The sequence below is a fragment of the Flavobacterium dankookense genome, from assembly GCF_004362665.1.
Lineage (GTDB): Bacteria > Bacteroidota > Bacteroidia > Flavobacteriales > Flavobacteriaceae > Flavobacterium > Flavobacterium dankookense.
On the sequence record NZ_SNXR01000013.1, the window covers coordinates 288,358 to 346,028 of the forward strand.

At 32.5% G+C, this 57,671-nt stretch carries 48 protein-coding genes (2 of these 48 only partly in view); 28 read left to right on the forward strand and 20 right to left on the reverse strand.

The window, feature by feature from the left end; genetic code table 11:
• The 4 genes from bglX to BC748_RS07880 all read left to right on the forward strand — a co-directional run.
• Positions 1–324, forward strand: the 3' portion of a protein-coding gene (bglX, locus tag BC748_RS07865; RefSeq protein WP_133532931.1) for a beta-glucosidase BglX. Its footprint begins 1,977 nt before the window's first position; 324 of the gene's 2,301 nt are visible here — the last part of the coding sequence; its start codon lies off the left edge, out of view; the stop codon is at positions 322–324.
• A 97-nt stretch (positions 325–421) separates the two neighbouring features.
• A complete protein-coding gene (locus tag BC748_RS07870) occupies positions 422–2,521 on the forward strand; it encodes a glycoside hydrolase family 97 protein (protein ID WP_133532932.1) in 2,100 nt (699 codons plus the stop codon).
• A 32-nt stretch (positions 2,522–2,553) separates the two neighbouring features.
• Entirely contained in the window at positions 2,554–4,317 is a 1,764-nt protein-coding gene (locus tag BC748_RS07875; RefSeq protein WP_133532933.1) for a family 43 glycosylhydrolase, read from the forward strand.
• Positions 4,318–4,393: 76 nt separating this feature from the next.
• Positions 4,394–5,830, forward strand: a complete 1,437-nt coding sequence (locus tag BC748_RS07880) for an MFS transporter (RefSeq protein WP_133532934.1) — start codon at positions 4,394–4,396, stop codon at positions 5,828–5,830.
• A gap of 124 nt (positions 5,831–5,954) precedes the next feature.
• On the opposite strand, the gene BC748_RS07885 is transcribed toward BC748_RS07880, so the two are convergent.
• The 5 genes from BC748_RS07885 to BC748_RS07905 form a co-directional block, all read right to left on the reverse strand.
• A complete protein-coding gene (locus BC748_RS07885) occupies positions 5,955–6,518 on the reverse strand; it encodes a hypothetical protein (protein ID WP_133532935.1) in 564 nt (187 codons plus the stop codon).
• A 202-nt stretch (positions 6,519–6,720) separates the two neighbouring features.
• Entirely contained in the window at positions 6,721–7,089 is a 369-nt protein-coding gene (locus BC748_RS07890; protein ID WP_133532936.1) for a transcriptional regulator, read from the reverse strand.
• 481 nt (positions 7,090–7,570) lie between these two features.
• Positions 7,571–8,050 carry a hypothetical protein gene (locus tag BC748_RS07895; protein ID WP_133532937.1) on the reverse strand — a complete coding sequence of 160 codons (480 nt, stop codon included), beginning with the start codon at positions 8,048–8,050 and terminating at the stop codon, positions 7,571–7,573.
• 346 nt (positions 8,051–8,396) lie between these two features.
• Positions 8,397–8,876: a hypothetical protein gene (locus BC748_RS07900; protein ID WP_133532938.1), complete on the reverse strand. Its 480-nt coding sequence runs from the start codon at positions 8,874–8,876 to the stop codon at positions 8,397–8,399.
• 248 nt (positions 8,877–9,124) lie between these two features.
• A complete protein-coding gene (locus BC748_RS07905) occupies positions 9,125–9,673 on the reverse strand; it encodes a hypothetical protein (RefSeq protein WP_133532939.1) in 549 nt (182 codons plus the stop codon).
• Between the two features lie 109 nt (positions 9,674–9,782).
• Here BC748_RS07905 and BC748_RS07910 point away from each other — a divergent pair, with 109 nt between their 5' ends.
• Positions 9,783–10,673, forward strand: coding sequence for a winged helix-turn-helix domain-containing protein (locus BC748_RS07910; RefSeq protein ID WP_133532940.1), 891 nt, complete (start codon positions 9,783–9,785; stop codon positions 10,671–10,673).
• Between the two features lie 170 nt (positions 10,674–10,843).
• On the opposite strand, the gene BC748_RS07915 is transcribed toward BC748_RS07910, so the two are convergent.
• The 3 genes from BC748_RS07915 to BC748_RS07925 form a co-directional block, all read right to left on the reverse strand.
• Positions 10,844–11,299 carry a ferritin-like domain-containing protein gene (locus BC748_RS07915; protein WP_133532941.1) on the reverse strand — a complete coding sequence of 152 codons (456 nt, stop codon included), beginning with the start codon at positions 11,297–11,299 and terminating at the stop codon, positions 10,844–10,846.
• Between the two features lie 232 nt (positions 11,300–11,531).
• Positions 11,532–11,762: a hypothetical protein gene (locus BC748_RS07920; protein WP_133532942.1), complete on the reverse strand. Its 231-nt coding sequence runs from the start codon at positions 11,760–11,762 to the stop codon at positions 11,532–11,534.
• A gap of 171 nt (positions 11,763–11,933) precedes the next feature.
• Positions 11,934–12,554 (reverse strand): hypothetical protein, encoded by a 621-nt coding sequence (locus tag BC748_RS07925; RefSeq protein WP_133532943.1) that lies wholly within the window; start codon positions 12,552–12,554, stop codon positions 11,934–11,936.
• A 261-nt stretch (positions 12,555–12,815) separates the two neighbouring features.
• On the opposite strand from BC748_RS07925, the gene BC748_RS07930 reads away from it, so the two are divergent.
• Entirely contained in the window at positions 12,816–13,994 is a 1,179-nt protein-coding gene (locus BC748_RS07930; RefSeq protein WP_133532944.1) for a M28 family peptidase, read from the forward strand.
• An 82-nt stretch (positions 13,995–14,076) separates the two neighbouring features.
• On the opposite strand, the gene uvrA is transcribed toward BC748_RS07930, so the two are convergent.
• Positions 14,077–16,878 carry an excinuclease ABC subunit UvrA gene (gene uvrA, locus BC748_RS07935; RefSeq protein ID WP_133532945.1) on the reverse strand — a complete coding sequence of 934 codons (2,802 nt, stop codon included), beginning with the start codon at positions 16,876–16,878 and terminating at the stop codon, positions 14,077–14,079.
• A gap of 337 nt (positions 16,879–17,215) precedes the next feature.
• Between uvrA and BC748_RS07940 the strand changes: the two genes are divergently transcribed.
• From BC748_RS07940 to BC748_RS08000, 13 genes are all read left to right on the forward strand, one after another.
• Positions 17,216–18,580, forward strand: a complete 1,365-nt coding sequence (locus BC748_RS07940; RefSeq protein ID WP_133532946.1) for a T9SS type A sorting domain-containing protein — start codon at positions 17,216–17,218, stop codon at positions 18,578–18,580.
• A gap of 101 nt (positions 18,581–18,681) precedes the next feature.
• Complete coding sequence (locus BC748_RS07945; protein WP_133532947.1) at positions 18,682–21,513, forward strand: triple tyrosine motif-containing protein; 2,832 nt, start codon at positions 18,682–18,684, stop codon at positions 21,511–21,513.
• Positions 21,514–21,851: 338 nt separating this feature from the next.
• On the forward strand, positions 21,852–24,974 hold the full coding sequence (locus BC748_RS07950; protein ID WP_133532948.1) for a glycoside hydrolase 5 family protein: 3,123 nt from the start codon (positions 21,852–21,854) through the stop codon (positions 24,972–24,974).
• A gap of 18 nt (positions 24,975–24,992) precedes the next feature.
• The gene (locus BC748_RS07955; protein ID WP_133532949.1) at positions 24,993–26,402 is read left to right on the forward strand and encodes an Ig-like domain-containing protein; all 1,410 of its coding nucleotides are present in this window, start codon (positions 24,993–24,995) and stop codon (positions 26,400–26,402) included.
• Between the two features lie 30 nt (positions 26,403–26,432).
• Positions 26,433–27,266 (forward strand): glycoside hydrolase family 16 protein, encoded by an 834-nt coding sequence (locus tag BC748_RS07960; protein ID WP_133532950.1) that lies wholly within the window; start codon positions 26,433–26,435, stop codon positions 27,264–27,266.
• A gap of 14 nt (positions 27,267–27,280) precedes the next feature.
• Positions 27,281–28,054: a PKD domain-containing protein gene (locus tag BC748_RS07965; protein WP_133532951.1), complete on the forward strand. Its 774-nt coding sequence runs from the start codon at positions 27,281–27,283 to the stop codon at positions 28,052–28,054.
• Positions 28,055–28,183: 129 nt separating this feature from the next.
• Positions 28,184–31,594 (forward strand): hypothetical protein, encoded by a 3,411-nt coding sequence (locus BC748_RS07970; protein ID WP_133532952.1) that lies wholly within the window; start codon positions 28,184–28,186, stop codon positions 31,592–31,594.
• Between the two features lie 193 nt (positions 31,595–31,787).
• Complete coding sequence (locus BC748_RS07975; RefSeq protein WP_133532953.1) at positions 31,788–32,987, forward strand: glycoside hydrolase family 17 protein; 1,200 nt, start codon at positions 31,788–31,790, stop codon at positions 32,985–32,987.
• A 61-nt stretch (positions 32,988–33,048) separates the two neighbouring features.
• The gene (locus tag BC748_RS07980) at positions 33,049–34,506 is read left to right on the forward strand and encodes a glycoside hydrolase family 30 protein (protein WP_133533069.1); all 1,458 of its coding nucleotides are present in this window, start codon (positions 33,049–33,051) and stop codon (positions 34,504–34,506) included.
• A gap of 22 nt (positions 34,507–34,528) precedes the next feature.
• Positions 34,529–36,874, forward strand: coding sequence for an MFS transporter (locus BC748_RS07985; protein ID WP_133532954.1), 2,346 nt, complete (start codon positions 34,529–34,531; stop codon positions 36,872–36,874).
• Positions 36,875–36,886: 12 nt separating this feature from the next.
• Complete coding sequence (locus BC748_RS07990) at positions 36,887–37,816, forward strand: glycoside hydrolase family 17 protein (RefSeq protein WP_133532955.1); 930 nt, start codon at positions 36,887–36,889, stop codon at positions 37,814–37,816.
• Positions 37,817–37,832: 16 nt separating this feature from the next.
• On the forward strand, positions 37,833–39,530 hold the full coding sequence (locus tag BC748_RS14175) for a family 16 glycosylhydrolase (protein WP_246014020.1): 1,698 nt from the start codon (positions 37,833–37,835) through the stop codon (positions 39,528–39,530).
• A 237-nt stretch (positions 39,531–39,767) separates the two neighbouring features.
• Positions 39,768–40,355 (forward strand): RNA polymerase sigma factor, encoded by a 588-nt coding sequence (locus BC748_RS08000; protein WP_133532956.1) that lies wholly within the window; start codon positions 39,768–39,770, stop codon positions 40,353–40,355.
• Between the two features lie 249 nt (positions 40,356–40,604).
• Here the strand turns inward: BC748_RS08000 and BC748_RS08005 are convergent, their stop codons facing one another.
• Positions 40,605–41,273, reverse strand: coding sequence for an endonuclease III domain-containing protein (locus BC748_RS08005; RefSeq protein WP_133532957.1), 669 nt, complete (start codon positions 41,271–41,273; stop codon positions 40,605–40,607).
• Between the two features lie 251 nt (positions 41,274–41,524).
• Between BC748_RS08005 and bcp the strand changes: the two genes are divergently transcribed.
• Entirely contained in the window at positions 41,525–41,980 is a 456-nt protein-coding gene (bcp, locus tag BC748_RS08010; RefSeq protein WP_133532958.1) for a thioredoxin-dependent thiol peroxidase, read from the forward strand.
• 1 nt (position 41,981) lies between these two features.
• On the opposite strand, the gene BC748_RS08015 is transcribed toward bcp, so the two are convergent.
• Positions 41,982–43,007 (reverse strand): M28 family metallopeptidase, encoded by a 1,026-nt coding sequence (locus tag BC748_RS08015; protein WP_133532959.1) that lies wholly within the window; start codon positions 43,005–43,007, stop codon positions 41,982–41,984.
• Between the two features lie 3 nt (positions 43,008–43,010).
• Positions 43,011–44,111, reverse strand: coding sequence for a DUF3667 domain-containing protein (locus BC748_RS08020; protein WP_133532960.1), 1,101 nt, complete (start codon positions 44,109–44,111; stop codon positions 43,011–43,013).
• A 73-nt stretch (positions 44,112–44,184) separates the two neighbouring features.
• Here BC748_RS08020 and BC748_RS08025 point away from each other — a divergent pair, with 73 nt between their 5' ends.
• Positions 44,185–44,640 carry a DUF1801 domain-containing protein gene (locus BC748_RS08025; RefSeq protein WP_133532961.1) on the forward strand — a complete coding sequence of 152 codons (456 nt, stop codon included), beginning with the start codon at positions 44,185–44,187 and terminating at the stop codon, positions 44,638–44,640.
• Positions 44,640–45,131, forward strand: coding sequence for a GNAT family N-acetyltransferase (locus tag BC748_RS08030; RefSeq protein WP_133532962.1), 492 nt, complete (start codon positions 44,640–44,642; stop codon positions 45,129–45,131). Before BC748_RS08025 ends, BC748_RS08030 begins: the two co-directional genes overlap by 1 nt.
• On the opposite strand, the gene BC748_RS08035 is transcribed toward BC748_RS08030, so the two are convergent.
• The gene (locus BC748_RS08035) at positions 45,132–45,671 is read right to left on the reverse strand and encodes a YceI family protein (RefSeq protein WP_133532963.1); all 540 of its coding nucleotides are present in this window, start codon (positions 45,669–45,671) and stop codon (positions 45,132–45,134) included.
• A 9-nt stretch (positions 45,672–45,680) separates the two neighbouring features.
• A complete protein-coding gene (locus BC748_RS08040; RefSeq protein ID WP_246014021.1) occupies positions 45,681–46,040 on the reverse strand; it encodes a hypothetical protein in 360 nt (119 codons plus the stop codon).
• A gap of 183 nt (positions 46,041–46,223) precedes the next feature.
• On the opposite strand from BC748_RS08040, the gene BC748_RS08045 reads away from it, so the two are divergent.
• Positions 46,224–46,613, forward strand: a complete 390-nt coding sequence (locus BC748_RS08045) for an OB-fold protein (RefSeq protein WP_133532964.1) — start codon at positions 46,224–46,226, stop codon at positions 46,611–46,613.
• 10 nt (positions 46,614–46,623) lie between these two features.
• Positions 46,624–47,463 carry a DUF5777 family beta-barrel protein gene (locus BC748_RS08050; protein ID WP_133532965.1) on the forward strand — a complete coding sequence of 280 codons (840 nt, stop codon included), beginning with the start codon at positions 46,624–46,626 and terminating at the stop codon, positions 47,461–47,463.
• Between the two features lie 69 nt (positions 47,464–47,532).
• Here the strand turns inward: BC748_RS08050 and BC748_RS08055 are convergent, their stop codons facing one another.
• The 5 genes from BC748_RS08055 to BC748_RS08075 form a co-directional block, all read right to left on the reverse strand.
• Entirely contained in the window at positions 47,533–50,004 is a 2,472-nt protein-coding gene (locus BC748_RS08055; RefSeq protein ID WP_133532966.1) for a T9SS type A sorting domain-containing protein, read from the reverse strand.
• A 24-nt stretch (positions 50,005–50,028) separates the two neighbouring features.
• The gene (locus BC748_RS08060) at positions 50,029–51,450 is read right to left on the reverse strand and encodes a hypothetical protein (RefSeq protein ID WP_133532967.1); all 1,422 of its coding nucleotides are present in this window, start codon (positions 51,448–51,450) and stop codon (positions 50,029–50,031) included.
• A 125-nt stretch (positions 51,451–51,575) separates the two neighbouring features.
• Complete coding sequence (locus BC748_RS08065; protein ID WP_133532968.1) at positions 51,576–52,127, reverse strand: acyl-CoA thioesterase; 552 nt, start codon at positions 52,125–52,127, stop codon at positions 51,576–51,578.
• Positions 52,127–52,384, reverse strand: coding sequence for a 6-phosphogluconate dehydrogenase (locus BC748_RS08070; protein WP_246014022.1), 258 nt, complete (start codon positions 52,382–52,384; stop codon positions 52,127–52,129). Before BC748_RS08070 ends, BC748_RS08065 begins: the two co-directional genes overlap by 1 nt.
• Positions 52,385–52,504: 120 nt before the next feature.
• Complete coding sequence (locus BC748_RS08075; protein WP_133532969.1) at positions 52,505–53,839, reverse strand: DNA recombination protein RmuC; 1,335 nt, start codon at positions 53,837–53,839, stop codon at positions 52,505–52,507.
• 145 nt (positions 53,840–53,984) lie between these two features.
• Between BC748_RS08075 and BC748_RS08080 the strand changes: the two genes are divergently transcribed.
• The 4 genes from BC748_RS08080 (at position 53,985) to BC748_RS08095 (ending at position 56,927) form a co-directional block, all read left to right on the forward strand.
• Positions 53,985–54,938 carry a proline and serine-rich protein 1 family protein gene (locus tag BC748_RS08080; RefSeq protein WP_133532970.1) on the forward strand — a complete coding sequence of 318 codons (954 nt, stop codon included), beginning with the start codon at positions 53,985–53,987 and terminating at the stop codon, positions 54,936–54,938.
• Positions 54,939–55,013: 75 nt separating this feature from the next.
• Positions 55,014–55,580 carry a pseudouridine synthase gene (locus BC748_RS08085; protein WP_133532971.1) on the forward strand — a complete coding sequence of 189 codons (567 nt, stop codon included), beginning with the start codon at positions 55,014–55,016 and terminating at the stop codon, positions 55,578–55,580.
• 36 nt (positions 55,581–55,616) lie between these two features.
• Positions 55,617–56,069: a tRNA (cytidine(34)-2'-O)-methyltransferase gene (locus tag BC748_RS08090; RefSeq protein WP_133532972.1), complete on the forward strand. Its 453-nt coding sequence runs from the start codon at positions 55,617–55,619 to the stop codon at positions 56,067–56,069.
• Positions 56,070–56,927, forward strand: a complete 858-nt coding sequence (locus tag BC748_RS08095) for a hypothetical protein (protein ID WP_133532973.1) — start codon at positions 56,070–56,072, stop codon at positions 56,925–56,927. It begins immediately after the preceding gene.
• Between the two features lie 44 nt (positions 56,928–56,971).
• Here BC748_RS08095 and BC748_RS08100 read toward each other — a convergent pair whose 3' ends face one another.
• Positions 56,972–57,671, reverse strand: the 3' portion of a protein-coding gene (locus tag BC748_RS08100) for a dienelactone hydrolase family protein (RefSeq protein ID WP_133532974.1). It continues 56 nt past the right edge of the window; the window shows 700 of its 756 coding nt (coding positions 57–756); the start codon falls outside the window, past its right edge; the stop codon is at positions 56,972–56,974.

The window sequence follows — 57,671 nt, forward strand, 5'->3', positions numbered from 1 at the left end:
TCTAATAAAATGGCAGCTAACGAAACAATTAAAGTATCCGTTCCTGTAACCAATTCGGGTAATTATGATGGAAAAGAAGTCGTTCAATTATACATTCGCGATGTTGTTGGTTCGGTAACAAGACCAATAAAAGAATTGAAAGGTTTTCAAAAAATTGAATTTAAAAAAGGAGAAACTAAAACCGTAACGTTCGAAATAACTATAGACGATTTAAAATTTTATAATTCTGATTTGCAATTTGTTGCAGAACCAGGAAAGTTCGAAGTATTTATCGGGACAAACTCTGATACTACTAGCAAGATAGAATTTGATTTGGTTAATTAAATTTGTTGTGCACTTCGAGGAAAACCCTTTGGTCATTTGCCGGAGGGTTTTTTTAAATATTCCAAGTTATTTCTATCTTTAGCAAAAATATAACTACATGAAAAAAATATTCTTTGTCATTTTACTTTTGTTTGCTTTTACCGTCAATGCACAAACTATTCTATCACCATCAAAACAAGTTTCACTCGACTTTAAGTTGACTGCTAATGGCATTCCAACCTATGCTGTTACCTATAAAAATAAACCAGTGGTACTTCAAAGTTCGATGGGAATATATTTAAAAGATGGTTCCAATCTTGCTACCAATTTTTCTAGCGAAGGCAAAAAAAATATAACGTTCAACGAAAGTTGGAAACCTGTTTTAGGCGAACAATCAAGTATCGTTAATCACTATAACGAAATGACAGTTGCCTTGTCGCAAGCTGGAACGAATAGAAAAATGAATATCATTTTCAAGGTGTATGATGAAGGAGTAGCTTTTCGCTATGAATTTCCAAAACAAAAAGACTTGAATTATTTTATCATTAAAGAGGAGAAAACCGAGTTTAACTTAGCAGGAAATCATAAAGCATTTTGGATACCTGGCGATTTTGATAGTCAAGAATACGAATACAACGAAACGCTTTTATCTGGAGTTGATACTGAAAAAATAAACCTGAACAACGGAATTGGAGTAAAATCCATTGCAGCAAAATATGCCGTTCAATCGCCATTAATGATGAAATCTGCTGATGGTTTATACATCAATATCTTCGAAGCCGCAACAGTAAACTATCCTGTGATGCATCTTGAATTAAATCCAAAAACCTTCGGATTAACTTCTATTTTAGCACCCAATGCTATTGGCGATAAAGCCTATTTGCAAGCACCATGCGTTTCTCCTTGGAGAACAATTATGGTTAGCGATGATGCACGAACTATTGTGAGTTCAAAAATGACTTTAAACCTAAACGAACCTTCAAAAATTGAAGATACTTCGTGGATTAAACCAATGAAATATGTTGGTATTTGGTGGGAAATGCACGTGGGTAAATCTACTTGGGATTATGCAGGTTCACAAAATGCACAAAATACCGAAACCAGAGAATTAATTGCCAGTGGAAAACACGGAGCAACAACAGAAAATACCAAACGTTACATTGATTTTGCAGCAAAACACGGTTTCGACGGTGTGTTAGTTGAAGGTTGGAACGTCGGTTGGGAAGATTGGTTTGGCAATTGGAAAGAAGATGTTTTCGATTTTGTAACACCTTATCCTGATTATAATTTAGCCGAAATCAATGCCTATGCTAAATCAAAAGGAGTGAAAATGATTATGCACCACGAAACTTCAGGTTCTGTGGCAAATTATGAAAGACATCTTGATAGAGCTTTAGAATTGATGAAAAAATACGGTTATCCTGCCGCAAAATCAGGTTATGTTGGTAAAATTATTCCCCGTGGCGAATTCCATGACGGACAATCGATGGTTAATCATTACAATCACGTAGCGCGTCGTTTTGCCGATTATAAATTGATGGTCAACTCACACGAAAGTTCACGCCCAACAGGTTACCACAGAACCTATCCAAACTATATCGCAGCCGAAGCCGCTCGCGGAAACGAATTCAATGCGTGGAGTAACGGAAATCCGCCAATGCACGAAACCATTTTACCATTTACACGTTTACTTGGTGGACCAATGGATTATACGCCAGGAATTTTTGAAATCAAAATGAGCGCGTACGACAAAACTAAAAAAGAGCAAGTTCACACGACTTTAGCCAAACAATTAGCACTATATGTAACCATGTATTCTCCGTTGCAAATGGCAGCCGATTTACCCGAAAACTACGAAAAATATCCCGATGCCTTTCAGTTCATCAAAGACGTTGCAGCCGATTGGCAAGACAGCAAATACCTCGAAGCGGAACCAGGCGATTATTTAACCGTTGCCCGAAAAGATAAAAAATCCGAAAATTGGTTTCTTGGAGCCATCACCGACGAAAATGCTAGAACTTCTGAAATCAAACTCGATTTTCTTTCGCCAAATAAAAAATACAAAGCCACCATTTATCAAGACGGAAAAACAGCCCATTGGGAGAAAAACCCAATCAACTACGAGATAAAAACGATGACCGTTACTTCAAAATCAAAATTAAAACTGGTTTTGGCAGCTGGCGGTGGAACGGCTATTAGCTTTACTCCAATCAATTAAGAATTACGAATTACAAATTAAAAATTTGGATTATGAATAGAGTTTTATTTTTGATGGTTTTACTTTTTTCGATTTTTTCGATTGGAGTTACTGCACAAAATAAAACCTATTGCAATCCAATCAATATTGACTACGGTTATTGTCCAATTCCTGATTTTGTAAAACAAGGAAAACATCGGGCTACAGCTGATCCTGTTATCACTTTTTTTAAAGGCGAATATTATCTTTTTTCTACCAATCAATGGGGTTATTGGCATAGTAAAGATATGTCTGATTGGAAATTTATTTCTAAAAAATTCCTTCGACCAGAACATAAAGTCTATGACGAACTTTGCGCGCCATCGTTGTCTTTTGTCAATGATACATTGCTTGTTGTTGGTTCAACCCACGGAAAGGATTTCCCACTTTGGATGAGTACCAATCCGTCAAAAGGCGAGTGGAAAGAACTTATCCACAAATCGGAAGCTGCCGCTTGGGATCCGCAAATCTTTTGGGACAAAGACACTGACGAAGTTTATGAATATTATGGTTCGAGTAATTTATATCCATTGTATGGCATGAAACTCAACCGCAAAACGTTTCAACCCGAAGGCGAACGCATTCCGGTTTTAGCATTGAACGACGACGAACACGGTTGGGAACGCTTTGGTGAAAACAACGACAATACGTTTTTACAACCGTTTACCGAAGGTGCTTTTATGACCAAACACAACGGTAAGTATTATTTGCAATATGGCGCGCCAGGAACTGAATTCAGTGGTTATGCCGATGGCGTTTATGTTGGCAATCATCCGCTTGGACCTTTTGAATACCAATCGCACAATCCGTTTTCCTATAAACCTGGCGGATTTGCACGCGGTGCAGGACATGGTGCTACTTTTACCGATGGTAACGATAAATATTGGCATGTTTCCACCATTGGTGTTTGTGTAAAAAATAACTTCGAACGCCGATTGGGCATTTGGCCTGCTGGTTTTGATAAAGATGATGTTTTGTATTCAAACACAGCCTATGGCGATTATCCAACGTTTTTACCATCGGAAAACAAAGGTCATTTAAGCGAAAGCTTTGCCGGTTGGATGTTACTCAATTACAACAAACCCGTTCAGGTTTCGTCAACGCTAGGTGGTTTTCAACCCAATCTTGCTGTTGATGAAGATATCAAAACCTATTGGTCGGCAAAAACGGCTAACAAAGGCGAATATTTGATTTCTGATTTAGGCGAAAAAAGTACCATCAACGCGATACAAATCAACTATGCTGACCAAGATGCGGACATCATGGGCAAACCCGATACCACAACTGGACACAAATACATCATTTACACTTCTGACGATAACAAGAATTGGAAAATAGCAATTGATAAAAGCAAAAGCACCAAAGACGTGCCGCACGAATATATTGAGTTGCAAAAGCCACTCGTTGCTCGTTATTTGAAGTTAGAAAATATCAGTATGCCAACAGGTAAATTTGCTATTAGCGGTTTTCGTATTTTTGGAAAAGGAAGCGGCGAAAAACCATCCGAAGTAAAAGGATTTGTTCCGTTACGTTCTGGACCAGGAGTGAAAGGCGAACGCAGAAACGTTTGGTTCAAATGGCAACAAGAACCTAATGCCGATGGTTACGTAATTTACTTCGGTAAATCGGCGGACAAATTATACGGTTCGATTATGGTGTATGGCAAAACCGAATACTATTTCAACGGACTAGACCGTTCGGATGCGTATTATTTCCAAATTGAAGCGTTTAATAACAACGGAATAGGAGCGAAGAGCGAGATTAAGAAAGCAGATTAAATTAAAAATTACGAATTACGAATTACGAATTACGAATTAAAAACTATTAATTAACCACTAACCAATATAAAAAACCATGAGTACAGAACAAATTAAAACCAATTGGGCACAGTTTATACCGCTAGTAACGGTCTTTTTCTTTTGGGGATTTGTTGCCGCGAGTAACGACATTTTAATCCCAGTTTTTAAAGAAGCATTCGATTTATCACAGGTGGAAAGCCAGTTGGTTTCCCTGGCATTTTATATTGCCTATACTGTTGGTTCGCTGTTATATTTATTGATTTCTTATTTGACCAAAGGCGATTTGATTAACCGTATTGGTTATAAAAATTCCTTAGCCTTAGGTTTAGGAATTTCAGCATTAGGAACATTGTTGTTTTATCCTGCGGCAAACACAGGTTCGTTTCCTTTGATGTTGTCAGGTTTGTTTATTGTGGCACTTGGTTTTTCGTTGCAACAAACGGTAGCCAATCCGTTAGCGATTGCACTTGGACCAATCACTACAGGTTCACAACGATTGACGATGGCTGGAGGAATTAACAACTTGGGTACAACGATTGGACCACTAATTGTGAGTTTCGCTATTTTTGGTTCGGCTACTTCTGGAAATACAGAAATGAGTATTGAGAGTGTAAAAATTCCGTATTTGGTTCTTGGTGCTGCTTTCTTATTAGTAGCTATTTTATTGAAATTCTCTTCCTTGCCAGACAAACCCGCTGCGATTGTAGAATCGGAAAGCGACACCAATAGCGCCAGAAGTTCGGCGTTGAAATACCCACAATTAGTATTGGGAATGATTGCCATCTTTGTATATGTTGGTGTAGAAGTTTCTACAGCTAGTAATCTTCCTGCGTATATGGAGAAAAACTTAGGGTTTTTAACCAAAGATATTGCGCCTTATATTTCCTTATACTGGGCGAGTTTGATGATTGGTCGTTGGACTGGAGCTGTTGAAGCGTTTACCGACAATATGAGTACACAAAAGATATTGCGTTTCATTGCGCCTTATTTAGCGTTTGGTGTGTTCTTATTAGTTAACGCTATTGCCAAACACGATTTAACGCCGTTCTATGTATATGCTTTAATCATTTTAGTATTGATTGCGGCAGATATTGCCAGCAAAGGAAACCCAGCACGAATGCTATTGATTTTCTCTGGTTTGGGCATTGCCGCTTTATTAGTTGGAATGGCAACCGATGGCATGGTGAGTGTGTATGCGTTTACTAGCGTTGGTTTATTTTGCAGTACGCTTTGGCCTTGTATCTTTACTTTAGCCGTTAGCGGATTAGGAAAACACACCAGCCAAGGCAGTAGCTTTTTGATTATGATGATTATGGGTGGTGGTTTTGTGAGCTTACTACAAGGTTACGTGGCAGATATTGCTACTATTCAATCGAGTTATATTGTTGGCGTGTTGTGTTTTGCCTATTTGGCGTTCTACGCTTGGAAAGTAAGCGGTATTCTAAAAACGCAAGGCATTACGTTTGACAAAAAAGTAAGCGGCGGACATTGATTTTAGACTGCTTAGAATTTTAGACTTCTTAGATTTTTAGATTAATAAAGAAACCCTGTTAGTGATAGCAGGGTTTTTTGGTTTTTATGGTGATGTTAAGATTGTAAAGATTACTGAGTAAGTTTTACATAAAATTAATTCCATTTGCTTTTAGTTCCCTTGCTGCTTCTAATATTCCTGTACTACCAATTTTGTCAACAGCTAGTTTATTATGAATTTGGTATTTTAACTTTCTCGAACTTTTTTCAATTTCTATCCAATCCCAATCAATAACTTTTCCATTTACATGATTTTCTGTTTCTCTTGATAATGCTCCTTTCTTACTCCAACTAGTAAAAACAGATTTGGTTAGGACATTTTTATTTATTCCGCTAAATGATAATTGAATTAAACCCCAACCGCTTGTTTCATAACGAAATGTTTTTCCGTTACAATATTTTGGGTTTAGTTCAATTTTTCTAATATTAATTTTGCCTTTATGCCTTGGTGACCAAAGAATAAAACTAACAGAAAAACTCCCACCATCAGATAAATTGAATTTATTAATTATTTCATCTATATTTTTGTATTCCTCAATCTCCTTTTCATATTCAGAAGAAAAATCAAATACTCTAAAATCAGTTTCAGCAAAAATGAATTCAAGAATTTTTATTTTATCATTTTTATCTGCAAAAAAGTGGTAACTCATAATTTTTGTTCTAGACTACTATTCAATTCTATTACTAAATCATGCTTTGTAAATTTCAAAACGTTCTTAACAAATATAGTAAAATAGTTTTTGTGGGCACGGATTGCAAATCCGCGCTATCGGGTTGCCGAAAGTCCCATTTGCAAATACTTACAATCGATTGAAAGTATTTGTTGTTATAAATATAAAAAAATTACAGTAACTACTGCGTTACTTTACTTATTGCTTTATAAACAACCAGTTGGTTTTCTAATGTTTTTATTTGTTCTTCTTTTTCTAGAAGTTGGGCTTTTAGTGCTTTTTCGGCTTTGGTTTCATAGGGAATGTTGAGTTGTTCGCCCAGTTCCATCAAGAAATTATGCTTCACCGCAAGACTAATCCGCCACAAGATGCTAAATTGAAAAGAGGATTGTTTAAAATATTGGTTGAGCGTTGTAGGTAACACGCCTAGATAGTCAGAAACAGAGCGTTTTTTGATTTTGTTTTGCTCAATATGCCATTGGATGAAATTGCCCAAATCCTTTGGATCATCATCCCGTTTTTTGTGAAATCGCCTTTGTATGTCAATCATGATTTGCTATGAAATGGTTAGAACAAATATAAGAAAAAATCTATTATTTGGTTTTTGTACTTAATTAAATTGGTTAAAAAACATAATTCTATTGGTTAAAAAACATAATTCTATTGGTTAAAAAGCATAATTATATTGGTTAAATCGCCTAACATTATTGGTTAAATTACCTAAGTTTATTGGTTAAATTGCATAACTCAATTGGTTAAATTGCATAACTCAATTGGTTAAATTATATAATTCTGTTGGTTAAATTGCCTAACTCTATTGGTTATTTTAACCAAGTAATTGAGTTTGATACTCTTTTCAGTTCTTTTTTTGTCTTTGTAGGTAAATAAAATTTAAGAAGTATACATGTTTCTAAAATCCTGTCAGGTCTAGTGCTGGTTTTATGGAATGGTTTGTTTGAGTTGTTGAACAAGTATTGGAGTCTATTGTGGCGCAAAGCCTTGAGACTATTGATAGCTTGTCTCTATAACTACTATTTTTTTAAATACTTAAGTTTTACTGATTCTCTAATTTTTTTTATGGAATCAATAAATTTAATCCCAAATCTTTTTTCTACTTCTTTATTCATTACTTTTTCATAACAGTTTTTTTCTTCTTCATTTTCTGCGGGTATGCAACCACTTCCGAAAGCATATCTGATACTAATTTTACTATTAGCAAATCGTTCTTTCATTTCATCTGCTTCCATTGTGGTTGTAAACATATTTGAATAAAAGAAGTATTTTAATTTTCCACGCTTGATATCAGCATAGGCTTTCTTTTCATTATCGCTACAACTAGTTTTAACAAAAACTAATCTTTTGTTTTTATTTTTTGGATCAAAAATTTTTTCATCTTCTTCATATTCATAAACTATAATTGTGTCAAGGTTATTTTTATGCTTCTGTTGTTTTTCTTTATTGCATGACAAATAGAGCGGGAAAATTAAAAGTAGTAATATTATTTTTTTCATATCGGATTGTCTTATAGGCTAACCACAGATAGTTTAAAAGTACGGAAAATCAACACTAGGGATATTAGTCTTATATTCATACTACTTTCAACTATATTCAAAAATAACCAAATAATTATAATCTAATACACATTTTTAGGTTAACCAACGTCAAGTATTTATTAAAAACAAAGAAACCCTGTTACTAAAACAGGGTTTTGGATTTTTGGTTAGACCTAACAAGTTTTTAAATCCTGTCAGGTCTAGTGCTGGTTTTATGGAATGGTTTGTTTGAGTTGTTGAACAAGTATTGGAGTCTATTGTGGCGCAAAGCCTTGAGACTATTGATAGCTTGTCTCTATAACTACTATTTTTTTAAATACTTAAGTTTTACTGATTCTCTAATTTTTTTTATGGAATCAATAAATTTAATCCCAAATCTTTTTTCTACTTCTTTATTCATTACTTTTTCATAACAGTTTTTTTCTTCTTCATTTTCTGCGGGTATGCAACCACTTCCAAAAGCATATCTGATATTAATTTTACTATTAGCAAATCGTTCTTTCATTTCATCTCCTTCCATTGTGGTTGTAGACATATTCATATAAAAGAAGTATATTAATTTTCCTCGCTTGATATCAGCATAGGCTTTCTTTTCATTATCAATACAACTGGTTTTAACAAAAACTAATTTTTTGTTTTTATTTTTTGGATCAAAAATTTTTTCATCTTCTTCATATTCATAAACTATAATTGTGTCAAGGTTGTTTTTCTGCTCGTGTTGTTTTTCTTTATTGCAAGACAAATAGAGCGGGAAAATTAAAAGTAGTAATATTATTTTTTTCATATCGGATTGTCTTATAGGCTAACCACAGATAGTTTAAAAGTACGGAAAATCAACACTAGGGATATTAGTCTGATATTCATACTACTTTCTACTATATTTCAAATATAACCAAATAATAATAATCTAATACACATTTTTAGGTTAACCAACGTCAAGTATTCATTAAAATCCAAAACCCTGTTACTAAAACAAGATTTTGGATTTTAATAGAGTAATGTCAAGTTACTTCGAGCAGGAAGTTACCATGCTTAGCAGCCGTCATTTTTACTCAAATCGCGTTTGTAAACTACCTTATCATTATGCTCAATAGAGTCGGCAGACAGTATCAAATAGGGATGATTATTCGAAAGTCCTGCGTTGTGGCTTTTTATAATAATCTTGTCATTTACTTTCAAGCTTTTTAAAGGCTCAAATTCCTTCGGAGTAAATTGTATCATATAGTCTTCGCCATCAATCTTTACCACCAGCCATTTTGGTGCAGTTGTTCCAGTATTTTCACGCTGAAATGTAACCGAAGTTACCACAGCTTCCATTGGGCTAAAAGACGATAGGTTCTTCTTTATTTTATCATAACTGGCTTGTACTTTTTTCCCTTCGGGTGAAGACTTCCAGGCATTGAACTTGATACCGTCAGGCGAAGCTTCCCATTTTTTCTTTTCGGCTTCGTTGGCTTTCTTTTCCGCAATGGTCAACGTTTTTGGTGTTGGTTTTGTTTCTTTTTTAGTTTCACAACTAACGAGTGCTAATGCAATTACGACAACCAGTGGTAAGAGCAACAAACAGTTGATTTTTTTCATATCTTTCATTTTTTTAAATTGATAAGACAAATTTACATTGCTATTTTTCGGCTAGAGTGATTGCGATTGTAAATAAAAATGTAAACTTTGTAAATATATAATTGACATCATGCAACTTATTCAAAATCTATTCTTTACAAAACGAAAATACGCATTTGCATTGCTATTGCTTTCGTTTGTTGTGATTATTTGTTTCGCTTTTAGTAAAACAGATGACGGCGATTTTGATAGTGCTAGGAGAGAAGTTGTACTCCGCAGGATTGGGCATGAATTATTATTGCAGGCTGGTGACAGCATTTCTAGAGTGCTTCCGATAAAAAAAATAGCGGAAAACGAATACCAAATCAGCTTTGAAAAAGAATTTACGTTCCAACCTGATTTTCTGGTAAAAACTACGCAGCGTTTGCTGGCCAATGAACCCTTTGCTAATGATTATGTGGTGAATGTTCTCAACTGTGGCAATGGTAGTGTTGCGTATAGTTATGCTATTTCTAAAAATAAAAAAGATGATATCGTAACCTGCATTGGTAGAAAGCAACCCAAAGCGTGTTACATCATTTCCATTCGATTTAAACCAAAGGGAATTACAGCAACAGCGACCAATTATTTATTGGGCGGTTTGTCGTTTTTAGCCTTGGTTGGTTTTCTTTTTGTAAGCAAAGTTGCTCCACGAAACAAAGCACCAAAAGAAACTACTCACGCAATCCTAACTTTTGGTTCGGTAGTATTTGATTCGCAACAACGACAGCTTCAAATAAACAATGAAACTATCGACTTAACGGGAACAGAAACGCGCTTGCTACTCATTTTAGCATCATCGCCTAATGCAACGATAGAACGAAGCCGACTGCAAAAAGAAATTTGGGAAGATGAAGGTGTAATCGTTGGAAGAAGTTTGGACATGTTTATTTCTAAACTTAGAAAAAAACTTGAATTGGATCCGAAGGTTAATATTGTTGTAATACGTGGCAAAGGATATAAGCTCGAGGTTAATGAATAAGTTCTGAGATGATTTTTGAATGAATCGTTTATTGTCGGGAGAGTTTAGTTCTTTCAGTCTAGTGATTCTTTTATTGAACGTTTTGTCTGCTCAAGTTATTTGGCACGAATTTAAAATCCGTTATATGAAATAAAAAAACCTGTCAGTGTTATTGACAGGTTTTTGGTTTATTATACCATTGCAGCATCGCGCATGGACTTTACTTTGTCGTGATCGTTTTTGAGCAAAACCGCTTGTGCTCTAATCATCGATTGTTGTTCGTGAGTTAGGTTTTCTAAATCAACTTCTAAGGCTTTGGTGTAAGTATCTTTTGCCATGTCTTCGCCAAATTCGCAAGAGCTTAAAATTGTTTTGCGGTCTTTGCCTGTTAATGCTGCTTTTACGTCCATCCAAACGCGGAAGAATTTACCCGTGGTTAATGTTCCTTCGGCAGGCAATCCACCTAGTCTGATTACCTCGATGGTTAGTGCTGTTTTGCATTGGTGACTTGTAGCGGCAAACTGGTGGAAGAGTGTTTTTAAATCGTGTTCTTCGGTTTCTTTTCCTGCGGTTTCGTAGCCTTCAATTCGGTCGTTGTTGATAGTGATTAGCGTGTTTAACACTTCAATTGTTTTTTCGTTTTCCATCTTTGTTTTTTTAGAATTAGTACTTTATTTTCATGCGAAGGCATAATTTTAAAGGTACGCTTCAATAGTAGCTGGAATGTTATAGAATTGTTGGGAAGTGTTGTATTATTATTAGATTGTTAGAATTTTAGATTGTTGGAGTTTTGTTCTTAATTAAGAAAATCACTTGAAAGGATTAGAAAAGATTGGTTTGTCATTTGAGATTTACTTTTCACTTTCATCTTATCCCTTTTTACTTATCCTTTTTCACTCTTTTCTTTAAGTAATCAACATTGATTAAACTCCAAAGGAAAACTAGGATAAATATAATTAGATATTTGAATTGTGCCTTTCCGTTAAGAATATAACTCATCGTTATCAATACTATTGGCATTAAGACAGAAACAATCAGCAGTGAAGTATAGACGTTTAGCGTTGATTTCAGTTCTTTTTCAGTTTTGTTGGTGTATAGTTTATCTAACATAGTTTTGGTTTTCTGTATTCAAATATAAAATTTATTTACGGATAGTTACGTTTGATAAAGTGGATTAAAAACGGAATCAATTTTGTCAAATAAAAAATCCCGCTTTGTTTTGCAACGCCGCGAGATTTCTTCATCAAAAACTAACCAACCAAAACTTAATCTAAACCTAACCTATTTTTTATCGTCATCATCAGCTATTCGAGCTTTTGTACCATCGTGTCTGTAGTAGTAATAGTTATCGTCATCATCATCATTTACTGCATAATCATTGTTATAACTAGAGTTATTGTTATACGTGTAAACAAATCCTTGGTTTCTATATCCTTTAACTGTTCCATAAGTGCTAACAATGTCGCCTCTGCGATTGTAAACAATTTTCATTCCCCCAATTTGGGTTAAACCTATTCGGTTATAACGCATATACACAGTTCCAATTCTATTCACTCTATCGTTAGCATCATAGTTGATAAACGTGTTACCAACGCGTCGAACTCTTCCAAAACTATCGTGTTCTATTCGAGTACCATAATTTACTGGTCTTCTTGCAACAGTAGCTACTCGTTTTCCAGCGGTTCTATAGAAATAGTCACCTTGGCTGTCTTGTGGACGTGTGTTAAAATCAAAGTCACCATTTGCAAATACAAAAAACTCAATACCGCGTTCTACAAATGAGATTGGCTCATCGAAATTGTGTCTCATTCTATTTTCAGTTGAAGTAATGTTTACTTCGGTTGCGTTTAAAATGGTTGTTGTCATCAAAACGCTTGCTACTAAAAAGGTAATTTTTTTCATGATTGTAAAATTTATGCGTTTTGCTTACTCTTTCGATTTTCAGCTTCTTCGAACAGAAATTGTTTCCGTTGTAGAGCTTATTTCAATTGCTGTGCCAAAGTCAGTGTTTTTATTCTTAAGGTTTGATTAAGACGTATTAAAGTATTGATATATAGTTATATATAAATAAATTCGTTTTCGTCAAAATAGTATTTAGCAACTGTTTATCTACAGATGAGGTCTTTTTTTATTACATTTGAAAAAAAATTGTTTCGCCCAAAAATGAAAAACCTACTGCTTACGCTTACCTTCCTTTTTACCACATTGGCAACTACGGCTCAAGTTTATACCGAACAATACGCTACTATAGTAAACCAAGTCTCAGCAACCAACATACTCAACAACCTCACGGAATTTGAAAACCTGGGTGTAAAAAGACGTGGCACAACGCCTTTACAAAACACTTTAAATTGGCTCAAAGCTGAATACCTATCTTATGGTTATATTGCGGCTCAAATGCAAGAGTACAGTTTTACCAATGGAAACACAACGGGCAAGAATTTAGTAGTAACCAAACTAGGAACGCTCTATCCAGATACGTTTGTTATCATTTGCGGACATTATGATACCATCAATGGCAAAGGAACAAACGATAACGGAAGCGGTGTAGTTACCATCTTTGAAGTAGCTCGCTTGTTGCAAAACATTCCAACGGAATATTCGATAAAATTCATCAATTTTAGTGGTGAAGAAGACGGATTGATTGGCAGCCAACATTTTGTTTCGACAGTTGTAAATGCTACAACTCCTAAAATGGATATTAAATTGGTTTTCAACATAGATGAAGTAGGAGGAAGAGCAGGTTTTGTAAACGATACCATTACTTGTGAACGCGATACAGGAAGTCCAACGTCTAACAATGCGGCATCAAACTTGATTACAAACCAACTGATGAATTGTGTTGAGTTGTATTCGCCATTAAATACTTTTCTATCCTATGCTTATGCTTCGGATTATATGCCTTTTGAAGAAAACAACGAAATCATTACCGGTTTTTTTGAAACTAACGAAACACCACATCGCCACACCGCAACTGATTTGCTAGTAAACATGGATCCAGAATATGTATATAACATTGCGAAAGCTGCCACAGGCGCGATGCTTCATTTTGCAGTAGCTAGCACAAGTAGTTTAGACAATCAAAATTTTATAAAAGACCATCAAATTAGTTTCTATCCCAACCCAGCAAAGGAGTTTCTGAATATTAACTTTGGTAACCTGACTTCAGATAAAACTACTTTTACTCTAGTAGATATCAATGGTAAAAAAGTAATAGAAAACCAATTTGATACACAAAACCAACTCCAAAGAATTTCGGTAGCCAGTATTCCAAATGGTATTTATCTTGCGGTTATTGAAACCAATGATAAACGAATTACGAAGAAGATTGTTATTGATTAAAACAGTTCTCGATACATTTTTTGTTCCGTTGTTCTACACAAAAAATACTCGAAAAGACGATTAAGGTTTGGATTAAATCGTTTTATAACTTCTCTTTTAAATAAGTTCCTGTTATTGATTTTTTGTTTTTTACAATTTCCTCTGGAGTTCCAACGGCAAGGAGTTTTCCACCATTTTCGCCACCTTCTGGACCTAAATCAATTATCCAATCGGCACATTTGATTAAATCTAAGTTGTGCTCAATAACAATTATCGAATGTCCTTTATCAATCAATGCATCGAAAGAAGCCAATAGTTTTTTGATGTCATGAAAATGCAAACCTGTTGTAGGTTCGTCAAAGATGAATAATGCTTTGTCTTTTGTTACTCCTTTTACAAGAAAAGATGCTAGTTTTATTCGTTGCGCTTCACCACCCGAAAGCGTTGATGAGGATTGTCCTAATTGCACATAACCCAATCCAACATCTTGTAATGGTTGTAGTTTTTGAGTTATTTTATTTTGTTTGTGTTCAGAGAAGAAAGCAATAGCTTCATCAACCGTCATGGTTAAAATGTTGTCAATGTTTTTGCCTTCAAAAGTTACTTCTAATACTTCTTTTTTAAAACGTTTTCCGCCACAGGTTTCGCAAGGCAGTTCAACATCGGCCATGAAAACCATTTCTACATTGATGCTTCCGTCGCCTTTGCAAGTTTCGCATCGTCCGCCATCGACATTAAATGAAAAATGCTTCGCTTGATAACCTCTTATTTTGGATAATTTCTCTTTAGCATACAATTCTCGGATGTCGTCATAGGCTTTAATATACGTCACAGGATTGGAACGAGAACTTCTTCCAATTGGGTTTTGGTCAACATATTCAATGTGCTTGATATGCGAAAAACTTCCTTTTATTTCAGTGAATTGTCCAGCTTTATCGCCAATACCTTCGAGTTTCTTTTGCATTGCAGGAAAGAGAATTTTTTTGACCAATGTACTTTTTCCACTACCCGAAACACCAGTAATAACGGTTAAACTTTCTAACGGAAACGAAACATCCACGTTTTGAAGGTTGTTTTCTCTCGCACCAATAATTTCGATGGCATTTTTGGATTTTCTGCGTGTTTTGGGTACAGTTATTTCCATTTTGCCATTCAAATATTGTGAGGTAAGCGAATTGGATTTTAAGATTTCTTCAAATGTACCTTCGGCAACTAAATTTCCACCATGAGTTCCCGCTTCTGGACCGATATCAATTATTCTATCGGCAGCTTTCATAATATCTTCATCATGTTCGACCACAATAACAGTATTTCCTAAATCGCGAAGATTTTTAAGCACTTTTATCAATCGTTCAGTATCTTTTGGATGTAAACCAATACTCGGTTCATCCAAAATGTACATCGAACCTACTAGCGAACTACCAAGCGAAGTCGCCAAATTAATTCGTTGTGATTCACCACCAGAAAGTGAAGCTGAATTTCTGTTTAAAGTCAAATAATCCAAACCAACATCACTTAAAAATGCCAAACGGCTGTTGATTTCGATAAGTAAACGCTTTGCGACTTTAAAATCATATTCTGAAAGTTCCATTTCTTTGAAAAAAGGGATCAATCTTTTGATAGGTAAATCTACCAATTCAGAAATGGTTTTGTCAGCAATTTTTATGTAATTGGTTTCAACTCGAAGTCGTTTTCCTTTGCAAGCCGTACATTTTGTTTTACCACGATAACGAGAAAGCATTACGCGGTTTTGAATTTTATAATTTTTTTCTTCGAGTTCGCTGAAAAATGCATTCAAACCAGTAAAATACTTATTGCCATCCCAAATCAGTTGTTTTTGTTCGGCAGTAAGCTCAAAATAAGGTTTGTGAATTGGGAAATCAAATTTATAAGCGTTATTAACCAGTAAATCGCGGTACCAACTCATACTTTCGCCACGCCAAGGATAAATAGCATTTTCGTAGACAGAAAGAGCTGTATTTGGCACAACTAAATCTTCATCAATACCGATTATATTACCATAGCCTTCGCAAACAGTACAAGCTCCATAGGGATTGTTAAAACTAAAAAGATGAACGTTAGGTTCCAAGAAAGTCAATCCGTCGAGTTCAAAATTTGAACTGAACTCTATTCGTTTATTGGAATCTAATTCTTGCAGGAAACAAACTCCTTTTCCTTCAAAGAAAGCGGTTTGTATAGCGTCAGCCAAGCGATTATAGAATTCTTCTTCAGCGGAAGTGTCTGGATTAAAGACAATTCTATCAACAATTAACAGAATTTCTTTTTTGTCAAAAGATTTTTGGTCTAATTCATCTAACCGAACCATTTCATTACCCACTAAAATTCGAGCAAAACCCTGCTGAAGCAAAACTTTTAGCTTGTCTTCTAGTTTTCGTCCTTTTTCAAGGTGAATAGGAGCGAGAAGAAGCCATTTGCTGTTTAGTTCAAATGTTTTTACTTCTTTAACAACATCGGAAACGGTATCTTTTTTTACTTCTTTCCCCGAAATAGGCGATATGGTTTTGCCAATACGTGCGTAAAGTAACTTTAAATAATCATAAATCTCTGTAGATGTTCCAACAGTCGAACGTGCGTTGGTTGTATTTACTTTTTGCTCTATTGCAATTGCAGGAGCAATTCCTTTGATGTATTCTACTTTTGGTTTATCTAAACGTCCAAGAAATTGTCTTGCATAAGATGATAAACTTTCAACATAACGTCGTTGTCCTTCGGCATATAAAGTATCGAATGCCAAGCTAGATTTCCCTGAACCTGATAAACCAGTTATAACCACTAATTTATTTCTTGGAATAGCAACATCTAAATTTTTTAGATTATGGATTTGAGCACCTTTAATTAATATATTCTTCTTTGTATCAAGATTTGAAAAATCAGTTACTATCATGGCTTATTTTTATGGTAGGCAAAGATAACTAATCTAACTCATGAGATTGACTGATGTTGTATTCATTTTTATTTTTTTTAGAGATTAAGAAATCGATATAGTAATTAAATTATCCTATAAAAAACTATACATTAGCTATACAAATGTAATTTTTATTTTTTAGTTTCTATAATAAATTAAAATGTAAAATTAATGTTAATCAATAGTTTGCGCTAAAATTGTATTGTTTTTCATTAGTAATCGACTTGTATAGTTTCTTTAACAAAAAAAAGTAAGTTCGTTAAAGATTTATGATTAAATTTACAAATACTCAATTAATAATCAAAAAAACTTAATTATGAAAAAAATTACTCTTTTATTATTTTTCTTTATGTCATTTTCTTGTGTTTACGCACAAGATCTTCTACTTGGTTTTGAAACCACTGAATCTGGAGGTGTAGATGGTGGACCATTTGGTAATGGACCTGCACCAGTTGTTGAAGCAGGACCTGGTTCAAATACTACTCAAGTACTAAAAATAACTGGAAATCCAGCTGGTGAGCCTTGGCAAGGAATAAATTTAAATTTGACATCAGCAACTAATTTGACTGATACTCAGACGATGACTATGGATGTTTATTCCGATGAACCTATAACTTTTTTAGTTAAAGTGAACGGAGGTACTGGAACTCCTTCTAATCCAGCTACAGTAGCTGCTCAAGCATCTCATCCAGGTGGCGGAACTTGGCAAACAGTATCCTTTACATTTAATACAGCTTTGGACGTTCCAGCTGCATTAGCATCAGGTGTTTATAATAAATTCGTAATTCACACCTATTGGGTTGCAGGTGAAACATCATTTTTCCCAGGTGGAAACGCAATACCAAGACCAGCTAGGACTTTTTATGTAGACAATATTAAAGGTCCACTTGGTGCTGCTCCGGTTATACCAACTCCAACTACTCCAGCTCCAGTGCCAACAGCACCAGATGCAGAGGTTTATAGTATTTACAATGATACGAATAGTTATACCACTAATTTTCCTGTTCAATACCCATTTGGTGTTTTATCTGGTGAACCAGATTTAGATGATACATCTGCAGTAAACAAAGCTTACAGATTTAATTTTGGAATTGCAGGTTGGGGACAAGGTGAAGCTAATGCTAATATAAATTCTTATGGTTTCGTTTCATTTGATTATTGGGCTCAGCCAGGTTTGCCAAATGGTTTCAGATTTGTAATGATTAGTAATAGCGGAGGAGTTACTGAACATGGTTATCAAATTGGTACTCAAGAGAATTTAGTAACAGGTGAATGGAAAAAAGTTGAAATACCTTTATCTTATTTCACTGGAATAGGTTTCGCAAGTTCAAACTTCTTTCAATGGAAAGTAAGTCCTTTTGGTGATAGCGTAGAAAATGCGGGTTATGTATATGTTGACAATATTTTGTTAACAGTTAACTCTGTTTTAAGTAATGAAACTTTTACTGCATCACAAATAAAAATGTATCCTAACCCAGCTTCATCAGTTTTGAACATTAGTGCTGCTGATCAAGTTATCGAAAAAGTTTCAATTCTTAATGTATTAGGACAAGAAGTTACATCACAACAACCAAATTCTAATATAACTTCTATTGACGTGGCAAGTCTTCAAACAGGAGTATATGTTGTAAAAACTATTATAAACGGAAAAAGTTCTTCGACTAGATTCGTAAAACAATAATTTTCATCATTTGATTAACTAAAGCACGAGATTTATTTCGTGCTTTTTTTTTAAATAATAAAACTAAAAAAATTAGTTTTGAATTCGTAAAATTTTATTCTATGGCGGTAAAACCCAATTTTAATTTAAAGTTTGTCTATGTTGTTGCGCTTCTATTAGCATCACATCTTTTTTTGTATGCGCAAGATTTGCCACCAATTGTCAAATACAATTCCTCAATTTACAATGCAGGAAATCAAAATTGGATGATATCTCAGGATAAAAACAATTACATTTATTTTGCTAATAATGAAGGCTTGTTGGAATATAATGGTTCGGTTTGGACGTTATATAAATCACCAAATGAGACAATTATTCGTTCGGTAAAAGTAATTGGAAATAAAATATATACAGGTTGTTACATGGAGTTTGGATATTGGTCCAGACAAAGTAATGGAAGATTGATTTATACATCATTAAGCCAAAAAATAACATCAAAAATCATTGATGATGAACAGTTTTGGAATATTTTACAATACGATCAATGGGTTATTTTTCAGTCATTAAATAAGATATTTATTTATGATACAAAAACAAGAAAGTTTAAAATTGTACAACCAAAAGTTAATATTTTAAAATCGTTTAAGACTTCAAATTCAATTTATTATCAGACTGTTAATAATGATTTTTTTGAAATTGAAAACGGAACTAGTAAGTTGGTTTTAGATAATTCAACGCTAAAAGATAAAAAGATTGTAAATGTATTTGCTATCGATGAAGGTTTGTTAATTCATACTCAGTTTAATGGTTTTTTTAAACTATCAAATGGTAATTTATTTAAATTCGATACAGAAGCAGACTCTGAAATTTCAGCAAGTAGTATTTATAGTAGCCAAATGCTTTCTGATGGAAGTTTTGCAGTCGGAACTATTTCAAATGGCGTTTTCATTTTGAACAAAGACGGAAAAGTTAAATACCACATTACTCAAAATAAAGGACTGAGCAATAATACTGTTTTATCCATTGCAGAAGACTTTGATAAGAACTTATGGATCGGATTGGACAACGGAATAAACTGTATCAATTTACAATCTCCAATACGAAGTTTTTCGGATGAAACAGGAGTATTAGGAACAGTTTATGCCTCTGCTTTATATAAGGGAAAATTATATATTGGAACTAATCAAGGATTGTTTTACAAAGAATATTTATATGATAATCAATTCAAATTTGTAAAAGGAACAAAAGGACAAGTTTGGTCTCTTTTTGTTCATGATGGGACATTATTTTGTGGTCATGACTCTGGTACTTTTATTGTTGATGGTGAAAACTCAAGCCACATATTCTCACAATCAGGAACTTGGAAACTAGAAGTTGTTCCAAACAAAGAGAACTTTCTACTTCAAGGGAATTATTACGGGATGTCAATTCTAGAGAAAATCAATAATCAATGGGTTTTTAGAAATAAAATTGCGGGATATAATTATTCTTCAAAGCACTTTGAAATAACAAATTCTAATGAAGTATATGTAAGTCACGAATATAAAGGGATTTTCCGTTTTCAATTGGATTCTAAATTTTTCAAAGGTTCAAAATTATATACGTATACCAAACCTGTGAAAGGTAAAAATGCTGGATTGACGAAGTTTAATAATACCATTTATTATGCCTATAAAGATGGTATATTCAAGTTAAATCAAAAAACAAAACAGTTTGAACGAGATCCATCTTTGAGCGGTGTTTTTGATAATAATGAATATACATCTGGAAAATTAATTCTTGATAACTCAAATAAATTGTGGATTTTTTCTAAAAGTTACATTAATTACTTTTCAGTAAATAAATTAAGTTCCGATTTAAAAAAGAATGTTATTTCTATACCAGCATCGATTTCAAATTCAATGTTGGGTTATGAAAATATTACACAATTATCAAATTCAATTTATTTGATTGGAACAACTGATGGTTATTATACATTCAATATTAATGAGTTAAGTTTTAAAAATCACAGCGTAGCTATCTCAGATATTAGTATAAATAAACTAAATGAAAAACAAAGCAGTTTTTCAATTAGTGACAAAGGCGAGTTTAAACACGATGAGAATAACATTACCTTCAGTTATACTGTTCCAGAATACGATAAATATATTATCGCAGAATACCAATATTTATTAGAAGGTTTTCAAGATAATTGGAGTGAATGGAGTTCAAAAGCTACTATTAATTTTAAAAACCTTCCGCCTGGCGATTATACTTTTAAAGTTCGTTCAAAAGTTGTAAACTCGCAACCTGAAAATCTTGCCGTTTATTCGTTTACCATTTCAAAACCTTGGTATTTAACCAATCTAGCATTGGTTATTTATTTCCTTATGATCTGTTTATTAGCTTATTATATTAATAAAGCCTATGAGAAATACTATTATGAACAGAAGCAAAAATTAATAGAAGAGAATAATTTACTTCTGGAAATTAAAGAGCTTGAAAACGAACAACAGTTGATGAAATTGCGTAATGAACAATTATCCATTGATGTAGATAATAAGAGTAGAGAGTTGGCTGTTTCAACGATGAGTTTGATTAAAAAGGATGAATTATTATCAGTTATCAAAGAAGATTTAAAGAAAACATCTGATGAAGCAAGTTCAAGAAGCATTAAATCAGTAATTAATACTATTAATAAGAATATCACTGAAGATAATGCATGGAATGTTTTCAAAGAAGCATTCGATACTGCGGATAAAGACTTTTTAAAGAAAGTTAAACAAGCTCACAACAGTTTAACTCCAAATGATTTACGACTTTGTGCCTATTTACGATTGAATTTGTCTTCAAAAGAAATTGCACCATTATTAAATATTTCTGTTCGTAGCGTAGAAATAAAACGATACCGTTTGCGTAAAAAAATGGATTTGCCACACGAAACAGGACTTGTTGAATACATACTCTCGATTTAGTATTAGAAATTACAAACAAATAAACTATACATTAACTATACAAAGTTATAATGTACAAATGCATTAGAGTAGCCGTTCAAACCCGTTGAATGCCATAAAATAATGGCTCTCGAGTGATTTTTAATTTTATTCTGTCTTGTATAGTTTCTATAGACAATTATTTATTTTTTGAATTATAAAAGATGTAAATTTACATATTGGTAGTTTTTATTGACATATATTATCAAAACTTAAAAAAAACAAACCAATTTATGAATAATGAATAATTATTTATCTTTATTACTAACATTAACCATTTTCAATATTAAATTATTACAAAAAACTAACAATTATTAAACATGAAAAAAATCGTTTTATTACTAACCTTTATCTTTTTTTCTACATCAGTTTTTTCACAAAGCAACAAAGTTGAAGTTGTGAATAATGCTAATGGAATTAAACTCGTAGTAGATGGAAAAGATTTTATGATTAACGGTATGAACTGGGATTATTTTCCAATTGGAACCAATTATTCTTATAGTCTTTGGACTCAATCCGATCAGTTCATTCAACAAGCTCTTGACGATGAAATGGGGTTATTGAAAAACATGGGTGTAAACTCGATAAGAGTTTATTCTGGTATCCCAAAAAAATGGATTGAATACATATACGAAAATTATGGAATTTATACCATGTTAAATCACACCTTTGGTCGTTATGGTTTAACATTAAATGGCGTTTGGACACCAAATACAGAATATTCGGAGGCAAATACTAGAGCACTTTTATTGAAAGAGGTTACTCAAATGGTTTCTGATTATAAAGATACAAAAGGTCTTTTGTTGTTTTTGCTTGGTAATGAAAATAACTATGGTTTGTTTTGGGATGGAGCAGAAACTGAAAATATTCCAATGGAAGATAGAAAATCAACAGTTCGTGCTCGTTCTATGTACAAGTTATTCAATGAAGCAACTGTTGCGATGAAAGCGGTTAGTACTTCTCATCCAATTTCTATTTGTAATGGAGATTTACTTTTCCTAGATATCATTGCTCAAGAGTGTAAAGATGTTGATATTCTTGCAACTAACGTTTATCGTGGTGCTTCATTTGGAGATTTGTTTGAACGCGTGAAAAAAGAATATGGCAAACCAGTAATGTTTGCTGAGTTTGGTTCTGATGCATTTAATGTAATGGCTAATCAAGAAGACCAAAACGCACAGGCTTTTTACTTAAAATCAAACTGGAAGGAAATATATGAAAACGCTGCCGGACAAGGAAAAACAGGTAACTGTCTTGGAGGTTACACGTTCCAATTCAGTGATGGTTGGTGGAAATATGGTCAAACAAGCAATTTAGATGTTCATGATGATAATGCATCATGGTCTAATGGTGGTTATCAAAAAGACTTTACCGAAGGTCAAAATAATATGAATGAAGAATGGTTCGGAATTTGTGCAAAAGGACCAACTAATGAAAAAGGACATTATCAATTATATCCTCGTTCTGCTTATTATGTTTTAAAAGACATACACAAATTAAATCCATTTGCTGAAGGTGTTACCAGTACTTCTATAAAAAGTCATTTTGATAATGCTAATTTGATGGATGCTGCTTTACGAGCAAGAGGCGATAAAGCTGCTTTAGGTGCAAATGACGGTGGAATATTGAAAATCAGCAATTTTAGAGCTGAGTTCACGACCTTCAACACAGGAGGAAGTTTAATTACAACACCTGAGAGTGATGATCCTGATACAGCAGGTTATCCAAACAGATTAGGATTTGATCACATGCAATCTTATTTTGTTGGTGTAGAAGGAAATCCAGCTCCAAATATGAAAGCAAATGTTAATTTCAATATTTTAGGTCGTGTAGCAGAAAACCCAATCAATGAAATTTTCTATGAAAATAGAGGAAGAGTACAAACAGTAAATACTCCTGATGGTCCAGTTGTTATAAATGACGCCAACAGAGTTCAAGTTTATAACGCATCATACAAGTGGAATGCAAAAGATTTTGAATTAAGAGGTTTTTACAGAACAGGTCACTATCATTGGGGTTATGAAGGCGATTTCTTTGGTCTTTATCCAGAGGCAAATTATGGTCCTAATTTAGATATTTATAACGGTGAAACATTAGGTCTTGAAATTGATGGAAAAGGAAGCTTAAATGGATTAAAAGCTGCTTTTGGACCTCAATTATGGTGGGGTGCTAACCCAGCTTATTTATTAAAATATGCAAAGAAATTCGGAAAGTACAATGTAGCTGCTGTATATCATGAAGATATTAATCAAGCAGAAGTTTCTGAGTCAGTTTCTTCTATCGCATTTCCTATTCCAAAAACAAGAAGAGCAACTGTTTATTTCCAAACTAAATTTGGAAGTTTAGGTGTAGAATTAGGTGGTATTTGGGGTGGACAACCACTAAATGGAAGAGAATTCCAAATAATGGATGGTGATGTAGTAAAAGTTGATAAAATAAATAATAAAGACAATTGGGGAGGAAAAGCAAAATTTACTTTTTCAAAAGGAAGATTTAATGCATACACCCAAGGTGCAATTCAAGGTCTAGTAGCCAATGGTGGTGGTGATAACACACAAACATTTACTGGATGGAGACTTAAAGACACTGGTAGTGGAAACCAAATGAATGTTTTAGCTGGTTTAACCTATAATGTAAACTCAAATTTGCAAATTGCGCCAAATTTCTTGTGGCAAAAACCACTAGTTGAAGCTATGCCAAATGGAGTAGATGCACCAGGAAGATTAAGAAATATTTTAGATGATCCATTTATTGTAAGAGCAAATAGAGAAACTGTTGGAGGAGAATTATTATTGACTTACGATCCAACTCCTGGAACTTGGATGTATGAATGGAACAATGACATGGTGGAAGATGCAAAATTTGCTTTCAGTACTGGTTTTGTATACCGTCATTTGCCAACTACTATGGATGCTGCAATTGGATTTTTATCAAACAGATCTTCTTTTGCATTTGAGCGTTCTGCTCCTGCCGAAGATTTATGGGAGTCTAATACAAGAATTGTTTCAAAATTATCTCCAGATTTAGGTTTAATTGCAAATATCTATTTTGGAAACGGACAAGCCAATGGAGACTCAGATAGAACAATCAAAAGAGGTGGAGCTGATATTAGAGCTATCTATAAGAAAGTAAAAGTTGTTTCTTCATTAAAAATTAACGATTGGGGTCCATTTGACTACCACAGAGATTTTAACTTAACTTTCCCTTTACAAACTTCTATTGATATTTCTACTTCGGTTGGAAAACCAAACTGGTTTATTCTTCCTGATACAAGAATTGGAATAATGGGAATTTGGCGTTCACTAGACCAATATTCACCAAGATACTCTCCAAATCAAGCTGCTAATGAATTTTCTCCAGAGCCTATTCTATCTCCTGTTGGATTTGGAAACGGTTCAGAATGGGAAATCCGAACATACGTTCATATAAATATTGGAAAATAATTTTAAAAAATTGAAAAAATGAAAAATAGAAAAATTAATTATTTAGTAAAGTCGCTTCTTTTGGGACTGGTTTTAGTAACTAGTTTTAATTGTGAGCGAGAGTTATCAGATGATGCAAGATTAGCAACTTATGCTAAAACGGCTGAGATTTTTACAGATAGCTTTGTAGGTATGGGAAGTAATTTTTATTTTCCTTACAGTGGCTCAAAACCAACCGCTTGGTCTGTTGATGAGACAGAAGGTTACAACAGTAATGCTTCATTGCGTTTTGATGTACCAAATTCTAATGATCCAGAAGGAACCTATGCCGGAGCTATATTCAGAATTGATGGAGCTGGTCGTGATTTGACAGACTATGACGCATTGACCTTTTACATCAAAGCTTCACAAGGTGTTACTATTGGTGAATTAGGTTTTGGAGAAGATTTTGAACAAAACACGTACATGGCTACAATTACAAACGTGAGCGTTGGTACAAACTGGACTAAAGTCATTATTCCAATTCCAGATGCTTCAAAGCTTCTACAAGAAAGAGGTATGTTTAGATATGCTGCCGGAACACAAGGAACTAATGGTTTTGGTTATACAATTTGGGTTGATGATTTAAAATTTGAAAAGTTAGGAACAATTGTTCCTTTAAATGCTTCAATAATGAATGGAGCAAATGTTACCAGAGATACATTTGTTGGACTTGAATCGGCGGTTAATGGTATAATTACAAGTTTTAATATGCCAAATGGTGTTAACCAATCTGTTACTATTAGTCCATCGTATTTAAATTTTAATTCTTCTAATTCTTCTGTTGCTACAGTGAATGAGGCAGGAATTGTAACTCCAATTGCAGCCGGAACGGCAGTGATTACAGCTACTTTTAACGGACAGCCTACAGCAGGTAGTTTGACATTAAACTGTCAAGGTGTTTTTGCAAATGCTCCAATTCCAACTAGAAATCAAGCAAATGTACTTTCAGTTTTTAGTGACACCTATAACAATGTTCCTGTTACCTATTACAATGGATTTTGGGGAGGTTCAACTACTGGTTCAGCCGATTTTTCAGTAAATGGAAATAATGTTTTAAATTATACCACTTTTAATTATGTAGGTATTGCATTGACAAATCCTACATTAAATACATCTAACATGACTAATGTACATTTTAATATGTACATACCAGGAAATGTACCTCCTAATTTTAGTTTCCTAATTTCTATAGAGGATTGGGGTCCAAATCAGGTTGATAATGGAGGTGATGATACTAGACAGCAAATTTTTGTAAATGCTTCTCAAGTGCAGCCAAACACATGGGTCACCATAGAAGCACCTTTAACTTTAATAAACAGAAATAACATTGGTCTAATAATTTTAGAAAATATTAATGGTTCATCTCTAACAAATTTTTATATGGACAATATTTATTTCTACAACTAATTTTAAATCAATTGAATTAAATCAAAAAAAATGAAAAATATAAATTATAAAATAAGTGTATTATCTCTTGCCATTATAGGGTTAACAGTTGGTACATATTCTTGTGATAACGATGAAAAGCAAACTGTGGTAACCAAATTCAATTTGGTTTTTGAAGATGAATTTGATGTAAATGGTGCGCCAGATGCTGCAAAATGGTCTTATGATATTGGCAGAGGTTCAGATAACAATGGTTGGGGAAATAATGAATTACAGTTTTATACCGATAGACCTGAAAACGTAGTCGTTCAAAATGGCTATTTGATAATTACAGCCAAACAAGAAGCTCTTGGTGGTGCAAGTTATACTTCAGCACGATTAAAAACTAAAAATCTATTCGACCAAAAATATGGTCGTTTTGAAGCTCGTATTAAGTTGCCTCTAGGTAAAGGTTTATGGCCAGCGTTTTGGATGTTAGGAAGTAATATTGATCAAGTTGGTTGGCCAAAATGTGGAGAAATCGACATCATGGAATATTTAGGAAATAGTCCAACGCAAATTTTAGGCACACTTCATGGACCTCAATTTTCTGGAGCAGAAAGCATAAGTAAAACTTACACTTTGCCAAATAGTCGATTTGACAATGAGTTTCATGTGTTTGGTGTAGAATGGAGTGAAAATTACATCAATTGGTATGTGGATGATGTTCTATACAACCAAATTACTAAAAAACAAGTTGAGGCAGAAGGTGGAGAATGGGTTTTTGATAATTCGTTTTTCATGATTCTAAATATGGCAGTTGGAGGAAATTTACCTGGTAGTCCAAATAGCAGTACAACTTTCCCTCAAAGAATGCTTGTTGATTATGTTAGAGTATATCAATAATAATAAATGAAATCATGAAAAAATCAATAAAAATATTTAGTTTATTTTTTAGCTTACTATGTTTTATATCTTGTGATAGTTCAGATGACAATGATGTAAATCAAAATGAATTACTTGCAAAATATACTTTTGTTAAAGAGTCAGTATCTTCTGCTACTGTAACATTTATTAATACTTCTGAAAATGCAGACAGTTATTTATGGGATTTTGGAGACAATACAACATCAACCGCTCAAAATCCAGTAAAAACTTTTACACAAACTGGCGAATATTCAGTGAAACTTACAGCAAGAAACAGTGCAACAGGTGCTAGTAGTATTTACACTAGTAATGTTTCTGTTTTTGTTTTTGCAGGCGGTTTAGTGTCAAATGGTAATTTTGAATCTGGAGCTACACCATGGACTTTAGGTGTAACAAATGCTATTCCTTCTACAACTTTAGTATCTCAAGGTGGAAACACTTACTTTTCAGTAAATGTTGCAGCTGCTGGAAATCCTTATGATGTAAATTTATCCCAAGTTGGAATTAATATGACACAAGGAAAAACCTATCGTTTGACATTTGATGGTTGGTCAAATGTGAATAGATCTATGATTGTAGGTATAGGTTTAAGTGGAAATCCATTTACAAATCAATCAGTAACGAGTAACTTAACAACGACCGTTCAGAATTTTAGTATTGATTTGGTTGCTAATTTTACAAGTACTAATTCCAGAGTGATTTTTGATATGGGCGCAGCTATTGGAACTGTAAATATTGATAATGTAACCTTAGTAGAACTTCCTTAAATAATAATTTATCTATAAACAAAAGAAATAGATATTCATTTAAAATGTTTATCAGACTTAAATATCACCTTATAAAAATTTGAAGGTGATATTTAAGTTAATTAAACAAATAACAATTGAACTGATTTTATGCAATTAATTGAAATAAAAGGCGAAAAATATTATAAAATAGAAAACTCTGATCAAATGAGACCATTTTTCATGAGTATAGTGAGTGACTCCAATCATTGGATGTTTGTTTCCAGTAATGGCGGATTAACTGCTGGAAGAAAAAATGCAGAATTTGCTCTTTTTCCTTATTATACTGATGATAAAATAACTGAATTTGCTGATATTACAGGAAGTAAATCAATTTTTCAAATTGAAACTAATAATGAAAAGTATATTTGGGAACCATTTTCAGAACGATTTAATGATAAGTATAATTTAACCCGAAACCTTTATAAAAATGAGTTTGGAAATAAGATTATATTTGAAGAAATTCATAATGACTTTCAATTAACATTCAGATACCAATGGAATTCTAGTGATTTATTTGGTTTTGTAAAAAAATCGGAATTAATTAACGAGTCTGAAAACAATTATAAAATAACACTTCTTGATGGTATTCAAAATCTTTTACCACAAGGCGTAAATAGTGATTTACAAGCCACTACAAGTAATCTAGTTGATGCTTACAAAAGAAACGAACTTCATTCAGAAAGTGGTTTAGGAATTTTTGCGTTAAGCGCTATTATTGTCGATAAAGCTGAACCAAGTGAAGCACTAAAATCAAATATTGCTTGGTCTTTAGGTTTGGACAATCCTACTTATTTACTTTCGTCATTGCAACTTTCTGCTTTTAGAAAATTTCAAAAATTGCATCATGAAACAGATGTAAAAGGTGAGAAAGGTGCTTATTTTATTTCAACCGATTTGCTTTTGGCAAAGAACTCTTCTAAATCTTGGAAGATTATTGCTGATGTAAATCAAAATCAAGCGCAAGTTATTCAATTAGCAGATGCTATTTGCAATGACAAAACGCTAGATAATCAAATAATTCAAGATATTGAGTTAGGAACTCAAAATCTAATTGCTCTAAACGCAACTGCCGACGGATTACAATTTACAGCAGACAAACGTAAAGATACACGTCATTTTTCAAATGTTTTATTCAACATCATGCGTGGAGGTATTTTTGATAATAACTATACGATTGAGAAAAATGATTTTGTAAATTACATTGCTAAAGCTAACAAAATTTTATTTCTGCAAGAAAGTAAACTTTTAAACGATTTACCTGTAAATTTTGATTATTCATATCTTCAACAATTAATCTCAAATAGTGAAAATGCCGATTTAGTTCGTCTTTGTACAGAATATCTTCCTCTTAAATTTAGTAGAAGACATGGTGATCCAAGCCGTCCATGGAATAAATTTTCTATCAACACTAGAAGTGAAATAGATGGTTCCAAAATACTTGATTATGAAGGAAACTGGCGTGATATATTTCAAAACTGGGAATCTTTGGCGAATGCTTATCCCGATTTTATTGATGGAATGATTCACAAGTTTTTGAATGCCTCAACTTTTGATGGATACAATCCTTATCGAGTTACTAAAGATGGTTTTGATTGGGAAACCATTGAGCCAGATAATCCATGGTCGTACATTGGTTATTGGGGTGATCATCAAATTATCTATTTATTGAAGTTTTTAGAATTTATAGAAAATTACCAGCCAGGAAAACTAAATGCTTACTTTGATAAAGAGTGTTTTGTATATGCAGCCGTTCCTTACACAATAAAGCCATATAAAGATATTCTTAAAAATCCAAAAGATACCATCGAGTTCAATCACGAATGGGATGCGAAAATTAATCAAAGACGCAAGGAAAATGGTGCTGATGGTGCTTTATTAAGAGATAATAATGATGAAATTTATCATGTTAATTTAATTGAGAAATTATTAGCAACAGTTTTGGCAAAGATGTCCAATTTTATCCCAGAAGCTGGTATTTGGATGAACACCCAACGACCAGAATGGAATGACGCTAATAATGCCTTGGTAGGTAATGGTGTTTCAATGGTTACGCTCTATTATTTGAGAAGATTTTTGAAGTTTTTCCAACAATTATTAGATAATACAAACCAAGAAACTATCAAGATTTCTAATGAAATGGTAGAATTTTATCATGCAACAAGACAAATTCTATTAGATAATCAACATTTATTATCAGGTTCAATCTCTAATGAAGAAAGACAAAAGATACTTAATGCTCTAGGTCAAGTTGCTTCCGAATATCGTTTTCAAGTTTATAACAGCGGTTTTTGGGGTAAAAAGAGAACACATTCAATTCAAGGATTGAAGAACTTTACTCAAGTTAGTATTGATTTTATCGAACATTCTATAAAAGCCAATCAGAGAGAAGATAAGTTGTATCATGCATATAATTTAATGTCTATTGAAAATAATGGTGTTTCAATTTCCTATTTACCAGAAATGCTTGAAGGTCAAGTTGCTATTTTAAGTTCAGGGTTTTTATCAGGTAAACAATCTTTAGAAGTATTGGATGCTTTAAGAAAAAGTGCCTTATACAGAAAAGATCAAAACAGCTATATTTTATATCCAAATAAAGAACTTCCAAAGTTTTTAGAAAAAAATACAATTCCTAGAGAAAAAGTAGAAAAATCTCTTTTGTTAAAACAACTTTTAGATAAAAATAACTTACAATTAATCAATAAAGACATAAAAGGAAACTATCATTTTAATGGTAACTTTCATAATGCTAACGATTTAAAGAATGCTTTAGACCAATTATCATCCAATAATGATTATGCAGCATTGGTTTCAAAAGACTCTGATGCTGTACTTCAACTATTTGAAGAGGTATTCAATCATAAAGCTTTTACAGGTCGTTCAGGAACATTTTACGGTTATGAAGGTTTAGGTTCCATTTATTGGCATATGGTTTCCAAATTGCATTTGGCTGTAATGGAAGTTATCAATAAAGCTATTGAAAATAAGGAAGATCAATCTGTAATTGATGCTCTAGTAAATCATTTTGATGAAATTGGAGCTGGAATTGGAGTTCATAAATCTCCAGAAGTTTATGGAGCTTTTCCAACTGATCCGTATTCACATACTCCTTTTGGAAAAGGTGCTCAACAACCAGGAATGACAGGTCAAGTGAAAGAAGACATCTTAACTAGAGTTGGAGAATTAGGTGTGAAAATGAAAAATGGAAAGTTGCAATTCCAACCAAGCTTCCTAAAAAAAGAAGAGTTTTTATCAAAAGATACTGAAGTAACTTTTATGATGGTTGATGGTTCACAAAAAGTAATGAATCTTGAAAAAGACTCTTTAGCATTTACAACATGCCAAGTACCAGTTATTTATAAAATCAATGAAACAAGTAAAATTATTTTACACTATAAAAATGGGTCAACAAAAACTTTTGAAACATTAGAATTAAACGAAGAAGAAAGCAAAAAAATATTTAATAGAACCGATGAAATTACATGGGTTGAAGTCTATTTAAATGCATCTATTTTAAGATAATGAAATCGCCACTAACAAAAAGTTTGTTGCAAACAATTGAAAATCATCGAACACCGATGGAAAAATTAAACAATTGTAAGATAAAAACAAATAAAAAAAAGGCGATACCATATGTTACCGCTAAAAAATAATATTTAAACATATGAAAAATCTGATTTACATCATATTACTATTGTTTATATCATGTAAACCAATGAATACAAGAAATTTAGTTTCAAAAGAAATGACGGCAGAAAAATTATTAGGAAATACAAATTATCAAGCTATTTGTTATGGTGGATACAGAGCAAATTCTAGAGAAATTCAACCAACAATATCAGAAATAAAAGAAGATTTAAGAATTCTTTCTGCATTGAATATTAAAGTATTACGAACTTATAATGTGCATTATGAAGAAGTAGTAAATTTATTAAAAGCCATTACAGAATTAAAAAAAGCGGATGAAAATTTTGAAATGTATGTAATGCTTGGCGCATGGATTGATTGTAAAAATGCATGGACAAATTTGCAACCAATTCATAATGAAGAAAGTGAGAGAAATGCAATTGAAATTGAAGAAGCAGTAAGATTAACTAATAAATATCCTGAAATAATTAAAATTATAGCCGTTGGAAATGAAGCGATGGTAAAATGGGCAACTAGTTATTATGTCACGCCAAATATCATTTTAAAATGGGTTAATCATTTACAAAATTTGAAGAAAGAAAATAAATTACCGAAACAAGTTTGGATAACAAGTTCAGATAATTTTGCTTCTTGGGGTGGAAATACTGCCGATTATCATGTGGAAGATTTGAATCAATTAATAAAAGCAGTAGATTATATTTCGATGCACACCTACCCAATGCATGACACACATTATAACCCAGTTTTTTGGGGAATAAAAGAGAGTGAATTGCACTTATCTGAAAAAGAAAAGATAGATGCTGCAATGTTAAGAGCCAGAAATTATGCCATCAAGCAATATGATAGTGTTGTTAATTATATGAAGTCAATCAACGTCAACAAACCGGTACATATTGGTGAAACAGGTTGGGCAACAAAGTCAAATGAGCACTATGGAAATGATGGTTCTAAAGCAACTGATGAATACAAATCAGCCTTGTTTTATGACTTTATGAGAGAATGGAGTAACAAAAACAATATTTCGTGTTTCTATTTTGAAGCTTTTGATGAAAATTGGAAAGATAGTGCCAATCCATTAGGATCAGAAAATCATTTTGGCTTAATTAATTTGCAAGCACAAGCCAAATATGTGCTTTGGAAAAATGTTGATAAAGGAACTTTTAAAGGTTTAACTAGAGATGGAAAACCAATAACAAAAACGTATAATGGTGATGAAAAAGCTTTATGGTTGGATGTCAAAACACCAAATACTATTTTAAAGAATTAAGGAAATGGTAAAAAATAGAGGTAAAATAGTTGATAGTAAATTTTTGATAATAGCTTGTATTATGGCGTTTTCATTGCATAGTTGTAAAGTTGCTGATAAATTAAATGTTCAAGTTTATGAAACTTCCGAACGTGGAAATTCATTGACAAAAATCACCCAATTTTCAAATCAAGGAACTCCAGTTGTTGTTACCATTAATCCGGATGAAAAATTTCAAACTATTACTGGTATTGGCGGATCATTTACTGAATCTTCCGCTTATTTACTCAATCGATTGAGTGAAAATAATCGTAGGAAAATCTTGAATGCTTATTTTAGTAAAGAAGGAGCTAATTATTCGTTAACTCGAACACACATTGCGTCTTGCGATTTTTCGTTAAGCAATTATACTTACGCCAAAGTCGAAAACGACATGACTTTGGAACATTTTACCATAGAAGACGATAAATCCGATTTAATTCCGATGATTTTAGAAGCAAAAGCGATTTCTAAAGAAGGTTTTAAAATCATTTCTTCACCTTGGTCGTGTCCGCCATGGATGAAAGACAATAAAAAATACGTAGGTGGAAAGTTATTACCAGAATTCAACGATGCATTCGCTTTGTATTTTTCTAAATATTTGAATGCATACAAAAACGAAGGTATTGATATTTGGGGTGTAACAGTGATTAATGAACCACACGGAAACGGAAACAATTGGGAAAGCACTCTTTTTTCACCAAAAGAAATGACCGATTTTGTAATGAATCACATGGGTCCAAAATTAGAAAAAGACGGTTGGGGAAATGTGAAGATTCTTGGATATGACCAAAATCGTGCAGGTATCAAAGAATGGGCAAACGAAATGTATAAAGATGAAAACACCTCTAAATATTTTGATGGAATGGCAATTCATTGGTATGAAAGTACCTATGAAGTTTTCCCAGATGATTTAAAGTATGCACACCAAAAAGCACCCAACAAATATTTAATTGAAACCGAAGGTTGTGTAGATTCTGAAATTCCGCATTGGCAAGATGATGCTTGGTATTGGAAAAAAGAAGCTACCGATTGGGGTTGGGATTGGGCTAGCGAAAAAGAAAAATATTTACATCCAAAATACGCTCCAGTAAACCGTTACGCAAATGATATAATAGGATGTTTAAATAATAGAGTTGATGGCTGGATTGATTGGAACATGGTTCTTGACAGACAAGGTGGACCAAATTGGTTCAAAAATTGGTGTGTTGCTCCAGTCATTGTTGACGATAAAAATGATGAAGTGTACTTCACACCATTATATTATGTCATGTCTCATTTTAGCAAGTTTATGCGACCAGGTGCTGTTAAAATTGGTTGTGAAATAAATTCTAAAGAATTGGTTTCAACAGCAGTTAAAAACCCAGATGGTTCTATCGCAATTGCTATTTTTAATCCAACAGAATCTAAACAAACAATTGATATCAAATTAAATAATAAAAATGCTTTAATCTCAATTGATTCAAAAGCATTACAAACTATAATAATCAAACCAAACTAACCAATAATTAAAAAAACTCTATATGTCAAATACTAATTCAACTTCATCAGGAAAAGTTCCAATGGGTCAAAAAATTGCCTTTGGATTGGGTATGCTTGCTAACCAAATGTTTCCAGCTGCTTTAGGAATTTTTACAGTTGTATTAGTCGAACAATTGGGGTTTAGTGGATTATTGTTAGGCTTAACGTATTTTATTCCAAAGTTTTATGATGCTTTGTTTGATTTGATAATGGGTTATGTGAGTGATAATACCAAATCAAAATGGGGAAGAAGAAGACAATATGTATTAGCTGGAGCAATTATTCTAGGAATTTCATTTGCATTAATGTGGCAATTGTATGCCGAAAACGGTGTAACATACAATTTTTGGTACTTTTTAGTTATTTCATTGATTTTTTATTCAGGTTTGACCATATTCAGTATTCCTTATGTTGCAATGGGTTACGAAATGAGTGATGATTTTCACGAACGAACCAATATTATGGCTACTTCGCAACTTATAGGTCAGTTGGCTTGGGTTGTTGCACCATGGTTTTGGGTTATAATGGCAGATAAATCATTGTTTCCATCAGGTGATGTGGCTGTAAGAACCTTAGCTGTATATGTTGCAATAGGTTGCGCCATTTTAGCAGCAATTCCAGCATTTTTTATTCCAAGTAAATCTACACTCAACGAAGATTACAGCCCAATTGATTTAAAAGGGATTTTGGGAAGTTTTGGCGAAATCAAAGAAGGATTGAAAGCTTCGATCGAAATTAAACCATTTAGAAAAATTTGTATTGCTACTTTTTTAATTTTTAATGCTTTTCAAACTACAGCAGCATTTTCGTATTTTATCATCAAGTATTATTTGTTTAAAGGAAATGAAGATGGTTTCGGATTATGGCCTACTTTATTTGGAAGTGTAGGTGCAATTATCACAACGGTTGCGGTGATTCCTATTGTAGCAAGAATGTCAAAAACAATGGGAAAAAAGAAAGCTTTTTTGGTTTCTCAAGGCATTTCTGTAATCGGTTACATTTTGCTTTTTGTATTATTTGTTCCAGGAAAACCATATCTGTTTTTGTTTGCATTGCCATTTTTCTCCTTTGGAATTGGAAGCTTGTTTACCTTAATGATGTCGATGACTTCGGATGTTATAGATATTGATGAACTCAACACAGGAAAAAGAAGAGAAGGAAGTTTAGGCGCTATTTATTGGTGGATGGTAAAATTTGGAACAGCTGTTGCAGGATTGTTAAGTGGATTAATTCTTTCTTTAGTTGCATTTCAGTCTAATGCTGCTACACAAACCGATGAAACTATGTTTTGGCTGCGAATATTCTTTGTAGGAGTTCCAATTCTTGGTACATTGAGTGCAATTTGGGTAATGAGAAATTATGATATTGACGAAGCCAAAGCCAGAGAAGTGAGAGATCTTTTAGATAAACGAAAAGGAAAAACAAACAATCAATCATCGGCTTATCTATCAGGAAAATTGGTTTCTTTATTAAAGAATAAATCATTAAACACTTCAATTGATACTGATTTGAATTCAAAAAGTAGTTTCGAATTAAAAACTACTTATTCTGAAATGCTTAATAACGGATTGCACGGACTTTGTTTTAGTCCATACGTTGAAAATCAAAAAGCTGGTGATATTCTTTCTGCTGACCAAATTAGAAGAAGATTAGACATTATTGCTCCTCACACCAACTGGGTTCGTTCATTTTCATGTATAGAAGGTAACGAGCTAATTCCAGAAATTGCGCACCAAAAAGGGCTTAAAACGGTTGTTGGAGCTTGGATTAGTAATGATAAATCTAGAAACGAAAAAGAAATTGAAGCATTAATCAAACTAGCTAAATCAGGTTTGGTAGATATAGCTGCAGTAGGAAATGAAGTATTGCATCGTAACGAAATTTCTGAACAAGAACTTATTGGTTACATCAAAAGAGTAAAAGAAGCCGTACCAAATATCTCTGTTAGTTATGTTGATGCTTATTATCAGTTTTTAGATAGACCAAGTTTAATTTCTAACTGTGATTTACTTTTAGTGAACTTCTATCCATTTTGGGAAGGAGCCAATATTGATTACACAACTTCTTATTTGCAAAATATGCTTGAACTAACTCATAATGTAGCTCAAGGAAAGAAAATCATAATTTCAGAAACTGGTTGGCCAAGTAAAGGCGATGTAGTTGACGAAGCTGTTCCGTCAGAAATTAATGCTATGAAATATTTTGTTTCTTCTCAAAAATGGGCAAAAAACAACAATATTGAGCTATTCCATTTCTCTTCTTTTGACGAATCTTGGAAAGCAATGCAAGAAGGAACCGTTGGAACTGCTTGGGGAATTTGGGATAAAAATGAGAAGCTTAAATTTTAAAAATTACAAATCATGTCATTTAGAGAAGGTCACTATTTTTCATTAGAAAATAATTATAATAATAGCAATAATACTAACAAAAGTGATTATCAGAGTTTTGATTTTTCCGAAATTCCTGCAAAGAAATTAGCAGAACTTTGGAGAGAAACTTTAGAAAATGGCATGCATGGAATTTGCTTCAGCTTATACGAAGACGGACAAAAACCAGGCGATATTATTACTGCCGAACAAGTTAACCGTCGTATTCAAATTTTAAAGCCTTATTCTAAATGGGTTCGTTCTTTTTCGTGTATCGAAGGTAACGAACATATTCCAAGGATTGCCAAAGAAAACGGAATGCAAACCCTTGTTGGAGCTTGGCTTGGAGATGATTTAGAACTAAACGAAAAAGAAATAGAGAGTTTAATCACTTTAGCAAAAGAAGGTTGTGTTGATATTGCAGCAGTTGGTAATGAAGTAATGTACCGAGGTGATTTGACAGAAGAACAATTACTAGAATATATTAATCGTGTAAAAGAAGCTTTGCCAAATATTCCAGTAGGATACGTTGATGCTTATTATGAGTTTTCACATCGACCAAGAATTACTGAGGTTTGTGATGTGATTTTAACCAATTGTTATCCATATTGGGAAGGTTGTCCAATAGAATATTCTTTGCCACACATTCAAAGTATGTTTGGTTCTGCTAAAGATGCTGGAAAAGGAAAACGTATTATCATTACAGAAACAGGTTGGCCAAGCGAAGGTGGTTCTTTAAAAGGTGCCATCGCAACCAACGAAAATGCTATGAGATACTTTATTGAAACTCAAAATTGGTGTAAAAACAATAACATTGAAACATTTTATTTTTCTTCATTTGATGAATCATGGAAAGTAGGACCAGAAGGTGCTGTTGGAGCTTATTGGGGTTTGTGGGACAAGAATGAAAAATTGAAATTCTAAAAAAAAAATGCTTGCTATGAAAAAATATTTACTACTTAATTTTCTTTTTACCTTTCTACTTTTCACACAATGTAGTTTTTCTCAAGTTGATGTTGTTTATTCCGAATTAGTTTGGTCGGATGAATTTGAAACTAATGGTGCTGTTAACGCTAGTAAATGGTTTCATCAAACACAATTACCAGCTGGTGGAAATTGGTTTAATGGAGAAGTTCAGCATTATACCGATCAGTTGACCAACTCATTCGTAAATAACGGTTTTTTAAATATTGTTGCCAAGAAAGAGACATATACTAATCAAGGAATAACAAAGCAATATACTTCTGCTCGTTTGAATTCAAAATTTGCATTTCTTTATGGTAGAGTAGATGTTAGAGCAAAAATACCTGTTGCACAAGGAACTTGGCCTGCTATTTGGATGTTAGGAAAAAATGTGAATGAAGATGGAGCTTATTTTGATTCACAATTTGGAACTACAGATTGGCCAGCTTGTGGAGAAATTGACATAATGGAGCATGGAATTACTCCATCACAACCAACAAATTATGTTCAAAGTGCGCTTCATACGCCTTCTTCTTTTGGAAACACAACCAATATTGGAGGAATTATCGCCAATAATTTAGGAAATGATTTTCATGTGTATTCCATGAATTGGTCGCCTTTCCAAATCACTTTTTTACTGGATGGCGTTCCATTTTACACCTATAATCCAGCCGTTAAAACACCAAATAATTGGCCTTTTAATTCAGAACAATATCTGTTGTTAAACATCGCAATGGGAGGAATTGCTGGAAATATTCCTGCCAATTTTAACCAAGAATCAATGGAGATTGATTATGTGAGAGTCTATCAAAACACTACTGTAGATACAGAAGCACCAACTAATTTCACGGCTACTGTTGGAGCAGTTACCAGTTCAACCATTGAATTATTGTTGAATTCTAACGATAACTCTGGAAATGTCAATTACACCATCAATTATAGTGGTGGAACTATTTCTTTGGCTAATCCAGCTGGCGTTCAAAAATCTGTGATTGTGCCTAATTTGACACCAAACACCAACTATATTTTTTCAGTTTCCGCTAGTGATTTATCAGGGAATAATTATGTTGCAAATCCAATTGTAGTGAATGCCACAACAACCAACGTTATAGGTTGTTCAGGAACTGATACTGAAGCGCAACAAGGAGCATTTACTACTGGTTATAATTATTCTTTTGAAACGCTTGGAAATGATGTGAAAATTACTTTTGAAATGTTAGATACAGGAAGAGTAGGAGTTGTTGCCTTTCTTTGGCGACAAAATCCATTCACTGAATATCAAATGACTAACGTTTCAGGAAATATTTATACCTATACCATAACAGGCCAAACCATTGGCTCAACCATCAATTATGCTGTTAAATTTGCCTATGCTGGCGGATTGTCTGTGACCAAATATTTTTCATATGTTGTTGGAACTAATTGTAATCTAGATACTAATTCATATTCTCAAAAGCAACTTTTTTATCCAAATCCAGTTGAAGACGTACTCAATTTTGATTTGTCAGAAACGGAGAATGTTGTCGAAATTAAAGATATTTTTGGAAAACAATTAATCAAAATGGAAGTGGGCTCTTCTCATCAATTGGATGTTAGCGACTTGAGAACAGGTATTTATTTCTTGCAAATAAAAAATGCCACTGGAACTCATAATTCAAAAATTATAAAAAAATAATAAACTAGAACATTGTTGTTGATTTAAAGGTATTCAGGGCATTTTCTATTCTAAAAGCTTCAATAAATCCGTTTTATTTTAGCATTTAAATGTTAATTTTTGAAATATATTTGTTTATTCAATTAAAATTATGTTAAATTTGGCTTATAATTAATCACAAAACCCTATTCGGCCTATTGAATTAAAATTACTTTTTAGAAAAAATAAGTTTCTCAATCCTTATTAAAAGGTAATTTTATGGCTAAATCTCAAACTTCTGACGCTCAATTGGTCAATATGTATATTTCGGGTGACGAAAATGCATTGGCAACGCTTGTTGAAAGACATCAATCTAGAATTTATGGTTTCATCTATTCCAAAGTTGGAGATAGAGACAAAACAGATGATTTTTTTCAAGAAACGTTCATCAAAGTAATTAAAACGATAAAATCAAAAGAATATTATAACGAGAAAGGAAAATTTTTACCTTGGGTTATGCGTATTGCTAATAATTTAATTGTGGACAGTTACAGAAAAGACAGTAAAATCAGAATGTATCGCGATACAGAAGAATTCCCTATTGTTTCTATGATTAAAGATACAACGCCAAGTATTGAAGCAGATATGATTTGTGATCAAATCAATACCGACATGTTGAAAGTAATTGAGTTACTTCCAGACGATCAAAAGCAAGTATTAATGATGCGCTATTTTCAAGACATGACTTTCAAAGAAATTTCTGAAGTTACAAATGTTAGTATGAATACTTCATTGGGTAGAATGCGTTATGCAATCAATAACATGAGAAAAATAATTGAAAAAAATCAAATTTATTTATCAATTTAAACAATATTTTAAAAAGTTTTGCGTTATCTATAAAAATCACTTTATAAACTATGGCAAAACTCTACTCTAAAAAAAGATTGGCATCCTCAAAAATGTTACCAAAAAAAGAAACAATAAATTTTATTTTACAATATTCAAAGGCGTTGCGCATTGTGAAATTTGGTAATATGAACTTCGAAACCATTGCTAATTAATAAAATATCCCAATGATAATTGGGATATTTTTTATTTAATTAATTCTTCACAAGTTTATTTTTTAGCTCTTTTGGCAGATTTTGTAAATTCATCCAAAACACTTTTTCGTCCAATTGTTTTGGTAATAATATCTTTTTCTAAATCCCAACCTCGAGCTGGCGAATATTCTCTACCATACCAAATGATTTGAAGGTGTAAATCATTCCAAAGTTCTTTTGGAAAAATAGCTTTAGCATCTTTTTCAGTTTGCACCACGTTTTTTCCATTTGTCAAATTCCAGCGATACATCAACCGATGGATATGTGTATCCACAGGAAATGCTGGAACACCAAAAGCTTGGCTCATCACAACACTTGCCGTTTTATGACCAACTGCTGGCAAACGTTCCAGAGCTTCAAAACTCTGCGGAACTTCACCATTATGTTCTTCAATCAATATTTTAGATAAACCATAAATACCTTTCGATTTCATTGGCGATAAGCCACAAGGACGAATTATTTCCTTAATTTCTTCTACCGAAAGCTTAACCATATCGTATGGATTGTCCGCTTTTGCAAACAAAATAGGAGTGATTTGATTAACGCGAACATCAGTACATTGAGCCGAAAGTAAAACTGCAATCAACAGCGTGTAAGCATCTTTATGATCTAACGGAATTGGAATTTCGGGATATAATTCTTTTAACGTATTTATAACAAATGTTGCGCGTTCTTTTTTCGTCATTTTATGTACTTTTATAGTTGTAAATTTATAATTATTATGTGCCTAATCCAACTTTCCGTTACAAGTTTTATTTCAAAAAGCAGTTTTTCCAAAGCATAAAAAGAGCTTCCTTTGGTCGCTTTTTTATACTAACAAAAAATAGCTTTTTTCAATAAAAGCTTTTCACTGCAATTTGGGGCAATTAAAGTCAATTATAAAAAATCAAATATCTGTTATTCAATATCTAAAATCTAATATTTAATATTTAAAAAATGACAACACTAAAAATAGGAGACAAAGCACCAAGTTTTTCTGCAAAAGACCAAGATGGAAATCTTCATAATCTTGCTGATTACAATGGAAAAAAATTAGTAGTTTTCTTTTATCCAAAAGCAAATACGCCAGGTTGCACTGCTGAGGCATGCGATTTACGCGATAATTTTGAACGTTTTAAAGCCAATAATTATGCTCTCCTTGGCGTTAGTGCAGACAACGCAAAAGCACAAACTAATTTCAAAAACAAGTATGATTTTCCTTTTCCGCTATTGGCAGATGAAGACAAATCTGTTATTGAAGCCTTTGGAGTTTGGGGACCAAAAAAGTTTATGGGAAAAGAGTACGATGGAATTCACAGAACAACTTTTATCATCAACGAAAATGGTACTATTGATGACATAATTACTGATGTAAAAACCAAAGCACACGCTTCTCAGATACTAAAAGAGTAGTTTATTCGTCTTTTTTATCTACAACCAGTCGATTTTCTCTATTGGCAATTTCCCATGCTATTGCAAAAGCATATTTTGTTCTTTTAGTCAGAGCATCAAATTCTATTTTTTCGACATCATCTGTTGGTTTGTGATAGTCTTCATGAACACCGCTAAAGAGGAAAACAGAAGGAATTCCGTTTTTGGCAAAATTGTAATGGTCAGAGCGATAATAAAAGCGATTTGGGTCTTTTTTGTCATTAAATTTATAATCCAATACTAAGTTTGTATGTTTTTTATTGGCGTTTTCACAAACGTTGTACAAGTCTGTAGATAGATAGTCAGAACCAATCACATAAACATAGTTATTTGTATCCTTGTGTAAATCATCTCTTCGACCAATCATGTCAATATTTACATCAGAAACGGTATTAGCTAACGGAAATAATGGGTTTTCAGAGTAATATTTTGAGCCAAGCAAACCTCTTTCTTCTCCAGTTACATGAAGTATTAAAATAGAACGTCTTGGTCCATTTCCTTCATTTTTTGCTTTTTGAAATGCTTTTGCGATTTCAATTAATGCTACAGTTCCAGAACCATCATCGTCGGCGCCATTGTGAATTTCTCCTTTTTCAATCCCAACATGGTCATAGTGAGCCGAAACAACTACAATTTCATCTTTTTTATCAGAACCTTCGATAAATGACCAAATGTTTTCAGAGTCTTGCAAGTTCATATTTCTTCTGGCATTCAAAAACGATGCAGGAACAGTTTGATAATAACTCGTTGCTCCTTTTGGAAAAACTATTCCAGCATTTTTATACTGCTCGATAATATAATTTCCGGCTTTTTTTTGACCGTTACTTCCCGTTTCTCTTCCTTCCATTTCGTCAGAAGCGATAATAGTAAGATTGGTTTTTAGACTTTCGGTTTTAATTTGATTGATATAGTTTGACGTTAGATTTTCATAATCAATCGTTTTTTTTGCCGAGGAACAACTAACAAAAAACGAAACGCTAACAATAAGTACAACAATTTTTTTTATCATGATTTAATGAATATTAATGAATGAATACAAGGCAATTCCAATGAGAATCAAGGTTAAAATAAAGATATTTATAAAAAACATAATAATTCCTTTGATGATGGTTTTAATCCTTGATTGACCATAAAAACGATGATGCGCAGGAAAAAAGTAATAGAGCATATAGCATACGATTACAAAATTTATCATACCAACTGTTGAATCAATAAATGGATTGTCGCCAAATAGTCTAATAAAAGCTTCGATTAACTCCATTATTAGTGTTGCTAAAAGCAAAAATGAAAAGTAATGTAAGGTAAAAATACCATGATCAAAATAGTACCATCTTTTTTTGTTTTGAAATAGCCATAAAATGAAGGCAAATAACGGCATGTAAATAAAAAGTGCTTTAGGAATATTTCTCAAAAAAGACTCTACAAATCGTTCTTTAACTTCTTTTTTGGTTCTACCTTCTTTTACTTGATATACTTTTTTCATGAACCAATAAACAAAAGAGTATTCTTTATCCTCAGGTTTTCCAAATTTTTGAATGGAGTCCAACTCTTTTAAGTTTTTATAACCAAAATTCATATAACTTTCTGAGTCGTCTTTTGTTTGGTTTTTAGTGGCTTCAATAAGAATTTTTTTCAATGAATCAGATTGTTTTTGATCAAAAACGCCCTGTTTCTCTAAGTTTTTAATCCAAATCAGATTATTTATACTGTCTTTTTTTGCAATTAATGAGTCTTTAATTAATTCGGTAACAGGTTTGCCATTAACGATTGTAACAGTCTCTTTCTCTTCTTCTATTCCACCTGGAAGTAGAGAAACAATAAAAAACGTTACAAAACTGATGAAAATATACAATCGAATTGGAGCCAAATACGACATTCTTTTTCCTGATAAATATTCTTTTGTAAGCGATGCTGGTTTGAAAATCAGATTGCGAATGGTTTTCCAAAATGAATTTTCATAATGCGTTAAATCTTCAAAGAAATGGACAAATAACTGGTAGAAAGTCTTTCGTGTGTCGATATTTTCTTGACCACAGTTAGGACAAAATCGTTGGTCAACTACATGGTTACAATTCAGACATGTTTTGTCAGTTCGGAGCTTATTATGCGACATAAATTGAGTAGATAAAAATCATTCGTAAAGCTATTAAAATTATTTCTATTTTTGGGAAACAAAATAAAACTAGATGCAATCAACAGCAAAAACACCTTTAGAATATGTTGCTTCACTACCAGAAGAACGAAAAATAGTTATCGAACAACTAAGAACTATCGTTTTAAAAAATTTGCCAAAAGGTTTTGAAGAAACAATGGGATATGGCATGTTGAGCTATGTTGTTCCACATTCTATTTATCCAAGTGGTTATAATTGTGATCCAAAAACGCCTTTACCATTTTTATCATTGGCTTCTCAAAAAAACTTCATTGCTTTTTATCATATGGGAATATATGCTGATGATAAATTGCTAAATTGGTTTGTTTCAGAATATCCAAAACATTGTAAATCTAAATTAGATATGGGTAAAAGTTGCATTCGATTTAAAAAAATGAATGACATTCCCTTTGAGTTATTAGGAGAATTGGCTTCTAAAATGTCCGTTCAAGATTGGATTTCACTTTATGAAGAAAAATTAAAGCGCTAATGTTTGAAATTATAAAAGCTTCTGAAAATCAATTGGATATAATTCAGGATATTGCTCAAAAAACTTGGCCAGTTGCTTATAAAAATGTTATTTCTGAAAATCAAATTGATTACATGTTGGATTTGATGTATAGTAAGAATGCATTACTTGCACAAACCCAAAAAAATCATCATTTTATCTTAGCAAAAGAAGAAAATTTTGTTGGTTTTGCTTCTTATGAATTTGATTGTGGTGAAAAAGGGAAAACAAAAATTCACAAACTCTACGTTTTACCTTCTATTCAAGCCAAAGGAATAGGGAATGAGTTAGTTAAATTTATTGCAGATAAAGCTCAAAATAATAATCAATCAACTCTTTTTTTGAATGTGAATAAAAACAATTCTGCTCAATTTTTTTACAAAAAGGTTGGATTTTCAATTGCTTATGAGGAAGTGATTGATATTGGAAATGGGTTTTTGATGGATGATTATGTTATGGAAAAATCAATTTGATTATTTTAAAATAAAATCCAAAGTAACGTTCACTTTTTTTGACACTTTTTTACTTACAACACTAGGAATGTCGATATCAAAGTCGTCAGTGTTTACGAAAAAGTTCGAATCAATTTCTAATCCTGATTCTGTCTTTTTTATTTTAGCGATTATTGAAATTTCTTTTGATTTTCCATGCATTTCTAATTTTCCCTTGATTGTAAATTCTTTAAGCGTTACACCAATTTTAGAAATATCAAAATTTTCAATTTTACCTTTAAAAGTTGCTTTAGGATAGGTATCACTTTCAACATAATTTTCATTGAAATGTTCTTCCATTAAAGCAATTTTAAATCGAAATCCTTTCATTAATGCCAATGCCGCGATTTCGCCATTATCGGTATTTATAACACAGGTTACACTTTCATTTTTAGCTTTCACTTCTTCAAATGCTGGAACAGAAGCTTCAAAAGTGATTTTTCCTGTTTTGGTAATTAACTTGGATTGTGAAAATCCAGCGATACCAATTAATAACGCTAAGTATAAACTAATCTTTTTCATAATTTAATTTTATTCGTTAAATCCTTGAGAAGCCCAAGTGTTAATTTGATCAATTATGGGTTGCGGCAGTCTAGTTCCACCGCTAGGCATCATTCCTGCTTCACCTTGCGGTAAGGAAATTCTATCTAGTAAGTCTTGCGTAAGAATAGCGTTTTTCACATCATCATAAGTTGTCAATGACATTGGAGCACCATTTATAGGTGTTGCAGCATGACAAACAACACAGTTATTGTCAATTATAGATTTAACAGTATTAGTATAACTGATTTGTTGAATATCATTTTCAATCAAATCAGAAGTACTGTCGTTTGTGCATGATAACAATACCATTGACACAAAAACCGATTGTAGAAGCGTTTTATTTTTCATAGAATTTAATATAAATGTATAATTATTTTTCTGATTTCCAAATAATTATTTAAAACTATTTTAGGAATGAATAGCTATTCTTTTATATTTACGTTGAATTTTAATTTTAAGTTTTAAAAAGTTAAACCAAATCGTAATTTATATCGTAAATAACTAAGAACACATCAATCAAAAACTAATCCTATGAAAAAGAAAGTTATTATTTTATTGTTTGTAATTCTAGCCGTTTCAGTTGCATTTTATTTTTATGTGTACAAAGAGCATAGAAGCATAGCAAATGAAACATCAGAATATGTAATTTCAGTTAAAAGTTTTGAAAAAGAATTTGCTGAAAATGATAGTTTAGCTAACCTTAAATATCTTGATAAGACGGTTGAGATTAAAGGTAAAATAACCACAATTGAACCCGAGAATAAAGCATTAATTATTGATGAAAAATTGTTTGCCACTTTTAATGGTGTTTTTCCAAATGATATAACAGTTGGGCAGGTTTTGACTGTTAAAGGACGATTTGTTGGCTATGATGATTTATTAGAGCAATATAAGATTGACCAAATTACAATTATAAATTAACCTAAAAAATATGAAAAAGTACTTATTGTTATTATTGTTTCCTGTTTCAGTATTCGCTCAAGATGATTTATTGAATGAAATTGACACTGTTTCTACTGAAAAAAGTAAAGTAGAATCTGCTTTCAAAGGTTTGAAAATTGTAAATCTGGAGTCTACTAAATTGGCAGCCAAAGGAGATTTATATTTTATTGTTGCGCATAGATTTGGTTCTATAAAAGATGGTTTTGAAGGTTTTTATGGTTTAGATAATGCCAATACTCAAATAAAGTTCGTTTATGGATTGACGGATTGGATTACAGTAAGTGGCGCAAGAAGTGAATTAGCATACGATTTTTCAGGGAAGTTGTTGATAAAAAATCAAGAAAAAGATGGTTTTCCTGTTGCCATTGTTGGTTTTGGAAGTCTCGCCATCAATAATACGTTGAAAGAAAGTTTGTATCCAAAGATGACTTTTGAAAATCGACTTATATATGTTTCTCAATTATTGATTTCAAGAAAGTTTTCACAAAATTTATCTTTAGAGGTTGCACCAACTTTTTTTCATGAAAATTTTGTTTTAGATGATAATCAGGAGAATAGCCAATTTGCAGTTGGATTGGGAGGAAGATATAAATTTGCTAAGCGTTGGTCATTAAATGTTGATTATGCGGCACATTTGAATAGAGTAAATAATTCTCCTTATAAAAATCCTTTGTCAGTTGGAGTTGATATTGAAACCGGAGGACATGTTTTTCAAATGCATTTTAGCAGTTCACAAGGAATTCACGAGGCTGGTTTTTTAGGGAATACAACGGGTGATTGGACAAAAGGCGATGTTTTTTTTGGATTTAATTTATTAAGAGTTTTCTAAGATAAAAATAAAATAAGCATAAAAAAAAGTCCCAAATTTTTGGGACTTTTTTGTTTATAAAATATTTAATTATTCTTTAATGAATTTTTGAGAATAGCTTTTAGTGTCTGAATCTGTAACTACTAAAATATAAGAACCATTAGCTAATTGACTAACATTGATTGGTTGATCAACATTATTTGTACTGATAACTCTTTTACCATTAATGTCAAATATTTGAGCATTATTTAAAGTTATTGTGTTGTCTTTTAATTGAATGTTAATGGTTTCTTTCACAGGGTTTGGATAGATAGCAAATACACCATTATTAAAATTTTGATTAGATAAAGTTGCACCTTCAACTACATTTAGTGTTTGATTAATAGCTACATTTTCAAATGTGTCAACAGTTCCTGATGGCCATTTTACAACTACTTGATCAATTTCTGTAGCCGTTCCAAGTCCAAAATGCGTATTTAAAGTACTTCCGAATTCAAATCCTTCACCACTTCTAACATCTCTGATTTGTTTGCCCCAAGCACCATAAATCTCAATACGAGCACCAATTCCGTTACTATTACTAGCTATTCCTTTAGTAGTTATTTTTAACCAGTTATTTTCATTTGGAATTGCATATCTTACATATGGAAATCTTTGATTATTAAGTACTACAATGTCTAATATATCTAAAAAACCATCATTATTTAAATCACCAATTGCACCAACATTAATTTGTGGATAGCTAACTGATTCAAAAACATTATCACCTTTGTTAAACAAGATTTTATTTCCTCCACCCATTATATCAACTAAACCATCATTATCAAAATCATAAGCGATATAGTCCCTATTGTCTGAAGGATCTAAATCCAATCCTGATCCTAGAGTAATATTTGCAAACGGTTCTTCAACATTATTTGTTTTGTCTAAATCATTTCTGAAAAACATGTGACCTGTGCTTCCGTTTGAGCCAATTACAATATCCATATCACCATCATTATCAAAATCAGCTACAGCTGATGACCATGATTGAACTGGAGTAACATCAATTTCTGCAATTGCTGATATATCTGTAAATATTCCATTTCCATCATTTCTATGAAGTTCGCTTGGTGGACCTGAGCATTTAGAAATGAATAAATCTACATCACCATCATTGTCATAATCTGTCCAAAGTGACGCGTAATTACCTCCACCTTCTGTTATGCCTAGCATGTAGGCACCAGGTGATATTCCTGATTGAAAATACTGTAAACCTGCATTGCCATCATTTAGATAATATACGTTAGGGTCAATGTCATGACAAGAAAATATATCTAAGTTTCCGTCATTATTCAAGTCAACAAAATTTGTTCTCTGACAAAAGATATATTCTCCTGGTGTTACACTTGTATATTCAGTTCCAGTAGTGTTTGATTTCCATAAAGATAAACCATTTCCAGCCCCAAGTACAAGATCATTAAAACCGTCTTTATTATAGTCACCAGCAACTATACTCCACGAAGGCATTTTACTTGTACCAGTTATAGGAAAATTAACTATGCTTAGATTTCCATTAGCACCCTGATAATGTATTTTAAGATTATTACCACTTACACCAACAATATCGTCTAAGTTGTCTCCATTCATATCAACAATACAAGTATCATATGAGCTATTAATTGTACTAACTAATTGAGTGTTATAATTAACAGGTCTAACTATTGCTTGTTCAGTTATTTGAAAATCAAATCCTTCTGAACTCCATTGGTTATCCCAAACAATATAGTAAGTTACACCGCTTTGAACTTCAAAAGTTTTCTTTGATAAAAATGAATTAGTATTTCCATTATTACATTGAATAGTACCAGAATTGTCATCACTTGTAACACAAGTAAATACTCCGGGACAGTTTCCAGTGTAAACACTTAATTTAGTGTCTTTACAAATATTTTGAGGTAAGTCAGAGGTAATTGTTAAATTAGAATTACCATTAGCTGTATAAGAATACCATTTTGCAGCTGATGCATTTGAACATGAAGTAATAATGTTATTTCCGTTAATTGATGCTACAGTAGTTATTCCAGTTGTTACTGGAGTAGCTGTTAGACATGGATTTGGAACAATTGGCGCTTCTGATAAACTGAATGAAAATCCATTTGATGTCCATCTATTGTCCCAAGCAATATAGTATATTGTTCCTTGTGCAACATCAAAACTTGCCGTTGATGAAAGACCACTTCCATTGTCATCATCACCACTAACACAAATTAGATTTGAGCAGTTACCCGAATATACGTGAAAACGTGTATCTCTTCTAGGTGTATTAGCAGCTATATCTGAGGTTACAGTAACAGTAAAATTTCCTGTAGGTGTATAAGTATACCATTTTCCAGCAGGATTATCTTCAGAAGGAACTTGACCATACTGGTCTTCACAGAGTGGTTGTGGAACTTGAGACCCATCAACGGCGTTTACTAGATGAATTCCAGCTGTAATAGGTAATGCTGTGTCACAAGTTTGTTGTGCATTAACAAATTGTAGCGATACTAATAAAGAAAAAAGGAGTAAATTTCTTTTCATAATTTATTTTTTAATTTTAATTTTTTATTGGCAAGGTTGTAGTGATTCTATCCAAGTTCTTATTAATTCTACACCTTCGGTGTGAATTTCAGAACGACCGTGTAATGGCATTCTGAAGGTTTGGTTGTTTGTATTAATTCTGTAAAAAAGCATTGATCTATTTGGATTTCCTGCGTTAATAATTTTACTTAAATTACTAGGAAAACCTTGCATGTCTTCTGTGTCAACACAAACTCCCATGTTTGTAAGACCAGCTTCTCCAGCAGTATCGGAAAAAGCAAATCGCATTGGTCTATAGCCACAATGTCCAGCTTCACTATGACAATGTGCACAATTAATGTCTAAATAAGAGCGAACACGATCAACTAATGGTTTTGAACTATCTTTATAATCGACTGCAGAAGGAATGTTTGAAGGAAGATTAGAATTATCTAAGTATCCAACTTCGGACCATTTTGCTAGTTGGTTTTGAACACCTGTACTAAAAGGATAATCATTATTTAAATTCTGAGGCTTTATACCGATTGGTTGTGCTGAGTTATTTGCTTTATGACAAACAAAACACTCTGTTTCTGAAGGAATTCTGTAATTAGCGACAGTTCTTGGTGATCCATTTTCTTGCGTCCAAGTTATGCTAGCATATGATCCATCCATGTTATAAAAAGCTTCAGTTTGCTCAGTATTCCATACATATTCAGCAAAAATCCAACCAGTTGATTTTTTTATCATTATTCTAGTTTCGATTATTCTAGTTTCATTTGATGGTTGAACATTATCATAATAAAAGTTTTTAATTAAAACGGCTCCTACTGGAAGTTCTAAAACTTTACCATCACCATTATAAGTAGCTTTTGTTCCTGGTGGCATCCATACGAATCGTTTTTTATGAGCATAATCAGTAAACAAAGTACTTTCTGGTTCCAATGGCAATACGTTTAAAGATGGGATTTGATTTTTCATTATTCCAGCAAAAAACTTATAATCAGACAATTTTGGATATGGTACTTGTGTTAAGTCAACTACAGCTGATGGAACAGCAGATATAGTTATAGTTGCTGCATTTGATACGTTTCCTTCAGCGTCTTTTATTGTATATGAAATTGGAGTTGGTGATGTTGTTAAACCATCATTTGGAGTAAAGGTAACTGCACCTGTAACCGGATTTACAGTCCAAATCCCTTCATTTGTTACTGTCAATCTATCAAGAGTTGTATTTCCGTCAGTATCAGTTCCTCCAACAATACTTACACTTGACGCCAAAACAGTATCACCAGTAGTATCATTGCTCGAAACATCAATAGTTACAGTTGATAATAATTCATAAGTGCCGATATCGTTAGTAGCCACGGGCAATATATCTTCTATATCGGTGTAGTCATCATCAGAACACGAAGTAATTAGTAATGAAATGATTACAACAAAACGGAAAAAGTAATTTCTAATCATAGAATTTTTTAATTTGCAAACCAAAAGTAATAAAAAAAATAATATACACTAATTTTTAACAAATTACTTTAAATAAAATCTACGATTTTATTCATTTTCTAGACAAAATAACAATTTATAAGTTATCATTGATTTTGCTCTAATTTCACATTATATTTTTTTAGTTCTTCCAATGCTTTTTCAGATTTATAATCATAAATGATTTCATGCAAGTTTCTTTCTTTTTTTAATGAAATTTGTTTGATACAGTTGATAAATCGTTTTATGTCTTGTTGCGATGAAAGTATCAGTCCTGGAACATTTGTATTTTTTCCATCATAGTCTTTTGCCACCATGGTAAAATAGCTTGAATTACAATGTTTAACTTGTCCTGTTTGAATATTTTCGGCTTCAACTCGAATACCAACTATCATAGAACTTTTTCCAACATAGTTTACACATGCTTTGAGAGTTACTAGTTCGCCTACTTCTATAGGATTTAAAAAATCGACAGTATCAACAGAAGCAGTAACGCAGTAATGTCCAGAAAACTTAGAAGCACAGGCAAATGCAATTTGATCTAATAGTGATAAAATATAGCCACCATGAATTTTTCCACTGAAGTTGCTGTGTGATGGTAGCATCAGAACTGAAATGGTAACTTTAGATGATTTTACAGTTTTGAATTCGCTCATGATTAGTTGTTAAAAATGGGTGATTTTTCTTTTTCAACTTTAGTGACAAAATAGCGAGTTTCACCCCACCAAGGAAAAGTTCTATATCTTTCAACATAGGTAGCTTTTACGTATTGACCTTGCAAGTTTTTTAAATCTTCAATTACTTGAGTATCTTTGTCTAAAACGGAAAAAGAAAAAATTTTATTTCCAGACAATCCTTGACTTAATTCGCCTTCCCAAGTTTTAAAAACGACACCTTTGTTACTGAATTTTATCAATTCGCCTGAGCGAAGTCCTTCGCTGTAGGTTGCGTTGTATAAAAAACAAAATAAATAGCAGTAAAAATTCCTAAAAATAGGACAACATACAAAATGATTTTTCGTAACATTATTTCTTAATTATTGTTCAATTTCTTGACTGTTTGTAGCTCGGTTAACAATATTTTCGGGTAATGATTTTTTTGCTTTTGCTCCCATTTTCTTCAACTTTTCAACGCTTGTAATTAAATTTCCTTTTCCATCCACGAGTTTGCTCATTGCACTTCCATACTCAATTTTGGCTTCGTCCATTTTTTTGCCAATTTTTACTAAATCAGTAACAAAACCTTCGAATTTATCATACAAAGCTCCAGCTTGGCGCGCAATTTCAAGGGCATTTTCTTGCTGTTTTTGGTTGGTCCACATGCTGTCAATAGTTCGTAAAGTAGCCAATAATGTTGATGGTGTCACAATTATGATGTTTTTTTCAAACGCCTTATTATATAATGTGTTATCTTCATTTAAAGCCAGTGAAAAAGCAGTTTCTATTGGAATGAAAAGCAAAACAAAATCGGGACTTTCCATTTGATACAAATCGTGATAATTTTTCTCGCTAAGTTGGTCCACGTGGCGTTTTAAAGATATAACATGTTCTTTCAAATGTTGAGCTTTTAGTTCGTCGTTTTCTTCATTACTATAACGTTCATAGGCAGTTAAAGTTACTTTAGAATCAACAATCATTTTCTTTCCATCTGGAAGATTAATCACAACATCAGGAAAAACACGATTGCCTTCTTCGTTTGTAAAGCTCTGTTGCACTTCATATTCGCGACCTTTTTCTAGCCCTGATTTTTCTAAAACACGTTCCAATATTAATTCACCCCAATTTCCTTGCATTTTACTATCGCCTTTCAAAGCTTTAGTCAAATTCAAGGTTTCTTTGCTCATTTGTTCATTCATTTCTCGTAAACCCAAAATCTGCTGACGCAAAGCTGCGTGATAATCAATACTTTCTTTATGCGTATCTTCTACTTTTTTCTCAAATAGCTGAATTTTGTCTTGCAGAGGTGAAAGAATATTTTTTAGATTTTCTTTGTTCTGTTCTGTGAATTTGTTGGTTTTTTCTTCAAGTATTTTGTTTGCTAAATTTTCAAATTCTTTGGTGAATTTTTCCTGAAGTTTTTCAACTTCTTCTTTTTGTTCTTTATTGCGTTCCCAAAGATTTTCAAAATCAGTTTCTTTTTTTGACAATTGTATTGCAAGCGATTCTTTTTCAGTTCGAATAGTTTCTCGTTCTTGAACTGTTTGGTTTATTTGATGTTTTAGTTGCTCAATTTGTTGTAGCAAACCATTTATTTTTTCTTCCAAAGAAGCTTTTTCGGTTTTAGAATTTCCTGAAAAAATTATTTTCCCAATGAATATTCCAATTATTAATACTACTAAAATGCTAAAAACAAAAATCAATTTATCGTCCATAAAAAAAATAAATATTTAAAGAGTTAAAGATACACAGTTTGAAATAAAAATATTCTTGGTTTTAAAAATACTTTTTTACTTTGGCATTATTTTTGAAAAAACGTAAAAAGAAAAAAATTATATTTACAACAAAAAACAAATACTTATGATTAGAAAAATTACACTTTTAGCTTTTTTATTGATTTCATCAATAAGTTTTTCACAAATTGGACCAGTTGGACATTTGACCATTTTTTCTGAAGATGGTGATAGATTTACTTTAATTCTTAATGGAGAAGTAATAAACGATACGCCTCAAACGAACTTGAGAGTAGAAGATTTAAATCAACCTTATTACAATGCAAAAATCAGATTTGAGGATAAAACCCTAGCGGATGTTTCCAAAAATAATTTAATGATTGCCGATGTTGATGGAATTTTTTCTGATGTAACCTATAAAATTAGAAGAGACAAAAACAACAAAACTAAAATGAAATTGAATTATTTCTCTTCAATTCCGGTTCAACCTGATTTTATTCCAGCATCTAATGTGCATGTTATTCATTATGGACAACCAAGACCTGTTGCAACGCAACAAGTAATTACGCAACCTGTTGGTGGTGTTTCACAAACTACTACAACAACTACAACGCAAACTGGAGGAACAAATGTTGGAGTAGGAGTTAATGTTGGTGGAATCAACATGGGAATTTCTATAAACGACGGAATGGGAACAGGTGTTGTTACACAAACGACAACTACTACAACGAATCATTCTAATACAGTAATCGTTGACCACGACGAACCTGTTAGAGGTTGTAATGGAAGATCATGCATGACTTCGGGTAATTTTAATGCTGCTTTAGCAACTATAAAACAGCAAAGTTTTGAAGACACACAACTTAAAACGGCAAAACAAGTAATTACTGCTAATTGTTTAAATGTTGATCAAATTATTCAAATTGCGAACACTTTTAGTTTTGAAGATAATAAATTAGCATTTGCCAAATTTGCTTATGATTATTGTATCGAACCAAGAAATTATTTCAAATTGAACGGAATTTTTTCTTTTAGCAGCAATGTTGACGAACTTTCAGACTATGTTCAAAGTCGCCAATAATTTGTAAAAATAAATTATAGAAAAGACCATTCATTTCGGATGGTCTTTTTTATTTTTGTCTAAATAAAAAAAGAAATGCACCACCATTTTCTTCTTCATAAACCACACGGATATTTAAGTCAGTTTATTTACGAAAAAAAGCGACACAAAAAGTTGTTAGGCGAACTATTTGATTTTCCCGAAAACACAATGGCGATTGGTCGATTGGACGAAGATAGTGAAGGTTTACTTTTACTTACGACTGATGGAATGATGAGTGAAATAGTTAGAAGTAAAACAGTAGAAAAAGAGTATTTTGCTCAAATAGATGGAATTATCCATCAAGAAGCAGTCGAACAGTTAATAAATGGAGTTGAAATTGGTTTCAAAGGCATTCGATACACTACCAAAAAATGCGAAGCTAAAATAATCACCGAATTACCAAATTGTATTGGCGAAGGTCGTCGAATTCGTGATGAACGCCATGGACCAACATCTTGGGTTTCCATCACGCTAACCGAAGGCAAATTCCGCCAAGTCAGAAAAATGACTGCTGCTGTTGGATTTCCAACACTTCGATTGGTTAGAATTCGAGTAGGAAATATACATTTGCAAAACTTAAAAGCTGGAGAAGTTTTAGAAATTGATAAATTCAATGTCTAACAATCTAACAATCTAATAATCTAAAAATCTGTATTAATGTTAAACATCGTTCTCGTTGAACCCGAAATACCTAACAATACGGGAAATATTGGTCGCCTTTGTGTTGGAACCGAAAGTCGATTACATTTGATAAAACCTTATGGATTTGAAATTACCGATAAAAATTTAAAACGTTCTGGTTTGGATTATTGGGTTCATTTGGATTGGAACGAATACAATAATGTAGAAGAATGGATGGCTCAAATTCCAGATAAATCAAGAGTTTTTTTGATGAGTTCTCATGCTTCAAAATCGATTTACGATATTGAATATCAAGATGGCGATTGGTTGGTTTTTGGCAAAGAAAGCGTTGGTCTTAGCCAAGAAGTTTTAGACCAATTTGAGAATCACTTGAAAATTCCAATGTCTAATTTAATTCGAAGTTATAACATTGCTAATTCAGTGGCGTTTGTCATTGGCGAAGCGAAAAGACAACTTAAAGTAGGATAAATGCATAATCAATTTTCTATAGAAGAAGCAATTCATAAGGGAAAATTAAGTATTGTTTATACAATGTTGATTTTTTTGCTCGTATGTCCAGTTGTATCGATATTTATTTTTAGCAATTATGAGCATGAAATAATACATCAATTATGGCTTCCAATTGCTTTGTGGATAGGATTAATTATTGGTTTCATTTTTATGAAGCTGTATTGGAATTATGCAAGTTTAAAATGGCAATTTTGGGCTTTTGAAAATGTTAGAAATGTTCATGAATTAAAAAGAAAGGCACTAGAGAATAAATTAATTTCTGAAAAAAATTTTATTCTAGTGAGAAAGTTTAAGAATAGAGATTATGAGAGGCATAAAAAAGTGGAACGAATAAGAAAAAACTTTGAAGAAAAAGATATTCATTATGATGATTTTTCTGTGCCAAAAGAAATGGAAGTGAAAATTCCAAAGGCAAATAGTTTGATAGTATTCATAATTGGAGTGTTTGTTGTAGTAATGGCGATTAAATCGTATCTAGATCAATCAGTTAAAATGTATCAAAGTTTAATTATACTTGCCCTTGGTATACTACTTTTATTATCAGGACTATTGGCTCTAATTGATAAAAAACCTCAATTAATTTTAAACTCAAATGGGATAAAAATCAACAAAAAAGATTTTATCTCATGGAATGAAATCAATCAAATTTATGTAGAGAAAGGACAAGATGGAAATTCGGTCACTCACCATTTGATTATAAAACCAACAATGAATAAAGATATCAAATTTAGAATTGACGGTTATGATAAAAAACCATACTTAATTGAAAAAGCAATCCAAATTTACAGAACTAGACACAAAAAAATTACATCTTAATTGCTGTAATTTATAAAGTTAAAGGCTAAATAAATTATTTGGATTTAATTAAAAATCTCATCAAAAAAAGCTAACATCGCTTTCCAAGAACGTTTAGCTGCTTTTTCGTTGTACGCAACACCTTTGCTTTTGTCATTTCCACCATCGGTGTGAGTAAAACCGTGAACAGCATCAGCGTAATAATTCATTTGCCAATCCGCTTTTGCAGTTCGCATTTCGTTTTGAAACGATTTTATTTCTGCTTCACTTACATAAAAATCATCTGCTCCGTGAAGTACTAAAACTTTTGGATTAATAACATCAATTGTTCTTTCAGAATTCCTACCCAAACCACCATGAAATGAAACAACGCCTTGCACAGATAGGTTTGCTCTTGCTGCTTCAATAGCGCCAGTTCCGCCAAAACAATAACCAATAATAGCAATTTTATTTTTGTTTGCACCTTGCTTGATTAATTCATTTAGGGCCAATTGAATTCTTTTTTGATATTCGATATAATTCGTTTTAAAATATCCAGCACTTTTTCCCGCTTCCGCTGTAGAAGTTGGTCTTTTGTCAATTCCATAAATATCAGCTACAAAAGTTTTATAACCTAATTTAGCTAATTCAGCAGCATTTTCATTGGCATTGGCATCAATTCCTTTCCAAGCTGGAAGCAATAAAACTGCATTTCCATTGCTTTTTATTGGATTATAAAAAACACCTTCTAGCTTTTGTTCACCATCATTATAAGGAATTAATTTT

What these genes read in the sequence shown, in the direction of transcription:
- BC748_RS07870 (WP_133532932.1), top strand. Translation starts at nt 422, where the DNA reads ATGAAAAAAATATTCTTTGTCATTTTACTTTTGTTTGCTTTTACCGTC.
- BC748_RS07875 (WP_133532933.1), top strand. Translation starts at nt 2,554, where the DNA reads ATGAATAGAGTTTTATTTTTGATGGTTTTACTTTTTTCGATTTTTTCG.
- BC748_RS07880 (WP_133532934.1), top strand. Translation starts at nt 4,394, where the DNA reads ATGAGTACAGAACAAATTAAAACCAATTGGGCACAGTTTATACCGCTA.
- BC748_RS07885 (WP_133532935.1), bottom strand. Translation starts at nt 6,518, where the DNA reads ATGAGTTACCACTTTTTTGCAGATAAAAATGATAAAATAAAAATTCTT.
- BC748_RS07890 (WP_133532936.1), bottom strand. Translation starts at nt 7,089, where the DNA reads ATGATTGACATACAAAGGCGATTTCACAAAAAACGGGATGATGATCCA.
- BC748_RS07895 (WP_133532937.1), bottom strand. Translation starts at nt 8,050, where the DNA reads ATGAAAAAAATAATATTACTACTTTTAATTTTCCCGCTCTATTTGTCA.
- BC748_RS07900 (WP_133532938.1), bottom strand. Translation starts at nt 8,876, where the DNA reads ATGAAAAAAATAATATTACTACTTTTAATTTTCCCGCTCTATTTGTCT.
- BC748_RS07905 (WP_133532939.1), bottom strand. Translation starts at nt 9,673, where the DNA reads ATGAAAAAAATCAACTGTTTGTTGCTCTTACCACTGGTTGTCGTAATT.
- BC748_RS07910 (WP_133532940.1), top strand. Translation starts at nt 9,783, where the DNA reads ATGCAACTTATTCAAAATCTATTCTTTACAAAACGAAAATACGCATTT.
- BC748_RS07915 (WP_133532941.1), bottom strand. Translation starts at nt 11,299, where the DNA reads ATGGAAAACGAAAAAACAATTGAAGTGTTAAACACGCTAATCACTATC.
- BC748_RS07920 (WP_133532942.1), bottom strand. Translation starts at nt 11,762, where the DNA reads ATGTTAGATAAACTATACACCAACAAAACTGAAAAAGAACTGAAATCA.
- BC748_RS07925 (WP_133532943.1), bottom strand. Translation starts at nt 12,554, where the DNA reads ATGAAAAAAATTACCTTTTTAGTAGCAAGCGTTTTGATGACAACAACC.
- BC748_RS07930 (WP_133532944.1), top strand. Translation starts at nt 12,816, where the DNA reads ATGAAAAACCTACTGCTTACGCTTACCTTCCTTTTTACCACATTGGCA.
- uvrA (WP_133532945.1), bottom strand. Translation starts at nt 16,878, where the DNA reads ATGATAGTAACTGATTTTTCAAATCTTGATACAAAGAAGAATATATTA.
- BC748_RS07940 (WP_133532946.1), top strand. Translation starts at nt 17,216, where the DNA reads ATGAAAAAAATTACTCTTTTATTATTTTTCTTTATGTCATTTTCTTGT.
- BC748_RS07945 (WP_133532947.1), top strand. Translation starts at nt 18,682, where the DNA reads ATGGCGGTAAAACCCAATTTTAATTTAAAGTTTGTCTATGTTGTTGCG.
- BC748_RS07950 (WP_133532948.1), top strand. Translation starts at nt 21,852, where the DNA reads ATGAAAAAAATCGTTTTATTACTAACCTTTATCTTTTTTTCTACATCA.
- BC748_RS07955 (WP_133532949.1), top strand. Translation starts at nt 24,993, where the DNA reads ATGAAAAATAGAAAAATTAATTATTTAGTAAAGTCGCTTCTTTTGGGA.
- BC748_RS07960 (WP_133532950.1), top strand. Translation starts at nt 26,433, where the DNA reads ATGAAAAATATAAATTATAAAATAAGTGTATTATCTCTTGCCATTATA.
- BC748_RS07965 (WP_133532951.1), top strand. Translation starts at nt 27,281, where the DNA reads ATGAAAAAATCAATAAAAATATTTAGTTTATTTTTTAGCTTACTATGT.
- BC748_RS07970 (WP_133532952.1), top strand. Translation starts at nt 28,184, where the DNA reads ATGCAATTAATTGAAATAAAAGGCGAAAAATATTATAAAATAGAAAAC.
- BC748_RS07975 (WP_133532953.1), top strand. Translation starts at nt 31,788, where the DNA reads ATGAATACAAGAAATTTAGTTTCAAAAGAAATGACGGCAGAAAAATTA.
- BC748_RS07980 (WP_133533069.1), top strand. Translation starts at nt 33,049, where the DNA reads ATGGCGTTTTCATTGCATAGTTGTAAAGTTGCTGATAAATTAAATGTT.
- BC748_RS07985 (WP_133532954.1), top strand. Translation starts at nt 34,529, where the DNA reads ATGTCAAATACTAATTCAACTTCATCAGGAAAAGTTCCAATGGGTCAA.
- BC748_RS07990 (WP_133532955.1), top strand. Translation starts at nt 36,887, where the DNA reads ATGTCATTTAGAGAAGGTCACTATTTTTCATTAGAAAATAATTATAAT.
- BC748_RS14175 (WP_246014020.1), top strand. Translation starts at nt 37,833, where the DNA reads ATGAAAAAATATTTACTACTTAATTTTCTTTTTACCTTTCTACTTTTC.
- BC748_RS08000 (WP_133532956.1), top strand. Translation starts at nt 39,768, where the DNA reads ATGGCTAAATCTCAAACTTCTGACGCTCAATTGGTCAATATGTATATT.
- BC748_RS08005 (WP_133532957.1), bottom strand. Translation starts at nt 41,273, where the DNA reads ATGACGAAAAAAGAACGCGCAACATTTGTTATAAATACGTTAAAAGAA.
- bcp (WP_133532958.1), top strand. Translation starts at nt 41,525, where the DNA reads ATGACAACACTAAAAATAGGAGACAAAGCACCAAGTTTTTCTGCAAAA.
- BC748_RS08015 (WP_133532959.1), bottom strand. Translation starts at nt 43,007, where the DNA reads ATGATAAAAAAAATTGTTGTACTTATTGTTAGCGTTTCGTTTTTTGTT.
- BC748_RS08020 (WP_133532960.1), bottom strand. Translation starts at nt 44,111, where the DNA reads ATGTCGCATAATAAGCTCCGAACTGACAAAACATGTCTGAATTGTAAC.
- BC748_RS08025 (WP_133532961.1), top strand. Translation starts at nt 44,185, where the DNA reads ATGCAATCAACAGCAAAAACACCTTTAGAATATGTTGCTTCACTACCA.
- BC748_RS08030 (WP_133532962.1), top strand. Translation starts at nt 44,640, where the DNA reads ATGTTTGAAATTATAAAAGCTTCTGAAAATCAATTGGATATAATTCAG.
- BC748_RS08035 (WP_133532963.1), bottom strand. Translation starts at nt 45,671, where the DNA reads ATGAAAAAGATTAGTTTATACTTAGCGTTATTAATTGGTATCGCTGGA.
- BC748_RS08040 (WP_246014021.1), bottom strand. Translation starts at nt 46,040, where the DNA reads ATGAAAAATAAAACGCTTCTACAATCGGTTTTTGTGTCAATGGTATTG.
- BC748_RS08045 (WP_133532964.1), top strand. Translation starts at nt 46,224, where the DNA reads ATGAAAAAGAAAGTTATTATTTTATTGTTTGTAATTCTAGCCGTTTCA.
- BC748_RS08050 (WP_133532965.1), top strand. Translation starts at nt 46,624, where the DNA reads ATGAAAAAGTACTTATTGTTATTATTGTTTCCTGTTTCAGTATTCGCT.
- BC748_RS08055 (WP_133532966.1), bottom strand. Translation starts at nt 50,004, where the DNA reads ATGAAAAGAAATTTACTCCTTTTTTCTTTATTAGTATCGCTACAATTT.
- BC748_RS08060 (WP_133532967.1), bottom strand. Translation starts at nt 51,450, where the DNA reads ATGATTAGAAATTACTTTTTCCGTTTTGTTGTAATCATTTCATTACTA.
- BC748_RS08075 (WP_133532969.1), bottom strand. Translation starts at nt 53,839, where the DNA reads ATGGACGATAAATTGATTTTTGTTTTTAGCATTTTAGTAGTATTAATA.
- BC748_RS08080 (WP_133532970.1), top strand. Translation starts at nt 53,985, where the DNA reads ATGATTAGAAAAATTACACTTTTAGCTTTTTTATTGATTTCATCAATA.
- BC748_RS08085 (WP_133532971.1), top strand. Translation starts at nt 55,014, where the DNA reads ATGCACCACCATTTTCTTCTTCATAAACCACACGGATATTTAAGTCAG.
- BC748_RS08090 (WP_133532972.1), top strand. Translation starts at nt 55,617, where the DNA reads ATGTTAAACATCGTTCTCGTTGAACCCGAAATACCTAACAATACGGGA.
- BC748_RS08095 (WP_133532973.1), top strand. Translation starts at nt 56,070, where the DNA reads ATGCATAATCAATTTTCTATAGAAGAAGCAATTCATAAGGGAAAATTA.